The 56498-nt window shown below is 62.2% G+C and carries 55 protein-coding genes and 1 tRNA gene (1 of these 56 running past the window's edge); 41 read left to right on the top strand and 15 right to left on the bottom strand.

Going from position 1 to position 56498, the window contains the following annotated elements; genetic code table 11:
• The 6 genes from JNB89_RS28610 to JNB89_RS28585 form a co-directional block, all read left to right on the top strand.
• Nucleotides 1-1514: the 3' portion of an acetolactate synthase 3 catalytic subunit gene (locus tag JNB89_RS28610; RefSeq protein ID WP_013339884.1), read on the top strand. It extends 250 nt beyond the left edge of the window; the window shows 1514 of its 1764 coding nt (coding positions 251-1764); its start codon lies beyond the left edge, outside the window; it ends in the stop codon at nt 1512-1514.
• Between the two features lie 112 nt (nt 1515-1626).
• Entirely contained in the window at nt 1627-2118 is a 492-nt protein-coding gene (gene ilvN, locus JNB89_RS28605; protein ID WP_007175629.1) for an acetolactate synthase small subunit, read from the top strand.
• A gap of 118 nt (nt 2119-2236) precedes the next feature.
• Nucleotides 2237-3253 (top strand): ketol-acid reductoisomerase, encoded by a 1017-nt coding sequence (gene ilvC / locus JNB89_RS28600; RefSeq protein WP_008920617.1) that lies wholly within the window; start codon nt 2237-2239, stop codon nt 3251-3253.
• Nucleotides 3254-3388: 135 nt separating this feature from the next.
• Nucleotides 3389-4027, top strand: coding sequence for a phosphatidylserine decarboxylase (locus tag JNB89_RS28595; RefSeq protein WP_013339883.1), 639 nt, complete (start codon nt 3389-3391; stop codon nt 4025-4027).
• Between the two features lie 24 nt (nt 4028-4051).
• Nucleotides 4052-4918, top strand: coding sequence for a CDP-diacylglycerol--serine O-phosphatidyltransferase (gene pssA, locus JNB89_RS28590; RefSeq protein ID WP_220364419.1), 867 nt, complete (start codon nt 4052-4054; stop codon nt 4916-4918).
• A gap of 522 nt (nt 4919-5440) precedes the next feature.
• Nucleotides 5441-6988, top strand: coding sequence for a 2-isopropylmalate synthase (locus tag JNB89_RS28585; RefSeq protein WP_220364418.1), 1548 nt, complete (start codon nt 5441-5443; stop codon nt 6986-6988).
• Nucleotides 6989-7119: 131 nt separating this feature from the next.
• Here the strand turns inward: JNB89_RS28585 and JNB89_RS28580 are convergent, their stop codons facing one another.
• From JNB89_RS28580 to JNB89_RS28570, 3 genes are all read right to left on the bottom strand, one after another.
• Entirely contained in the window at nt 7120-8688 is a 1569-nt protein-coding gene (locus JNB89_RS28580; RefSeq protein ID WP_220364417.1) for a SulP family inorganic anion transporter, read from the bottom strand.
• A 75-nt stretch (nt 8689-8763) separates the two neighbouring features.
• Nucleotides 8764-9399, bottom strand: a complete 636-nt coding sequence (locus JNB89_RS28575) for a carbonic anhydrase (RefSeq protein ID WP_013339879.1) — start codon at nt 9397-9399, stop codon at nt 8764-8766.
• 235 nt (nt 9400-9634) lie between these two features.
• Nucleotides 9635-10198, bottom strand: coding sequence for a hypothetical protein (locus tag JNB89_RS28570; protein WP_223216885.1), 564 nt, complete (start codon nt 10196-10198; stop codon nt 9635-9637).
• Nucleotides 10199-10410: 212 nt separating this feature from the next.
• On the opposite strand from JNB89_RS28570, the gene JNB89_RS28565 reads away from it, so the two are divergent.
• The 31 genes from JNB89_RS28565 to JNB89_RS28420 all read left to right on the top strand — a co-directional run bounded on the left by JNB89_RS28565 (nt 10411) and on the right by JNB89_RS28420 (nt 39155).
• The gene (locus JNB89_RS28565; RefSeq protein ID WP_220364416.1) at nt 10411-11724 is read left to right on the top strand and encodes a branched-chain amino acid ABC transporter substrate-binding protein; all 1314 of its coding nucleotides are present in this window, start codon (nt 10411-10413) and stop codon (nt 11722-11724) included.
• A 217-nt stretch (nt 11725-11941) separates the two neighbouring features.
• Nucleotides 11942-12214: a 30S ribosomal protein S15 gene (gene rpsO / locus JNB89_RS28560; protein ID WP_006048211.1), complete on the top strand. Its 273-nt coding sequence runs from the start codon at nt 11942-11944 to the stop codon at nt 12212-12214.
• A gap of 63 nt (nt 12215-12277) precedes the next feature.
• Nucleotides 12278-12502, top strand: a complete 225-nt coding sequence (locus JNB89_RS28555) for a hypothetical protein (RefSeq protein WP_220364415.1) — start codon at nt 12278-12280, stop codon at nt 12500-12502.
• A gap of 208 nt (nt 12503-12710) precedes the next feature.
• The gene (pnp, locus tag JNB89_RS28550) at nt 12711-14858 is read left to right on the top strand and encodes a polyribonucleotide nucleotidyltransferase (protein WP_013339876.1); all 2148 of its coding nucleotides are present in this window, start codon (nt 12711-12713) and stop codon (nt 14856-14858) included.
• A 248-nt stretch (nt 14859-15106) separates the two neighbouring features.
• Nucleotides 15107-16123: an NAD(P)H-quinone oxidoreductase gene (locus JNB89_RS28545; RefSeq protein WP_220364414.1), complete on the top strand. Its 1017-nt coding sequence runs from the start codon at nt 15107-15109 to the stop codon at nt 16121-16123.
• Between the two features lie 185 nt (nt 16124-16308).
• On the top strand, nt 16309-17088 hold the full coding sequence (gene tpiA / locus JNB89_RS28540) for a triose-phosphate isomerase (RefSeq protein WP_220364413.1): 780 nt from the start codon (nt 16309-16311) through the stop codon (nt 17086-17088).
• A gap of 80 nt (nt 17089-17168) precedes the next feature.
• The gene (gene secG / locus JNB89_RS28535) at nt 17169-17555 is read left to right on the top strand and encodes a preprotein translocase subunit SecG (RefSeq protein ID WP_013339873.1); all 387 of its coding nucleotides are present in this window, start codon (nt 17169-17171) and stop codon (nt 17553-17555) included.
• Between the two features lie 112 nt (nt 17556-17667).
• Nucleotides 17668-17752 (top strand) — tRNA-Leu (locus JNB89_RS28530).
• A 161-nt stretch (nt 17753-17913) separates the two neighbouring features.
• Nucleotides 17914-18273 (top strand): NADH-quinone oxidoreductase subunit A, encoded by a 360-nt coding sequence (locus JNB89_RS28525; protein ID WP_013339872.1) that lies wholly within the window; start codon nt 17914-17916, stop codon nt 18271-18273.
• Nucleotides 18274-18336: 63 nt separating this feature from the next.
• Entirely contained in the window at nt 18337-18816 is a 480-nt protein-coding gene (locus JNB89_RS28520) for a NuoB/complex I 20 kDa subunit family protein (protein WP_006052903.1), read from the top strand.
• A gap of 21 nt (nt 18817-18837) precedes the next feature.
• Complete coding sequence (locus tag JNB89_RS28515; protein ID WP_135894873.1) at nt 18838-19440, top strand: NADH-quinone oxidoreductase subunit C; 603 nt, start codon at nt 18838-18840, stop codon at nt 19438-19440.
• A 9-nt stretch (nt 19441-19449) separates the two neighbouring features.
• Entirely contained in the window at nt 19450-20703 is a 1254-nt protein-coding gene (locus JNB89_RS28510) for an NADH-quinone oxidoreductase subunit D (RefSeq protein ID WP_013339870.1), read from the top strand.
• Between the two features lie 131 nt (nt 20704-20834).
• Nucleotides 20835-21320: an NADH-quinone oxidoreductase subunit NuoE gene (nuoE, locus tag JNB89_RS28505; protein WP_013339869.1), complete on the top strand. Its 486-nt coding sequence runs from the start codon at nt 20835-20837 to the stop codon at nt 21318-21320.
• Nucleotides 21317-22645, top strand: a complete 1329-nt coding sequence (nuoF, locus tag JNB89_RS28500; RefSeq protein ID WP_013339868.1) for an NADH-quinone oxidoreductase subunit NuoF — start codon at nt 21317-21319, stop codon at nt 22643-22645. Before nuoE ends, nuoF begins: the two co-directional genes overlap by 4 nt.
• A 171-nt stretch (nt 22646-22816) precedes the next feature.
• Nucleotides 22817-25150 carry an NADH-quinone oxidoreductase subunit NuoG gene (gene nuoG, locus JNB89_RS28495; RefSeq protein WP_220364412.1) on the top strand — a complete coding sequence of 778 codons (2334 nt, stop codon included), beginning with the start codon at nt 22817-22819 and terminating at the stop codon, nt 25148-25150.
• Nucleotides 25151-26215, top strand: a complete 1065-nt coding sequence (gene nuoH, locus JNB89_RS28490; protein ID WP_013339866.1) for an NADH-quinone oxidoreductase subunit NuoH — start codon at nt 25151-25153, stop codon at nt 26213-26215.
• A gap of 15 nt (nt 26216-26230) precedes the next feature.
• Nucleotides 26231-26719 (top strand): NADH-quinone oxidoreductase subunit NuoI, encoded by a 489-nt coding sequence (gene nuoI / locus JNB89_RS28485; RefSeq protein ID WP_013339865.1) that lies wholly within the window; start codon nt 26231-26233, stop codon nt 26717-26719.
• Between the two features lie 213 nt (nt 26720-26932).
• Nucleotides 26933-27622 (top strand): NADH-quinone oxidoreductase subunit J, encoded by a 690-nt coding sequence (locus JNB89_RS28480; RefSeq protein WP_013339864.1) that lies wholly within the window; start codon nt 26933-26935, stop codon nt 27620-27622.
• Between the two features lie 20 nt (nt 27623-27642).
• Nucleotides 27643-27948: an NADH-quinone oxidoreductase subunit NuoK gene (gene nuoK / locus JNB89_RS28475; protein ID WP_013339863.1), complete on the top strand. Its 306-nt coding sequence runs from the start codon at nt 27643-27645 to the stop codon at nt 27946-27948.
• Nucleotides 27949-27965: 17 nt separating this feature from the next.
• Entirely contained in the window at nt 27966-30041 is a 2076-nt protein-coding gene (gene nuoL, locus JNB89_RS28470; protein WP_220364411.1) for an NADH-quinone oxidoreductase subunit L, read from the top strand.
• A 14-nt stretch (nt 30042-30055) separates the two neighbouring features.
• Nucleotides 30056-31546, top strand: a complete 1491-nt coding sequence (locus JNB89_RS28465) for an NADH-quinone oxidoreductase subunit M (RefSeq protein WP_220364410.1) — start codon at nt 30056-30058, stop codon at nt 31544-31546.
• 24 nt (nt 31547-31570) lie between these two features.
• Nucleotides 31571-33043: an NADH-quinone oxidoreductase subunit NuoN gene (gene nuoN, locus JNB89_RS28460; RefSeq protein ID WP_013339860.1), complete on the top strand. Its 1473-nt coding sequence runs from the start codon at nt 31571-31573 to the stop codon at nt 33041-33043.
• Nucleotides 33043-33339, top strand: coding sequence for a DUF2818 family protein (locus JNB89_RS28455; RefSeq protein WP_007175603.1), 297 nt, complete (start codon nt 33043-33045; stop codon nt 33337-33339). Before nuoN ends, JNB89_RS28455 begins: the two co-directional genes overlap by 1 nt.
• A 43-nt stretch (nt 33340-33382) precedes the next feature.
• On the top strand, nt 33383-33973 hold the full coding sequence (locus JNB89_RS28450) for an NUDIX domain-containing protein (protein WP_220364409.1): 591 nt from the start codon (nt 33383-33385) through the stop codon (nt 33971-33973).
• A 308-nt stretch (nt 33974-34281) separates the two neighbouring features.
• On the top strand, nt 34282-34539 hold the full coding sequence (locus tag JNB89_RS31185; RefSeq protein ID WP_013339858.1) for a hypothetical protein: 258 nt from the start codon (nt 34282-34284) through the stop codon (nt 34537-34539).
• Nucleotides 34540-34576: 37 nt separating this feature from the next.
• Nucleotides 34577-35101 carry a helix-turn-helix transcriptional regulator gene (locus JNB89_RS28445; protein ID WP_013339857.1) on the top strand — a complete coding sequence of 175 codons (525 nt, stop codon included), beginning with the start codon at nt 34577-34579 and terminating at the stop codon, nt 35099-35101.
• A gap of 280 nt (nt 35102-35381) precedes the next feature.
• Nucleotides 35382-35807 carry a DUF1178 family protein gene (locus JNB89_RS28440; RefSeq protein WP_220364422.1) on the top strand — a complete coding sequence of 142 codons (426 nt, stop codon included), beginning with the start codon at nt 35382-35384 and terminating at the stop codon, nt 35805-35807.
• 46 nt (nt 35808-35853) lie between these two features.
• A complete protein-coding gene (locus JNB89_RS28435; RefSeq protein WP_220364408.1) occupies nt 35854-37050 on the top strand; it encodes an acyl-CoA dehydrogenase family protein in 1197 nt (398 codons plus the stop codon).
• 10 nt (nt 37051-37060) lie between these two features.
• Complete coding sequence (locus JNB89_RS28430) at nt 37061-38188, top strand: acyl-CoA dehydrogenase family protein (RefSeq protein ID WP_220364407.1); 1128 nt, start codon at nt 37061-37063, stop codon at nt 38186-38188.
• Nucleotides 38189-38223: 35 nt separating this feature from the next.
• Nucleotides 38224-38682, top strand: coding sequence for a MaoC family dehydratase (locus tag JNB89_RS28425; RefSeq protein ID WP_013339853.1), 459 nt, complete (start codon nt 38224-38226; stop codon nt 38680-38682).
• A complete protein-coding gene (locus tag JNB89_RS28420; protein WP_013339852.1) occupies nt 38679-39155 on the top strand; it encodes a MaoC/PaaZ C-terminal domain-containing protein in 477 nt (158 codons plus the stop codon). The genes JNB89_RS28425 and JNB89_RS28420 overlap by 4 nt, the downstream gene beginning before the upstream one ends.
• 130 nt (nt 39156-39285) lie before the next feature.
• Here the strand turns inward: JNB89_RS28420 and JNB89_RS28415 are convergent, their stop codons facing one another.
• The 6 genes from JNB89_RS28415 to JNB89_RS28390 all read right to left on the bottom strand — a co-directional run bounded on the left by JNB89_RS28415 (nt 39286) and on the right by JNB89_RS28390 (nt 45768).
• Nucleotides 39286-39987, bottom strand: a complete 702-nt coding sequence (locus JNB89_RS28415; protein ID WP_220364406.1) for a glutathione binding-like protein — start codon at nt 39985-39987, stop codon at nt 39286-39288.
• 234 nt (nt 39988-40221) lie between these two features.
• Nucleotides 40222-41481, bottom strand: coding sequence for an acyl-CoA dehydrogenase family protein (locus tag JNB89_RS28410; RefSeq protein ID WP_013339850.1), 1260 nt, complete (start codon nt 41479-41481; stop codon nt 40222-40224).
• An 81-nt stretch (nt 41482-41562) separates the two neighbouring features.
• Nucleotides 41563-42669, bottom strand: a complete 1107-nt coding sequence (locus JNB89_RS28405; RefSeq protein WP_220364405.1) for a phosphotransferase — start codon at nt 42667-42669, stop codon at nt 41563-41565.
• A 20-nt stretch (nt 42670-42689) separates the two neighbouring features.
• Entirely contained in the window at nt 42690-43406 is a 717-nt protein-coding gene (locus JNB89_RS28400; protein ID WP_220364404.1) for a histidine phosphatase family protein, read from the bottom strand.
• Nucleotides 43407-43426: 20 nt separating this feature from the next.
• The gene (locus JNB89_RS28395) at nt 43427-44215 is read right to left on the bottom strand and encodes an oxepin-CoA hydrolase, alternative type (RefSeq protein ID WP_220364403.1); all 789 of its coding nucleotides are present in this window, start codon (nt 44213-44215) and stop codon (nt 43427-43429) included.
• Nucleotides 44212-45768 (bottom strand): 3-hydroxyacyl-CoA dehydrogenase, encoded by a 1557-nt coding sequence (locus tag JNB89_RS28390; protein WP_220364402.1) that lies wholly within the window; start codon nt 45766-45768, stop codon nt 44212-44214. The genes JNB89_RS28395 and JNB89_RS28390 overlap by 4 nt, the downstream gene beginning before the upstream one ends.
• A gap of 127 nt (nt 45769-45895) precedes the next feature.
• On the opposite strand from JNB89_RS28390, the gene JNB89_RS28385 reads away from it, so the two are divergent.
• Entirely contained in the window at nt 45896-46543 is a 648-nt protein-coding gene (locus JNB89_RS28385) for a glutathione S-transferase (protein ID WP_013339845.1), read from the top strand.
• Nucleotides 46544-46661: 118 nt separating this feature from the next.
• Here the strand turns inward: JNB89_RS28385 and JNB89_RS28380 are convergent, their stop codons facing one another.
• Nucleotides 46662-47834, bottom strand: coding sequence for a pyridoxal phosphate-dependent aminotransferase (locus tag JNB89_RS28380; RefSeq protein ID WP_220364401.1), 1173 nt, complete (start codon nt 47832-47834; stop codon nt 46662-46664).
• Between the two features lie 147 nt (nt 47835-47981).
• A complete protein-coding gene (locus tag JNB89_RS28375; protein WP_220364400.1) occupies nt 47982-48545 on the bottom strand; it encodes a putative toxin-antitoxin system toxin component, PIN family in 564 nt (187 codons plus the stop codon).
• Nucleotides 48546-48602: 57 nt separating this feature from the next.
• Here JNB89_RS28375 and yaaA point away from each other — a divergent pair, with 57 nt between their 5' ends.
• Entirely contained in the window at nt 48603-49385 is a 783-nt protein-coding gene (yaaA, locus tag JNB89_RS28370; RefSeq protein WP_013339842.1) for a peroxide stress protein YaaA, read from the top strand.
• A gap of 51 nt (nt 49386-49436) precedes the next feature.
• Nucleotides 49437-50591: a M14 family metallopeptidase gene (locus JNB89_RS28365; RefSeq protein WP_135894853.1), complete on the top strand. Its 1155-nt coding sequence runs from the start codon at nt 49437-49439 to the stop codon at nt 50589-50591.
• A gap of 218 nt (nt 50592-50809) precedes the next feature.
• Here JNB89_RS28365 and JNB89_RS28360 read toward each other — a convergent pair whose 3' ends face one another.
• The 4 genes from JNB89_RS28360 to JNB89_RS28345 form a co-directional block, all read right to left on the bottom strand.
• Nucleotides 50810-51442: a BspC domain-containing protein gene (locus tag JNB89_RS28360; protein WP_013339840.1), complete on the bottom strand. Its 633-nt coding sequence runs from the start codon at nt 51440-51442 to the stop codon at nt 50810-50812.
• A 203-nt stretch (nt 51443-51645) separates the two neighbouring features.
• A complete protein-coding gene (locus JNB89_RS28355; RefSeq protein WP_013339839.1) occupies nt 51646-52320 on the bottom strand; it encodes an energy-coupling factor ABC transporter permease in 675 nt (224 codons plus the stop codon).
• Nucleotides 52321-52429: 109 nt separating this feature from the next.
• On the bottom strand, nt 52430-53308 hold the full coding sequence (locus tag JNB89_RS28350) for a response regulator transcription factor (RefSeq protein WP_220364399.1): 879 nt from the start codon (nt 53306-53308) through the stop codon (nt 52430-52432).
• Between the two features lie 205 nt (nt 53309-53513).
• On the bottom strand, nt 53514-54728 hold the full coding sequence (locus tag JNB89_RS28345) for a DUF2863 family protein (RefSeq protein ID WP_013339837.1): 1215 nt from the start codon (nt 54726-54728) through the stop codon (nt 53514-53516).
• 268 nt (nt 54729-54996) lie between these two features.
• Here JNB89_RS28345 and JNB89_RS28340 point away from each other — a divergent pair, with 268 nt between their 5' ends.
• On the top strand, nt 54997-56112 hold the full coding sequence (locus tag JNB89_RS28340) for an AI-2E family transporter (RefSeq protein WP_220364398.1): 1116 nt from the start codon (nt 54997-54999) through the stop codon (nt 56110-56112).
• The last annotated feature ends 386 nt before the right edge of the window (nt 56113-56498 follow it).

Genomic DNA, 56498 nt, shown 5'->3' with positions numbered 1-56498 from the left:
AGGTCGGTGTGTGCCTCGTGACCTCCGGCCCCGGCGTCACCAATGCGGTGACCGGCATTGCCACCGCCTACATGGATTCGATCCCGATGGTCGTGATCAGCGGCCAGGTGCCGACTGCCGCGATCGGTCAGGATGCATTCCAGGAGTGCGATACGGTCGGCATCACGCGTCCGTGCGTGAAGCACAACTTCCTCGTGAAGGACGTGCGCGACCTCGCAGCCACCGTCAAGAAAGCGTTCTTCATTGCCCGTACCGGTCGTCCCGGCCCGGTGCTGATCGACATTCCGAAAGACGTGTCGAAGGCCCCTTGCCAGTACGAGCCGATCAAAAGCGTGTCGCTGCGCTCGTACAACCCGGTCACGAAGGGTCACTCCGGTCAGATCCGCAAGGCGGTGTCGCTGCTGCTGTCGGCAAAGCGCCCGTACATCTACACCGGCGGCGGCATCATTCTCGCGGACGCCTCGCGCGAGCTGAACCAGTTCGCGGATCTGCTCGGCTATCCGGTCACCAATACGCTGATGGGCCTGGGCGGCTACCGCGCGAGCGACAAAAAATTCCTCGGCATGCTCGGCATGCACGGCACGTACGAAGCCAACATGGCGATGCAGCACTGCGACGTGCTGATCGCCATCGGCGCGCGCTTTGACGACCGCGTGATCGGCGACCCGACGCATTTCGCGTCGCGGCCGCGCAAGATCATCCATATCGACATCGATCCTTCTTCCATCTCCAAGCGCGTCAAGGTCGACATTCCTATCGTCGGCGACGTGAAGGAAGTGCTCAAGGAGCTGATCGAGCAGTTGCAGACGGCCGAGCACGGCCCGGACACCGCGGCGCTTGCCGACTGGTGGAAGGACATCGAAGCCTGGCGCGCGAAAGACTGCCTGAAGTTCGACCGCAAGAGCGACATCATCAAGCCGCAGTACGTGGTGGAAAAGGCGTGGGAACTGACCGACGGCAACGCGTTCGTCTGTTCCGACGTCGGCCAGCACCAGATGTGGGCCGCACAGTTCTATCGCTTTAACAAGCCGCGCCGCTGGATCAACTCGGGCGGCCTCGGCACCATGGGCTTCGGCCTGCCGGCGGCGATGGGCGTGAAGATGGCGCACCCGGACGACGACGTGCTGTGCATCACCGGCGAAGGCTCGATCCAGATGTGCATCCAGGAGCTGTCGACCTGCAAGCAGTACGACACGCCTGTGAAGATCATTTCGCTGAACAACCGCTATCTGGGCATGGTGCGCCAGTGGCAGCAGATCGAATACAGCAAGCGCTATTCGCATTCGTACATGGACGCGCTGCCGGATTTCGTGAAGCTCGCAGAAGCGTACGGCCACGTCGGCATGCGTATCGAACGCTCGGCCGACGTCGAGCCGGCGTTGAAGGAAGCGCTGCGCCTGAAAGATCGCACGGTGTTTCTCGACTTCCAGACCGACCCCACCGAAAACGTCTGGCCGATGGTCCAGGCCGGCAAGGGCATCACCGAGATGCTCATGGGTTCGGAAGATCTATAACGACGGCCGCTAGCGTCGGCTTCGCCGTGCGCGCCTTCATGAAAGGCGCGGGTGGACGAAGCGGCGCGCAACCGTTCGCAGACATCGACAAAACATCTGGAAGAAGCGAAACATGAGACACATTATTTCCGTCCTGCTGGAAAACGAACCGGGCGCGCTGTCACGCGTGGTCGGTCTCTTCTCCGCGCGCGGCTACAACATTGAAACCTTGACGGTGGCTCCGACCGAAGACCGTTCGCTGTCGCGCATGACCATCGTCTCCATTGGCTCGGACGACGTGATCGAACAGATCACGAAGCATCTGAACCGCCTGATCGAGGTGGTGAAAGTGGTCGACCTGACCGAGGGCGCCCACATCGAACGCGAGCTGATGTTGATCAAGGTGAGAGCGGTCGGCAAGGAACGTGAGGAAATGAAGCGGATGTCGGATATTTTCCGCGGCCGCATCATCGACGTCACCGAAAAGACCTACACGATCGAGCTGACGGGCGCGAGCGACAAGCTCGACGCCTTCATCGAAGGACTCGACGCAACCGCGATTCTCGAAACCGTCCGCACGGGCAGTTCCGGCATCGGTCGCGGCGAGCGCATCCTGAAGGTATAACGCAGCGTTTCGATCCGGGCCGGGTGGCGCTCGTCGTTATCATCACGCCCGGCCTTGCAGCACCGCATTCGCAGTATTGAATCTCTCTGAATCATCCGAATCTAGCCAAGGAACCGACATGAAAGTTTTCTACGACAAGGACGCCGATCTCTCCCTCATCAAGGGCAAGCAGGTCACCATCATCGGCTATGGCTCGCAAGGCCATGCGCACGCGCTGAACCTGAAGGAAAGCGGCGTGAACATCACGGTCGGTCTGCGCAAGGGCGGCGCATCGTGGAGCAAGGCCGAGAACGCCGGCCTGCAAGTGAAGGAAGTGGCGGAAGCCGTGAAGGGCGCGGACGTCGTCATGATGCTGCTGCCCGATGAGCAGATCGCCGACGTGTACGCGAAAGAAGTTCACGCAAACATCAAGCAGGGCGCGGCGCTCGCCTTCGCGCACGGCTTTAACGTGCACTACGGCCAGGTCATTCCGCGTGCGGATCTCGACGTCATCATGATCGCGCCGAAGGCGCCGGGCCACACGGTTCGCGGCACCTACTCGCAAGGCGGCGGCGTGCCCCACCTGATCGCGGTGGCGCAGGACAAGTCGGGCGCGGCGCGCGACATCGCGCTGTCGTACGCAGCGGCGAACGGCGGCGGCCGTGCCGGCATCATCGAAACGAACTTCCGCGAAGAAACGGAAACCGACCTGTTCGGCGAACAGGCCGTGCTGTGCGGCGGTACGGTCGACCTGATCAAGGCCGGCTTCGAAACGCTGGTGGAAGCAGGCTACGCGCCGGAAATGGCGTACTTCGAGTGCCTGCACGAACTGAAGCTGATCGTCGACCTGATCTACGAAGGCGGCATCGCGAACATGAACTACTCGATCTCGAACAACGCGGAATACGGCGAGTACGTGACGGGTCCGCGCATCGTGACGGCTGAAACGAAGAAGGCGATGAAGGCCGTACTGACCGACATTCAGACGGGCGAGTACGCAAAGAGCTTCATCATCGAAAACAAGGCAGGCGCTCCGACGCTGCAATCGCGCCGCCGTCTGACGGCCGAGCACCAGATCGAGCAGGTCGGCTCGAAGCTGCGCGCCATGATGCCGTGGATCGCGAAGAACAAGCTGGTCGACCAGTCGAAGAACTAAGAAGTCCGTTTTATCGCACAAAGCCGGCGCGGTGCCATAGCCGCATGCGCCGGTCATGCAAAAAGCCGCCCAAGGGTGCTGAACCCTGGGCGGCTTTTGCTATCCTACGGTTTTACAAAAATACTGAAGCCATCCATGAATTACCCACATCCGATCATCGCGCGAGAAGGCTGGCCGTTCATTGCCATCGCGGCCGTCGTTGCCTTGCTGGTTCACGCTTTCGCGGGGTTCGGCTTTGCTTGGATCTTCTGGCTGATCCTGATCTTCGTCGTGCAGTTCTTCCGCGATCCGGCGCGCCCGATTCCCACTCAGGCAAACGCCGTGCTGTGTCCCGCCGACGGGCGCATCGTCGCAGTGGAAACCGCGCATGATCCGTATGCGAATCGTGAAGCGCTCAAGATCAGCGTGTTCATGAACGTATTCAACGTGCATTCGCAGCGCTCCCCGGTGGACGGCGCAATCTCCAAGGTCGAATACTTTCCGGGCGCCTATCTGAACGCGGCGGTGGACAAGGCTTCGCTCGAAAACGAGCGTAACGCGGTGGTGATCGAAATGGCCGGCGGCCAGACGGTGACCTCGGTGCAGATCGCCGGTTTGATCGCGCGGCGCATTCTTTGCTACGTCCGTGCGGGTGAGCCGCTCACGCGCGGTCAACGGTACGGCTTTATCCGCTTCGGCTCGCGCGTCGACGTATATCTGCCGGTGGGCAGCCGTCCGCGTGTGTCGATCGGCGAGAAGGTGTCGGCGTCGTCGACCATCCTCGCTGAACTGTAAAGCGGCACTAAGGAGGTTGTCCGAATGGCCGCATTCAAACCGCGCCGCCCGCGCCCCAGTGGACCGTTGCCGCGCCCGTTCCGCCGCAACAAGCCGATCGTCACGGAGTCGCCGGCCGTGGACAGCCGGCGTGCGCAGCGTCAGCAGTTCCTGAGAAAGCGCGGCATCTACCTGCTGCCGAACGCGTTTACTACCGCAGCGCTCTTTTGCGGATTTTTCGCTGTCGTGCAGGCCATGAACGTGCGCTTCGAAATTGCCGCTATCGCGATCTTCGTGGCGATGGTGCTCGACGGCATGGACGGCCGGGTCGCCCGCATGACGCACACGCAAAGCGCCTTCGGCGAGCAGTTCGACAGTCTGTCGGACATGGTGTCGTTCGGCGTCGCGCCCGCACTCGTCATGTACGAGTGGATCCTGAAGGACCTCGGGCGCTGGGGCTGGCTCGCGGCGTTCGTCTATTGCTCGGGCGCGGCCTTGCGGCTCGCGCGCTTCAATACCAACATCGGCGTGGTCGACAAGCGGTTCTTTCAGGGCATGCCGAGCCCGGCGGCGGCGGCGCTGATCGCGGGCTTCGTCTGGCTTGCCACGGACAATCGCGTGCCGCTGAAGCTCGTCTGGCTGCCTTGGGTCGCCTTCGTGCTGACCATTTATGCAGGCGTGACAATGGTGTCGAACGCGCCGTTCTATAGCGGCAAGGCGCTTGACGTGCGGCATCGCGTGCCGTTTGGCGTGATTCTGCTCGTGGTGGTGGCGTTCGTGCTGGTGTCGTCCGATCCGCCCTTGATGCTGTTCGGCCTCTTCGTGCTGTACGGCTTGTCCGGCTATGTGTTCTGGGCTTACCAGGCGATGCGCGGCAGGGCCAATCCGGCGCGTTCGATCGCACACGACTGATGCTCGAGCGATAGCTTTTCAGCGCGCGCGTCGGCGAGATGCGCGCATCAGATAGCGGCGTCCTTCGGGGCGCCGTTTGTTTTTGGCGAGTCCGCTTGCGAGGTTTTTTGCAAGCGCCCGCCGAACGCTGCTGCGAGCGCCCTTCCAACGCTCGCGCACTGCTCATCGAGCGCGGACACGGTGCGGATCAACGGTCAAAAAACGCCGGTCACGCAGGCCTGGCGCCAATTGCACGGCGGATGGATTGCCGATATAGTCGGTGAATGACTGCGTCTACGTCCCCTTTTTGGGGCGGCGCCGTGGCTGTGAGCGAGGCCGGCACTAGAGCACGCCGTCGCGCGTGCGAACCGGCTGCAAGCATCGTGGCAACGACCGTGGGCAATTCACCGCAATAATCGACTTCACCGTCATGCCGCTGTCCGCCTCGCGCAGGCCCTCGCGCCGCTGCGGCGCCGGCCGCAACCGCATGCTGATTCCCATATCTACATCCCCCAATTGAACGACTTCGCAGGAGACTCCGACATGTCCGACAAACTCATCATATTCGACACCACGCTGCGCGACGGCGAGCAATCGCCTGGCGCCTCGATGACGAAAGAAGAAAAAATCCGTATTGCGAAGCAACTCGAGCGGATGAAAGTGGACGTGATCGAAGCAGGTTTCGCGGCCAGTTCAAATGGGGACTTCGACTCGATTCACACCATCGCGGGTCTGATCAAGGACAGCACGATCTGCTCGCTCGCGCGTGCGAACGACAAGGATATCCAACGCGCGGCGGACGCGCTCAAGCCCGCCGAGCACTTCCGCATTCACACGTTTATCGCGACGTCGCCGTTGCACATGGAAAAAAAGCTGCGCATGACGCCGGACCAGGTGTTCGAGCAGGCAAAGCTCGCCGTGCGCTTCGCCCGCAAATTCACGGACGACGTGGAGTTTTCGCCCGAAGACGGCAGCCGCTCGGACATGGACTTCCTGTGCCGCGTGCTGGAAGCGGTGATCGCGGAGGGCGCGACCACCATCAACATCGCGGACACGGTCGGCTACGGCGTGCCGGAGCTGTACGGCAACCTCGTCAAGACGCTGCGCGAACGCATTCCGAGCTCGCACAAGGCGGTGTTTTCGGTGCATTGTCATAACGACCTCGGCATGGCGGTCGCCAATTCGCTCGCCGGCGTGCAGATTGGCGGCGCGCGTCAGGTGGAGTGCACGATCAACGGTCTCGGGGAGCGGGCGGGCAACACGTCGCTCGAGGAAATCGTGATGGCCGTGAAGACCCGCAAGGACTATTTCGGGCTGGAGCTGGGCCTCGACACGACGCAAATTGTCCCGGCTTCCAAGCTCGTGTCGCAAATCACCGGTTTCGTCGTGCAGCCGAACAAGGCCGTGGTCGGTGCCAACGCTTTCGCGCATGCGTCGGGCATTCATCAGGACGGCGTGCTCAAGGCGCGCGACACCTACGAAATCATGCGCGCGGAAGACGTGGGCTGGAGCGCGAACAAGATCGTGCTCGGCAAGCTGTCCGGCCGCAATGCGTTCAAGCAGCGTCTGCAGGAACTGGGCATTGCGCTCGACAGCGAGGCGGAACTCAACACCGCGTTCGCACGCTTTAAGGAACTGGCCGATCGCAAGGCAGAAATTTTCGACGAAGACATTATCGCGATCGTCACCGAGGAATCCGCCGAGGCGCAGGAGAAGGAGCACTACAAATTCGTTTCGCTGTCGCAGCATTCGGAGACCGGCGAGCAGCCGCACGCGAAAATCGTGTTTGCAGTGGACGGCAAGGAAATTACCGGCGAGGCGCGCGGCAACGGCCCGGTGGATGCCACGCTCAACGCGATAGAAACGGAAGTGGGCAGCGGTTCGGAACTGCTGCTGTACTCGGTGAACGCCATCACGACCGGCACGCAGGCGCAGGGCGAAGTGACGGTGCGGCTCTCGAAGAGCGGGCGCATCGTCAATGGTGTGGGCACCGATCCGGATATCGTCGCGGCGTCGGCGAAAGCCTATATCTCGGCGCTCAACAAGCTGTACTCGAACTCCGACAAGCTCAATCCGCAGCGCTCGGAGTGAGGTTCAACCGGATACAGCGGCGCGGCAGGCGCTGACCGCGCGGAAACATGAAGCCCCGCACCTGCAAAGGTGCGGGGCTTTTCTTTTTGATGCGGCGTGTGCGGACTTCCCGACGCCGCAGTCTCCTCACGTTACTCGGTTGCCGCGCGCCGCATCGACCAGCCGCGCGCCGCGCGCGTCTGGGTGCGGACCTGATGCCGCACTTCCACCGAGATGCCGCGGCGCGGCGCGTCCTCTGCGAAGCTGTCGAGCATTTCACGCACGTCGTGATCGACGAAATCGGCGCGCGTCGCATCCACGATCAGCGTGGCGCCATCGGGAATCTGCTGCAGATAGTGCTTGAGCGGCACCTTGCCGAGAAACGACACGTCCTTGCGAAACGACAGCAAATAGTGGTCGCCATGTTGCGCGAGCACGATAGGGCGGCGCAGATTCGCATACAACGCGAACAACACGCTGCACAGAATGCCGAGCACGATGCCGATCAGCAGGTCGGTGGCGAGCACCCCGACCAGTGTGACGATGAACGGCGCGAACGGCGCCAGGCCCTGTTTCGCGACCGCGACGAACAGCGACGGCTTGGCGAGCTTGAGCCCGGTGAAAATCAGAATCGCTGCAAGGCAGGCCAGCGGGATCAGGTTGATGACGCTCGTCAACGCGAACACACTGACGAGCAGCAGCACGCCGTGAATGATCGCCGACAGTCGGCTTTGCGCGCCGGCATGGACGTTCGCCGAACTGCGCACGATCACCGCGGTGATTGGCAGCCCGCCGATCGCGCCGGCAATCAGATTGCCCACGCCTTGCGCCTTCAGTTCGCGGTCCGGCGGCGCGGGGCGGCGTTCCGGGTCGATCTGCTCGACCGCTTCCAGACTCAGCAGCGTTTCGAGGCTGGCGACGATCGCGAGCGTAATAGCCACGCGCCACACGTCGGGATTGACGAGCTGGGCGAAATGCGGACCGAAGTCGGCCCATTCGAGCGCTACGCTCAAGGCCGCGAACGACTCGAGAGACGGCAGCGCGACACGATGTTCGGCCGGCGGCGCAAGCGACGGCGCCAGCATGTTCAGCAGCAGCGTCGCGCCGATTCCCAATAGCACGACGGCAAGCGGCGCGGGCACGATGCGCACCAGCGCGAAGCGGCGCATGGGTCGCGTTTCCCACGCCATCAGGATGGCCAGTGACAGCACCGTGATCGCGCACGCCACCACCGAAATGCCGCCGAACGACGCCAGCAGCGTGCCGTCCGCCGGTGCGGCGCCTGGCGCCTGCCCGTTGCCGAGCCCGAGTGCGAGCGGGAACTGCTTGACGATCAGCAGGATGCCGATCGCGGCCAGCATGCCCTTGATGACGGGCGAGGGCACATACGCGGCGAAGCGGCCCGCCTTGAGCATGCCGAAGCCGAACTGGATCGCGCCGGACAGCAGCACGGCCGCGAGGAACGCGGAAAAGCTGCCGAGCTGCGCAATGCCGTCGACGACGATCACGACCAGACCCGCAGCCGGTCCGCTGACGCTCAGCCGCGAGCCGCTCAGAACGGCGACGACCAGCCCGCCGACAATGCCCGAGACGAGCCCGGCGAACGGCTCGACGCCGGATGCATTGGCAATGCCGAGGCACAGCGGCAGAGCCACCAGGAAGACGACGGTGCCCGCAAGCGCGTCGCGCTGAAACGTAGAAAAGAATTCTCGAAGATTCATGGTGTCGGTGCGCATGAGTTGATGCCTGATGACAGGCGAAGGCTGTACCGGATAAAACTCGAGCCAGGCGGCGCGCTAGGCTGCACTATGGGCCGCTGTCTCGCAGGTCATGGCGTCGTCCGCCTCGTAGCCCGAGGTGAGCACCTTGAGGCGGCCGTCTTCGAGCGCGAAAATCCAGCCGTGTACGAGCGGCGCCGGCTCGGCGTCGCGCACGATCGGATTCGCGCGCAGTTGCCGCACCTGCTCGAGCACGTTCAATTCGGCGAGGCGGTCAACGCGCTCGCGTTCGCTGCCCTTGGCGTCGAGCTCGTCGCGATGCGTTCGTGCGAGCGAGCAGAGCGGCGCGATGCGGCGGTTCACGTGCGGCAGACCGGGGTCGGGCGGCAGCAGCGAGGCGCGCACGCCGCCGCAGCCGTAATGTCCGCAGACGATCACATGGCCGACCTTCAGCACGCGCACCGCATACTCGAGCACGCTCGCGGAGTTGTCGTCGTCGGCGTGAAAGAGGTTGGCGATGTTGCGGTGGACGAACAGGTCGCCCGGCTCGCAATGCGTGATGGTTTCAGCAGGCACGCGGCTGTCCGAGCAGCCGATCCACAGCACATGCGGGTTCTGGCCGCGCGCCAGATCGCGAAAGAACTCGGGGTTGCGCTCGGCGGTGTCGTGCGCCCATGCGACGTTGGCGACAAGAAGGCGTTTGGGACGATTCATCGATAGCGGCTCCGTAAAGGGGCGCATCGTCCGGCGCGGGAATCACGGCCGTGCCGTGTGGCCGAGCTTGTTTTCGAAGCTTGGCCAGCACCGGATCAATGCTTACAAAAGCCTTTCTATCAAAAAATTAATCGCTTGTGTGCGAAACAAAATTCGTCGGCATGCGAAATAAATAAAAAAAAGCCGCTTCGCGAGCGGCTTTTGGAGATGCATGCATACTGAATGACAGCGTGGCCTAGAACAGGTTCCGGCGATCCGGATCGTGCAGCGGATCGGGCGTTTTCTGCGTGAGACGCAACACTCCCTGGTCGTCGAAATAGAAACTGAACATCATGTACCAGTAGTTGTCCTCGAGATAGCGGTAGGTCCAGACTTCACGCTTCATCAACGGAAAGTACGAGGTCTCGACGGGGCGGCCAAAATTGACCAGCACGTCGCCCTTGGTCCACTTGCCGACCTCGGCGCGATAGAACTCGTTGGGCTGCAGGACCTGGCGCACGTTGACGATCTTGCCGGACGCGTCGATGTCCGCCGCAGTGGTGGTCTCGCCCATCGGCTGGGTGGGCCACATGAGGCGCTTGCCGCCGTTTGGCAGATCGTAGGTTTCGCGAGGCGGGCCAAGGCGTGCGACGATGGTCGACGCGTCCGCGCCTTGCTGGTACTGCTGCCAGGGCTGCGCGCAGCCGGCGAGCGTGAGCGCGGCGAGGCAGGCGAGCGCCGCGCGGCGCGTGCGCCCGGCAGGCGACACCCCCACAGAGGCCGCCGTGCGGCAATGGCGGGCAAGCAGGCGGTTGAGCATGAATTCCTCCAGTGACTTTTTTAGAAAGCAGGTTCTTGTTGTCGACACGGACCATTTTGACATGCGCCGCCGTAAAAGATCTGCCTGCTCGAGCGGCGGCGGATCGCATGCGTGCCAGGCGGACCATCGCATGCGTGCTGTTTCGCCGGCTTGCCTGTTGTGGTGCGAACGCCCTATGATCCGCGCTTTGACGAATCAGACGGACGCGGACGATGGCGAAGTGGCACAGCAAGACGGCAGTAATATTGGCGGCAATGTGCGCGGCGCTTGCTGGCCCGGCCCTCGCGACCGGCATGGCCGCCGCCGTGCCTGCGGCGGCCTCGGGGGCGAGGCCGAGCGGCGCGCCGATCCAGCTCGCGTTGATCGAGGGCATGTCCGGTCCGTTCGCGAACGCGGGCGCCGCGGTGGAGCGCAATCTGCGCTTCGGCGTCGAGCAGGTCAACGCGCGCGGCGGCGTGCGCCTCGCCGACGGTGCGCATCCGCTCGAGCTTGTCGTGCTGGACAGCAAGGGCGGCACCGAAGAGGCGCTCACGCAGTTGCGCGCGGCGGCCGACCGGCACATCGGCTACATCCTGCAGGGCAATAGTTCGGCGCTCGCCGCTGCACTGATTGGCGCGATCGACAAGCAGAATGCCCGCGAGCCGGACAATCGCGAGCTGTTCCTGAATTATTCCGCCGACGATCCCGCGCTGACCAACGCCAACTGCAGCTTCTGGCATTTCCGCTTCGACGCGCATGCGGGCATGCGCATGGACGCGCTCGCCGACGTGATCCAGCGCGACAAGGCAGTGAAGAAGGTGTATCTGTTGAATCAGGACTACAGCTTCGGGCATGACGTGAGCCGACTCGCGCGCGCCGCGCTGCAAGCGAAGCGCCCGGACATCGCGGTGGTCGGCGACGAGTTTCACCCGATTGGCCGCGTGAAGGACTTCGCGCCGTACATCGCGAAACTTCGCGCGAGCGGCGCCGATGCGGTGATCACAGGCAACTGGGGCAACGATCTGACGCTGCTCGTGAAGGCGGCGCGCGAGCAGGGCCTCGACACGAAGTTCTACACGTTCTACGGCAACAGTCTGGGCGCGCCGGCCGCGCTCGGCGAAGCGGGCGTCGGCCGTGTGATCGCGGTGGCCGACTGGCATCCGAACGCCGGCGGCCCGGCTTCGGACGCCTGGTATGAGGCGTTCCGCGCGCGCTTCCCGGCCGCGCAGGACGACTACCCCGTATTGCGCATGCCCTTGATGATCGAGACCCTCGCGGCGGCGATGAACCGCGCGAAGAGCGCCGACCCGACGGCGGTCGCGCGGGCGCTGGAAGGCATCCGCTTCGACAATGGCTTTCACGCGTCGTGGATGCGCGCGGACGATCATCAACTGATGCAGCCCCTTTACGTCATGGAAATGGACAAGGCCGGCACGCGCGGCGTGCGTTTCGATAACGAAGGCTCGGGCTTCGGCTTTCGCACGGTGCTGGCGCTGCCGGCGCAACGCACGGTGCCGCCGACCACATGCAGGATGAAACGGCCCTGAGTCGCGCCGCGGCCGAATCCGCGGCTGCTATCTGGCCTTGCTCGGCGGGGCTTCGCGGCGGATTCGCGCTGTGCTACAATACGCGTCCCGTTGCGGTACCGGTTGTGCGCAAGCTCTCTGAAAGGCGAGTTGCAGCGCCAGTTCGCATGGGTAAATCGCAAATCCACGGCACGGCCTTTCTTCCGTGACCGCCTGTCCAGTTCTCAAGGAAATCGACATGTCCGCAGTTGACACAAGCAAGAAATCCGAAGTCGTCGCGCAATTCGCACGCGCAGCCAACGACACCGGCTCGCCCGAAGTTCAGGTCGCGCTGCTCACGACCCGTATCAACGAACTGACCGTTCACTTCAAGGCTCACGCGAAAGATCACCACAGCCGCCGCGGTCTGCTGCGCATGGTGAGCCGTCGCCGCAAGCTGCTCGACTACCTGAAGGGTAAGGACGCGGACCGTTACCGCGCACTGATCGAGAAGCTGGGTCTGCGTAAGTAAGCGGCCGGTAAGCGGCTAGTCGTTCAGCAAGATGCCTGTGTCAGTTCTGCTGATGCAGGCATTTTGTTTTTACGCGGTCTGCTTCGTGTGAAGCGCGCCGCGGCGCTGCGCAGCAGCGTGCCGGTTCTTGCGGCGCAGCGGCAGGCGGTGACGGCAGTACGGGCAGTACAGGCAATAAATGAAACACAGGCGGTAAATGCAGCACAGGCTGCCGAGGCAGCAGAGGCAGTCGAAGCAATCAAAGCAGCAGGAGCGGTGAAACCGACTTCAGGCAGCAAAAAGCAGTAGTACAACAAGCAGAAATAGCAAGATGACCGGGCTTCAGGGCGGAGCTTTGTGTCATTCCAGCGGTTCGCGCGCTCAGCCGGCGTTCGCGTTGCCGGCGCGGCAGCACGTGGCTCTCTGGAATGGCATAACACTACTCTTCCCATGCGGCGCCGGTCCTGGCGTTGCCGCGCCGCTTCTGTTCCGCGCGGCATTACGATGAGGAAAAGCAATGACTATGTTCAGCAAGGTCGTCAAAGAATTTAAGTGGGGACAACACAACGTTCGCCTCGAAACCGGCGAAATCGCTCGCCAGGCGAGCGGCGCGGTGATCGTGGACGTCGAAGACACTGTGGTTCTGGCGACCGTGGTGGGCGCCAAGACGGCCAAGCCGGGCCAGGACTTCTTCCCGCTGACCGTCGACTATCTCGAGAAGACTTACGCCGCCGGCAAGATTCCGGGCGGCTTCTTCCGCCGCGAAGGCCGTCCGTCGGAAGGCGAAACGCTGATTTCGCGCCTGATCGACCGCCCGTTGCGTCCGCTGTTCCCGGAAGGCTTCTACAACGAAGTGCAGGTCGTGATCCACGTTCTGTCGCTGAATCCGGACATTCCCGCTGACATCCCCGCGCTGATCGGCGCGTCGGCGGCGCTCGCCGTGTCGGGTCTGCCGTTCAACGGCCCGGTCGGCGCAGCGCGCGTGGCTTACATCAACAATGAATACGTGCTGAACCCCACGCGTGCGCAAATGAAGGACTCGGCGCTGGACCTCGTGGTCGCCGGTACGGAGCGCGCGGTGCTGATGGTGGAGTCGGAAGCGCAGCAACTGAGCGAAGAAGTGATGCTCGGCGCCGTGGTGTTCGGCCACGAGCAGATGCAAGCGGCGATCGACGCAATCCACGATCTGGTTCGCGAAGGCGGCAAGCCGGAATGGGATTGGCAGCCGGCCCCGAAGAACGAGCCGCTGATTGCCCGCGTAACGGAACTGGCGCAAGCCGACCTGCTCGCTGCTTACCAGATCCGCGACAAGCAGGCCCGTTCGACCAAGCTGAAGGAAGTCTACGCAGCGGTTTCCGCGAAGCTGGAAGAAGAAGCCGCGGCAAGCGGCACGGTGGCGGCCGACAAGGCGACCGTCGGCAATGTGCTGTTCGACATTGAAGCGAAGATCGTTCGTACGCAGATTCTGAACGGCGAACCGCGTATCGACGGCCGCGACACCCGCACGGTGCGCCCGATCGAAATCCGCACCGGCGTGCTGCCGCGTACGCACGGCTCGGCGCTCTTCACGCGCGGCGAAACGCAGGCGCTGGTGGTGGCCACCCTCGGCACCAAGGGCGACGAGCAGAACATCGACGCGCTCGAAGGCGAGTACCGCGAACGCTTCATGCTCCACTACAACATGCCTCCGTTCGCGACCGGCGAAACGGGCCGCGTGGGTTCGCCCAAGCGCCGCGAAATCGGTCACGGTCGTCTCGCCAAGCGCGCGCTGGCCGCATGCCTGCCGAGCGCCGATGAATTCGGCTACTCGATCCGCGTCGTGTCGGAAATTACGGAATCGAACGGTTCTTCGTCGATGGCTTCGGTGTGCGGCGGCTGCCTTGCGCTGATGGACGCCGGCGTGCCGATGAAGGCGCACGTCGCCGGCATCGCGATGGGCCTGATTCTGGAAGGCAACAAGTTTGCCGTGCTGACGGACATTCTGGGCGACGAAGATCACCTCGGCGACATGGACTTCAAGGTGGCGGGCACCGAGCAAGGCGTGACCGCGCTGCAGATGGACATCAAGATCCAGGGCATCACGAAGGAAATCATGCAGGTGGCCCTCGCGCAAGCGAAGGAAGGCCGCATGCACATTCTCGGCAAGATGACCTCGGCGGTGTCTGGCGCGAACACGCAGTTGTCCGAATTCGCACCGCGCATGATCACCATCAAGATCAATCCGGAAAAGATCCGCGACGTGATCGGCAAGGGCGGTTCCGTGATCCGTGCGCTGACGGAAGAAACCGGCACGACGATCGATATTTCCGACGACGGCATCGTCACCATCGCAAGCACCAGCAGCGAAGGCATGGCCGAAGCGAAGAAGCGTATCGAGAACATCACGCTGGAAGTGGAAGTGGGCCAGGTGTACGAAGGTACGGTGCTCAAGCTGCTCGATTTCGGCGCGATCGTGAACATCCTGCCGGGCAAGGACGGTCTGTTGCACATCTCCGAAATCGCCAACGAGCGCATCAAGGACATCAACGACTACCTGAAGGACGGCCAGCAGGTGAAGGTCAAGGTCATCCAGACGGACGAAAAGGGCCGCGTGCGTTTGTCGGCGAAGGCGCTGCTGAACGAAGGCGCGCCGGGCGCCCCGCAAGGCGAGCCGACGCAGCAGTAATGCGTTAGCAGTACGACGGCCGGCAGCGCGAATGCGCGCCGGCCGTTTTTCTTGATGGGGCCACAGGGTGGATTGCGTTACAGGCGAAGGCCGGCGCGCGCAGGCGGTGCGCTGCGGGCATCGGGCGGTGCGGCGAAATGAGGCTGACTCGCACGCGATTGCCGCGATCCGGCGACAATGCGAAGAACGTCCGGATTCACGCGGATGGACCCGGTATGCAACGCAATCCAATCTTGGAGTTGACGCAGATGAAAGCGATTGAAATCACGGAATTCGGAGCCCCGGAAGTGCTCAAGCTCGCCGAGCGGCCCACGCCGCAGCCGAAAGCGGGCGAGGTGCTGATCAAGGTGACGGCTTTTGGCATCAATCGTCCCGACGTGTTTCAGCGCAAGGGCGCCTATGCGCCGCCTCCGGGCGCGTCCGACCTGCCGGGGCTGGAAGTGGCTGGAGAGATTGTCGGCGGCGACATCGACGCGAAGAACAATCCGTTTGGACTGAAAATCGGCGATCGCGTGTGCGCGTTGCTGGCGGGCGGCGGTTACGCCGAATTCGCCGCGGCCCCGCTGCTGCAGTGCCTGCCGGTGCCCAATGGTCTGTCGGATGTCGAGGCGGCCTCGCTGCCGGAGACCTTCTTCACCGTGTGGAGCAACGTGTTCGACCGCGCGCAGCTCGGCAAGGGCGAGGGCGGTGCGAACGAAACGCTGCTTGTGCAGGGCGGTTCGAGCGGTATCGGCGTGACTGCGATCCAGATTGCGCACGCACTGGGTTTTCGCGTGTTCGCGACCGCGGGCTCGGACGAGAAATGCCGCGCGTGCGAAGCGCTGGGTGCGGAACGGGCGATCAACTACAAGACGGAAGATTTCGTCGAAGTGATCAAGTCGCTCACCAACGACCGTGGTGTCGACGTGGTACTCGACATGGTGGCGGGCAGTTACGTGTCGCGCGAGCTGACGGCGCTCGCCGACGGCGGGCGCATCGTGCTGATCGCGCTATTGGGCGGCGCGAAGGCCGAACTGAACCTGAACGAAGTGCTGCGCCGCCGCCTGACGCTGACGGGGTCGACGTTGCGTCCACGGCCGGTGGAATTCAAGGCGAAGATTGCCGCGCAGCTCAAGGAGCAGGTGTGGCCGCATCTCGAAGCTGGGCGGATCAAGCCGGTCGTGCATCGCGTATTTCCTGCTGCCGAGGCGGCCGACGCGCACACGCTGATGGAGAGCAGTACGCACGTCGGCAAGATCGTGCTGACCTGGGCTCAGGAAGGCTGATCCGCGCCGTTTGCTGACAATCGGTGCGTACGTGTTCGTTTGACCCGAGGTCCCCCACGCAGTAAAATTGCGCGTTTTGCGCGCGCCGCATGAATCCGAAAGGCGGACTGTAAGCGCAACGAAACACGCGCCAACCAGGCCCGCCGCCGTTCACAGATACGACGCAGAGACGACAAGACGAGACGATGTCGACACAACGAGCCAAACTGGTAGTGGGTAACTGGAAGATGCACGGGCGCCTTGCCGATAACGCGGGGCTCTTGCAGGCCGTGGCAAAAGGCGCGGGCGAACTGCCGGCGGCGGTGCGCGTGGGTGTGTGTGTGCCGAGCCCGTATCTCGCCCAGGCAAATTCGCTGCTCGACGGCACTCGCGTGGCGTGGGGCGTGCAGGACGTTTCGGCGTTCACGCACGGCGCGTATACCGGCGAAGTCGCCGCGCAAATGGTGACGGATTTCGGCGCCACGTTTGCCATCGTCGGGCATTCGGAGCGCCGCGCGTATCACCGCGAGAGCGCCGAACTCGTCGCGATCAAGACGCAGCGTGCGCTGGAGGCGGGTTTGACGCCGATCGTGTGCGTCGGCGAAACGCTCGAAGAGCGGGAAGCGGGCGCGACCGAGCAGGTGGTTGGCGCGCAGCTGGACGAAGTGCTGGCCAGGTTGTCGGTGCAGGAAGCCGCGCGTATCGTGGTCGCCTATGAGCCGGTCTGGGCAATCGGCACGGGCAAGAGCGCAAGCTCGCAGCAGGCGCAGGCGGTGCACGCGTTCCTGCGCGCGCGTCTCGCGGCGAAAGGCGCTCAAGTGGCAGACGTGCCGCTGCTGTACGGCGGCAGTGTGAAGCCTGACAACGCGAAAGAGTTGTTCTGTCAGCAGGATATCGACGGCGGCCTGATTGGTGGCGCGTCGCTGAAGGACCAGGATTTTCTGGCGATCTGCAAGGCGGCGGCCGAAGCGACGGCCGCAGGTTGAGCAGGGCGCCTCGTCGAGGATGACCCATCCCGAGCCTCGCAGCCGCGAGCCTCGGCTAAATAAAGACTCAGGTGAGTGTGATGCTGTATTTGAAAACTTTGATTATCGTCGTTCAGCTGTTGTCGGCACTCGGGGTGATCGGCCTCGTTCTGCTGCAGCACGGCAAGGGCGCCGATATGGGTGCGGCGTTCGGCAGCGGTGCGTCGGGCAGTCTGTTCGGTGCGACGGGTTCGGCAAACTTCCTGTCCCGCACCACGGCCGTGCTCGCTGCAGTGTTCTTTGTCACTACCCTTGCATTGACGTACCTCGGTGCTTATCGAGTGAAGCCTTCTGCTGGGGTGCTCGGCGCCGCGGTCACCGCGCCGGCTCCTGCTTCGGCTGCTCCTGCGGCGTCGGCAGCGGCTGGCGGTTCGGCTGCGCTGGCGGCCTCGGCTGCGTCCGTGCCTGCTACGGACGTGCCGAAATAAATTTTCGTAGAAAGTGCTTTTGTGCGTTGAACAAACTGTTTAAAGCAGTTACAATCTAAGTCTTGAAGCGATTCGCGGGTTTTATAAGTTGTTTTCCCGGATTGCATACAGTGCCGACGTGGTGAAATTGGTAGACACGCTATCTTGAGGGGGTAGTGGCGAAAGCTGTGCGAGTTCGAGTCTCGCCGTCGGCACCAAATGTTATCTAAATGCCAGCCGCTTGCTTCGCTTCGGCTGGCATTTTTCACTTCTGGCGCGCGGTTTGCGTTGGTCTGTGGCGTGTACGTCCCGGAAGTGATTTCGCGTCAGGGGTGCTATGCTCCTGACGGCACTCAGAACCAACCGATTGAGGATAGTCTTGAACCTCGCAGCCTATTTCCCCGTCTTGTTGTTCCTCGTTGTGGGCACTGGTTTAGGCGTAGCACTGGTCAGTATCGGCAAGATCCTCGGTCCCAACAAGCCCGATACCGAGAAAAACGCACCGTACGAGTGCGGCTTCGAAGCATTCGAAGATGCGCGCATGAAGTTCGACGTGCGCTACTACCTCGTCGCCATTCTCTTCATCATTTTCGATCTTGAAACCGCGTTCCTGTTCCCGTGGGGCGTTGCCCTGCGCGACATCGGCTGGCCTGGCTTCATGGCAATGATGATTTTCCTGCTCGAATTCCTGCTGGGCTTCGCCTATATCTGGAAGAAGGGCGGCCTCGACTGGGAATGATCGTTTAATCGCCGGTTTGCGTGGGTGGCCAAGGCTTGCCGCCCCGTCTGGAGTGGAAAGCAAATGAGTATCGAAGGGGTCTTGAAGGAAGGGTTTGTCACCACAACGGCTGACAAACTGATCAACTGGACGCGCACCGGTTCCTTGTGGCCGATGACGTTCGGTCTTGCGTGTTGTGCGGTCGAGATGATGCATGCGGGCGCGGCCCGTTATGACCTCGACCGTTTCGGCGTGGTGTTTCGTCCGAGTCCGCGTCAGTCGGACGTGATGATCGTCGCCGGCACGCTGTGCAACAAAATGGCGCCCGCTCTGCGCAAGGTGTACGACCAGATGGCCGAGCCGCGTTGGGTGATCTCTATGGGTTCGTGCGCAAACGGCGGCGGCTACTACCACTACTCGTATTCGGTGGTGCGCGGTTGCGACCGCATCGTGCCGGTCGACGTCTACGTGCCGGGTTGTCCGCCCACAGCGGAAGCGCTGGTCTACGGCGTGATCCAGTTGCAGGCCAAGATTCGCCGCACCAACACCATCGCCCGTCAATAAGGCAACGCCTCTCCCCACAATATGGCAAGCAAACTCGAGACCCTGAAAGCGAACCTCGAGGCGGCCTTTGGCGGCCTCCTGTTGAGCACTACCGAGGCAATCGGTGAGTTGACGATCGTCGTGAAAGCGAGCGACTACCTCAACGTGGCAACGCGTCTGCGCGACGACCGCTCGCTCGGTTTCGACCAGATGATGGACCTGTGCGGCGTCGACTATCAGACCTACGCGGACGGCGCTTACGACGGTCCCCGTTTTGCGGCCGTGCTGCATCTGTTGTCGGTGCAGAACAACTGGCGTTTGCGCTTGCGTGTGTTCGCTCCGGACGACGACCTGCCGCTGCTGCCTTCCGTCGTCGACATCTGGAACTCGGCGAATTGGTACGAGCGCGAGGCATTCGACCTGTACGGCATCGTCTTCGAAGGTCACCCGGACCTGCGCCGGATTCTGACTGACTACGGTTTCATTGGTCACCCGTTCCGTAAAGATTTCCCTGTCTCCGGTTACGTCGAAATGCGTTACGACCCGGAAGAGAAGCGCGTCGTCTATCAGCCTGTGACGATCGAGCCGCGGGAAATTACGCCGCGCGTGATCCGCGAAGATCGCTATGGCGGTCTGAAACACTAAGAGAACGCCATGGCAGAGATCAAGAACTACACGCTCAACTTCGGCCCCCAGCACCCGGCAGCGCACGGCGTGCTGCGCCTCGTGCTGGAGCTCGACGGCGAAGTCATCCAGCGCGCCGATCCGCACATCGGCCTGCTGCATCGCGCGACTGAAAAGCTCGCCGAAACCAAAACGTTCATCCAGTCGGTGCCGTACATGGACCGTCTCGACTACGTGTCGATGATGGTCAACGAGCACGGCTATGTGATGGCGATCGAAAAGCTGCTCGGCATCGAAGTGCCGGTGCGCGCCCAATACATCCGCGTGATGTTCGACGAGATTACGCGCGTGCTGAACCACCTCATGTGGATCGGCGCGCACGCGCTCGACGTCGGCGCAATGGCTGTCTTCCTGTACGCGTTCCGCGAGCGTGAAGATCTGATGGACGTGTACGAAGCGGTGTCCGGCGCGCGCATGCACGCGGCGTACTACCGTCCGGGCGGCGTGTATCGAGATCTGCCTGACGCAATGCCGCAATACAAGGCGTCGAAGATTCGCAATGCGAAGGCATTGTCGAAGATGAACGAAAACCGTCAAGGTTCGCTGCTCGACTTCATCGACGACTTCTTCACGCGCTTCCCGACGTACGTCGACGAATACGAGACGCTGCTCACCGACAACCGGATCTGGAAGCAGCGTCTGGTCGGCATCGGCGTGGTCAGCCCTGAGCGCGCTCTGCAATTGGGTATGTCCGGCGCCATGCTGCGCGGCTCGGGCATCGAATGGGATTTGCGTAAGAAGCAGCCGTACGAAGTGTACGAAAAGCTCGACTTCGACATTCCAGTCGGCGTGAACGGCGACTGCTACGACCGTTATCTGGTTCGCGTCGAAGAAATGCGTCAATCCACGCGTATCGTGAAGCAGTGCGTGGAGTGGCTGCGCAAGAATCCGGGCCCTGTGATGATCGACAATCACAAGGTTGCTCCGCCGTCGCGCGTAGGCATGAAGTCGAACATGGAAGAGCTGATTCACCACTTCAAGCTGTTCACTGAAGGCTTCCACGTGCCGGAAGGCGAGGCTTATGCGGCCGTCGAGCACCCGAAGGGCGAGTTCGGTATCTACCTGGTTTCGGACGGCGCGAACAAGCCCTATCGCCTCAAGATTCGCGCGCCGGGCTATGCGCACTTGTCCGCGCTCGACGAAATGGCGCGCGGTCACATGATCGCCGACGCCGTGACGATTATCGGCACGCAGGACATCGTGTTCGGCGAAGTCGATCGCTAGGACGTAATCATCGGCGCGCGTCTTCCAGTTTGGCGGAGGCGCGCGTCAAGCAAAGGAACGCCGGGTCTGTCGCAGCACGAATTGAGCGGCAGGTTTTCGTTCGGTAGGAATTGAAAGAGTCGTGTCTGAAAATGATCTCAGCTGAAGGCCTGAAAGAAATCGATCGTGCGATCGCGAAGTATCCCGCCGATCAGAAACAGTCCGCCGTGATGTCGGCGCTGGCCACCGCTCAGGAAGAGCATGGCTGGCTGTCGCCCGAACTCATGCAGTTCGTCGCGGACTATCTCGGCATGCCGGCGGTCGCAGTGCAGGAGGTGGCAACCTTCTACACGATGTACGAGACCTCGCCGGTCGGCAAGTACAAGATCACGCTCTGCACGAACCTGCCGTGCCAGCTCGGCCCGGACGGCGGCTCGGAGAGCGCCGCTGAATATCTGAAGCAGAAGCTCGGCATCGACTTTGGCGAAACCACGGCGGACGGCAAATTCACCCTGAAAGAAGGGGAATGCATGGGTTCGTGCGGCGACGCGCCGGTGATGCTGGTGAACAACCACCGCATGTGCAGCTTCATGAGTCGCGAGAAGATCGACCAGCTGCTCGAGGAACTTTCGAAATGACGTCTTTACACGATCGTCACATCAAACCGCTGATTCTCGCTGGCCTGAACGGCGACAACTGGCATCTCGAAGATTATGTGGCGCGCGGCGGTTACGCCCAGCTGCGTCGCATTCTGGAAGAAAAGATCCCGCCCGAGCAGGTGATCGCGGACGTCAAGGCGTCGGGTCTGCGCGGCCGTGGCGGCGCGGGCTTCCCGACGGGTTTGAAGTGGAGCTTCATGCCGCGTCAGTTTCCGGGGCAGAAGTACCTGGTCTGCAATTCGGACGAAGGCGAGCCGGGCACATTCAAAGACCGCGACATTCTGCGCTTCAATCCGCACTCGCTGATCGAAGGCATGGCGATCGGCGCATACGCAATGGGTATCACGGTCGGCTACAACTACATTCACGGCGAAATCTGGGAAGTCTACAAGCGCTTTGAAGAAGCGTTGGACGAAGCACGCCGTGCAGGGTTCCTCGGCGAGAACATCATGGGTTCGGGCTTCTCGTTCGAACTGCATGCGCACCACGGCTACGGCGCTTACATCTGTGGCGAAGAAACCGCGTTGCTCGAGTCGCTGGAGGGCAAGAAGGGCCAGCCGCGCTTCAAGCCGCCGTTTCCGGCGAGCTTCGGCGTGTACGGCAAGCCGACCACGATCAACAACACCGAAACGTTCGCCGCAGTGCCTTTCCTGCTTGCAATCGGCCCGCAGAATTACCTGGAAATCGGCAAGCCGAACAACGGTGGTACGAAGATCTTCTCGATCTCCGGCGACGTCGAGCGTCCGGGCAACTACGAAGTTCCGCTCGGCACGCCGTTCGCAAAGCTGATGGAACTGGCGGGCGGCATGCGCGGCGGCAGGAAGATCAAGGCGGTCATTCCCGGCGGGTCGTCGGCGCCCGTGATTCCGGGCGACATCATGATGCAGACCGACCTCGACTACGACTCGATCGCCAAAGCGGGCTCCATGCTGGGCTCGGGCGCGGTCATCGTCATGGACGAGACGCGCTGCATGGTGCGCTCGCTGCTGCGTCTGTCGTACTTCTACTACGAAGAGTCGTGTGGTCAATGCACGCCTTGCCGCGAGGGCACGGGCTGGCTGTACCGCGTCGTGCATCGTATCGAGCATGGTCTTGGCCGTCAGGAAGATCTGGATCTGCTGAACTCGGTCGCGGAAAACATCATGGGCCGCACGATTTGCGCGCTCGGCGATGCAGCGGCCATGCCGGTTCGGGGCATGCTCAAGCACTACTGGGACGAATTCGAATATCACGTCGCTCATAAGCACTGCCTCGTCGGCGGACATACGGGCGCCGCGGCGGCCGCCGAAACTATGGCTGCCTGAACGAACCCTCAGTTGCCCGAGGCACGCCCACACGTGCCCGGGCAAGCGCCCGAAAGGGCAGCATGCCTGACAGGTACGCACCAGAACACGTCAACCACGGGGCTCATTGTCTGAGCGGCAATGAACGGGGCGAACGATTGAGCGGTAACAGGTTAAGGAAGATTGACCATCATGGTTGAACTTGAAATAGACGGCAAGAAAGTAGAAGTGCCCGAAGGCAGCATGGTGATCCAGGCTGCGCATAAGGTCGACACATACATTCCTCACTTCTGCTATCACAAGAAGCTGTCGATTGCGGCCAACTGCCGGATGTGTCTCGTCGATGTCGAAAAGATGCCGAAGGCCGTGCCCGCATGCGCGACGCCTGTGTCGGCCGGCATGGTCGTGCGCACGAAGTCGGAAAAAGCAGTGAAGGGCCAGCAAGCCGTGATGGAATTCCTGCTGATCAACCACCCGCTGGATTGCCCGATCTGCGATCAGGGTGGCGAGTGTCAGTTGCAGGATCTGGCGGTGGGCTACGGCAAGTCGTCGTCGCGCTATAGCGAAGAAAAGCGGGTGGTCTTCCACAAAAACGTCGGCCCGCTGATCTCGATGGAAGAAATGTCGCGCTGCATCCACTGCACGCGCTGCGTACGCTTCGGCCAGGAAGTGGCCGGTGTGATGGAGCTGGGCATGCTGGGCCGCGGCGAGCATTCGGAAATCACGTCGTTCGTCGGTAAGACGGTGGACTCGGAGCTCTCGGGCAACATGATCGACCTGTGCCCGGTCGGCGCGCTCACCAGCAAGCCGTTCCGCTATAGCGCGCGTACATGGGAACTGTCGCGCCGCAAGTCGGTAAGCCCGCACGACTCCGTCGGCGCGAACCTGGTGGTGCAGGTAAAGAACAATCGCGTGATGCGGGTTCTGCCGTTCGAAAACGAAGCGATCAACGAGTGCTGGATTTCGGACAAGGACCGCTTCTCGTACGAAGGCCTGAACAGCCCCGAGCGTCTCACGCAGCCCATGCTTAAGCAGGGCGGCAAGTGGGTCGAAACCGACTGGCAGACGGCGCTGGAATACGTGGTGAAGGGCCTGAAGGGCATCACGGGCGACCACGGCGCGAACGCGCTGGCGGCGCTCGGCAGCGCCCACAGCACCGTCGAAGAACTGTTCCTCCTCAAGCAACTGGCGCAAGCGGTCGGCACGCCTAATGTCGACTTCCGTCTGCGTCAGTCCGATTTCTCCGCGCCGGTGAGCGGCGCGCCGTGGCTCGGCACCTCGATTGCGGACCTGTCGAATATCGACTCGGCGCTCGTGATCGGTTCGGATCTGCGCCGCGATCATCCGCTTTTCGCCGCGCGTCTGCGTCAGGCTGCAAAGGGCGGCGCGAAGCTCACGCTGGTACAGGCCACTGGCGACGACGCGCTGATTCCGCAGGCGCAGCGCATTGCTGCGGCTCCGTCGGCATGGATCGAGGCGCTCGGTCGCATCGCATCGGCGGTCTCGCCGGCGAACGGCGCTGCGCTGCCTGAAGCCTTCTCGGGCGCGCAAGCCACGGAAGCCGACAAGCAGGCCGCTCAGTCGCTCGCGACCGGCGAACGCCGCCTCGTGCTGCTCGGCAATGGCGCGGTGCGTCATCCCGACTTCGCAGCCATTCATGCGGCGGCTCAGTGGATCGCCGATGCAACTGGCGCGACGCTCGGCTTCCTGACGGAAGCGGCGAACACAGTCGGCGCTCATCTCGTGAACGCAATGCCGGGCGAGGGTGGGCTGAACGCTCGTGAAGTGTTCCAGCAACCGCGCAAGGGCTACCTGCTGCTGAACCTCGAGCCTGAATTCGATACGGCCAATCCGGCGCAGGCTTTGGCGGCGTTGAAGCAGGCTGAGATGGTCGTCGTGATGTCGCCGTTCCAGACCGGCGCGGAATACGCAGACGTGCTGCTGCCGATCGCGCCGTTCACCGAGACCGCCGGCACCTTCATCAATGCAGAAGGCACGGTCCAGACGTTCAACGGCGTCGTGCGTCCGCTCGGCGACACGCGTCCCGCATGGAAGGTGCTGCGCGTGCTCGGCAGCCTGCTCGGCGTGCCGGGTTTCGAATACGACACGGCGGAACAGGTTCGCAACGCCGCCCTTGGCGACGGCGACGTGCAAGCGCGTCTGTCGAACCGCACGAGCGTGGCGGTTGCTCGCGGCAAGGCGGCAAAGGCAGCAGAAGGCAAGTTCGAGCGCATCGCCGACGTGCCGATCTACCATGCCGACGCGCTGGTCCGTCGCGCGGAATCGCTGCATCTGACCGCAGCGGCGCGCGCCGCGAACAAGGTCGGGCTGCCGGCGGCTCTGTTCGACAAACTGGGTTTGAAGGAAGGCGACGCAGTTCGCGTGCGCCAGGGCGAGCAATCGGTGCAGTTGCCGGCCGTGCGCGACGCGAATCTTGCGGAGACGGTCGTCCGCGTGTCGGCGGCTACGCCTGCCGGTGCAGCGCTGGGCAGCCTGTTCGGTGAACTGGTGGTGGAGAAGGCGTAAATGAGCTTGTTCGATACGATCAACTCGGGCGGCACCCAGCTTCTCGGTGTGGCATGGCCCACGGTGTGGGCACTGGTGCGCATCCTGGTGGTGGCCGTCGTGATCCTGCTGTGCGTGGCTTACCTCATTTTGTGGGAGCGTAAGCTGATCGGCTGGATGCACGTGCGTCTCGGCCCGAACCGCGTGGGCCCTGCGGGTCTGCTGCAACCTATCGCCGACGTGCTGAAGCTGCTGCTGAAAGAAGTGATTCAGCCGACCCAGGCAAGCCGCTGGATCTACATGATCGCGCCGATCATGGTGGTGGTGCCGGCATTTGCGGTCTGGGCGGTGATTCCGTTCCAGGCGGGCGCGGTGCTGGGCGACATCAACGCGGGCCTGCTGTATGCGATCGCGATTTCCTCGATCGGCGTCTACGGCGTGATTCTGGCCGGTTGGGCGTCGAACTCGAAGTATGCGTTCCTCGGTGCAATGCGCGCTGCCGCGCAAATGGTCTCGTACGAAATTTCGATGGGCTTTGCGCTGGTCGTCGTGCTGATGACCGCCGGCACGCTGAACCTGTCGGACATTGTCGGCTCGCAGGAACGCGGCTTTTTCGCAGCCCACGGCCTGAACTTCCTGTCGTGGAACTGGTTGCCGCTGTTGCCGATGTTCGTCGTCTACTTCATCTCGGGCATCGCCGAAACGAACCGTCACCCGTTCGACGTGGTGGAAGGTGAATCGGAAATCGTCGCGGGTCACATGATCGATTACTCGGGTATGGCGTTCGCGCTGTTCTTCCTCGCCGAGTACATCAACATGATCGTGATCTCGGCGCTGGCATCCACGCTGTTCCTTGGCGGCTGGAGCGCACCGTTCGGTTTCCTGTCGTTTATCCCGGGCATCTTCTGGCTCGTCCTCAAGGTGTTCCTGTTGCTGTCGGTGTTCATCTGGGCGCGCGCCACGTTCCCGCGCTACCGCTATGACCAGATCATGCGTCTTGGCTGGAAGATCTTCATTCCGGTGTGCGTGGTGTGGCTGGTGGTGGTCGGCTTCTGGATCATGTCGCCGTTGAATATCTGGAAATAAAGGGCGGATGAACTCATGACCGCAATCCAAAACTTTTTCAAGACCTTCTTTCTGACGGAACTCGTCAAGGGCCTCGCGCTGACCGGACGTTATACGTTCCAGCGCAAGGTGACGGTGCAGTTCCCGGAAGAGAAGACGCCGATCTCGCCGCGTTTTCGCGGACTGCACGCACTGCGCCGCTATGAGAATGGCGAAGAGCGCTGCATCGCGTGCAAGCTGTGCGAAGCAGTGTGTCCGGCGCTTGCCATCACTATCGAATCGGAGACGCGTGAAGACAACACGCGCCGCACCACGCGCTACGACATCGACCTGACCAAGTGCATCTTCTGCGGTTTCTGCGAAGAAAGCTGCCCGGTGGATTCGATCGTCGAGACGCACATTCTCGAATATCACGGCGAAAAGCGCGGCGATCTGTACTTCACGAAGGAAATGCTGCTGGCCGTGGGCGATCGCTACGAAGCCGAGATTGCCGCCAACAAGGCTGCCGACGCGCCGTATCGTTAAAGCGTTCAAGTGAAGCGATAGATGCGGCAGTCGCGCATCGAGTAAATGCAGCAGTAACACGGCCTGTTGTCGGGCCGAGCGCCGCGGCGTGAATGCCGCGGCATGGCGCACCTGTGCGGCTGTCCTGGCGGTTTTGCGCTGTTGCCAGCGTGGTCGCCAGATGCACGTGCCAAAGAAAATGCCTGACGATGGCCTAACGATGAACCGGTAATCATGGAATTCACGACCGTACTGTTCTACATCTTCGCGCTGCTCCTGGTGGTTTCAGGGCTGAAGGTGATCACCTCGCGCAACCCGGTGTCGTCCGCACTGTTTCTCGTGCTGGCGTTCTTCAACGCGGCGGCTATCTGGATGCTGCTGCAGGCCGAGTTCCTTGCCATCCTGCTGGTGCTGGTCTACGTGGGCGCGGTGATGGTGCTGTTCCTGTTCGTCGTGATGATGCTGGACATCAACCTCGACGTGCTGCGCAAGGACTTCAAACGTTTCGTGCCAATGGCCACGCTGGTGGGCGCGATCATCGTGCTCGAAACCGCGCTGATCCTGTGGCACGGCTACGGTGCGACGAGCACGGTGGTGCGCGACACGACCGCCGCCGCAAGCGGCATGGGCGACTGGTCGAATACCCGCCTCATCGGCAAGGTGATTTACACCGACTACATCTTCGCGTTTGAAATTGCTGGCCTCGTGCTGCTGGTGGCAATCATCGCAGCCATTGCGCTGACCACGAGCCACAAGAAGGACAGCAAGCGCCAGAAGATCAGCCAGCAGGTCAAGGTGCGTGCCCAAGACCGCGTGCGCGTCGTGAAGATGCCGTCGGAAAAGAGCGCGGCGACTGTCGCGGCGGAAGAAGCCGCAGCGGCGGCAGCAGCAGCGGCCGAGTCGGCGTCTGCGAAGAACAGCTGAGCGGACAGGAGATAGAAATCATGTTGACCCTAGCCCATTACCTCGTGCTCGGCGCGATTCTGTTTGCGATCAGCGTCGTCGGTATTTTCCTGAACCGCCGTAACGTCATCATCATCCTGATGGCCATCGAATTGATGCTGCTCGCGGTGAACACCAATTTCGTCGCGTTTTCGCATTACCTCGGCGACGTGCATGGCCAGATCTTCGTGTTTTTTGTGCTGACGGTGGCGGCAGCGGAAGCGGCGATCGGCCTCGCGATTCTGGTGACCCTGTTCCGTAGCCTCGACACGATCAATGTCGAAGATCTCGATCAGCTCAAAGGTTAATCTCAGGAAAAGCGGTTATGTCCACGATACTCAATGAAAACCTGCTGCTGGCGATTCCGCTGGCACCGCTGGCTGGTTCCCTGATCGCGGGGCTGTTCGGGAAGGCGGTAGGGCGCGCGGGTGCGCACTCGGTCACGATTCTCGGCGTCGCCATCTCGTTCGTGCTGTCGATGATGGTGTTCTTCCAGGTGCTGGACGGCGCAAGCTTCAACGCCACCGTCTACGAATGGATGATGATCGGCAAGACGAAGTTCGAGATCGGCTTCCTCGTCGATTCGCTGACGGCCATGATGATGTGTGTCGTCACCTTCGTGTCGCTGATGGTGCACATCTACACGATCGGCTACATGGCCGACGACGACGGCTACCAGCGCTTCTTCTCGTACATCTCGCTCTTCACGTTTTCGATGCTGATGCTCGTGATGAGCAACAACTTCCTGCAGCTGTTCTTCGGCTGGGAAGCAGTGGGTCTCGTATCGTACCTGCTGATCGGTTTCTACTTCACGCGCGAGTCGGCGATCTACGCGAACATGAAGGCGTTCCTCGTGAACCGCGTCGGCGACTTCGGCTTCCTGCTGGGTATCGGTCTACTGTTCGCGTTTGCCGGCTCGATGAACTACGGCGACGTGTTTGCCAAGCGTACGGAACTTGCCGCATTGAACTTTCCGGGTACGGATTGGGGCCTGCTGACCGTGGCCTGCATTTGCCTCTTCATCGGCGCAATGGGTAAGTCCGCGCAGTTCCCGCTGCACGTGTGGCTGCCGGATTCGATGGAAGGCCCGACGCCGATTTCCGCGCTGATTCACGCGGCAACCATGGTGACAGCCGGTATCTTCATGGTTACGCGCATGTCGCCGCTGTTCGAACTGTCCGATAGCGCGCTGTCCTTCGTCACGGTGATCGGTGCGATTACTGCGCTCTTCATGGGCTTCCTCGGGATCGTGCAGAACGACATCAAGCGTGTGGTGGCTTACTCCACGCTCTCGCAGCTCGGCTACATGACGGTTGCGCTCGGCGTCTCGGCTTACCCCGTCGGCGTGTTCCACCTGATGACGCACGCGTTCTTCAAGGCGTTGCTGTTCCTCGGCGCGGGTTCCGTGATCATCGGCATGCACCACGACCAAGACATGCGCAACATGGGCGGCCTGCGCAAATACATGCCGATCACGTGGATCACGTCGCTGATCGGTTCGCTCGCGCTGATCGGCACGCCTTTCTTCTCGGGCTTCTATTCGAAAGATTCGATCATCGACGCGGTGAAGCTCTCGCATCTGCCGGGCTCGGGCTTCGCGTATTTCGCAGTGGTGGCTAGCGTATTCGTCACCGCGCTGTATTCGTTCCGCATGTACTTCATGGTGTTCCACGGCGAAGAGCGTTTTCGCCATCCGAAGCATCCGGATTCGCCGATGGGCGCCGAAGCCGCGGCACACGGCCATGCCAACGGTCACGACGCGCACGGCCACGGTCACGACGATCACGGTCATGGTCACGCACACGAGCCGCATGAAACGCCGTGGGTCGTCTGGGTACCGCTGGTGCTGCTGGCCATTCCGTCTGTCGTGATCGGCGCGATTGCGGTTGGTCCGATGCTGTTCGGCGACTTCTTCCAGCACGGCGTGGCGTTCGAGAAGGTGATCTTCATCGGCGAAAACCATCCGGCACTGCATGAAATGGCCGAAGAGTTCCACGGCTGGGCGGCAATGGGCTTGCACTCGGTGACGGGCCTGCCGGTCTGGCTGGCGCTCGCGGGCGTTCTCGTGGCGTGGTTCCTGTATCTGCTTCGTCCTGAACTGCCGGCTACGATCAAGCGCGCATTCGGGCCGATCTACACGCTGCTCGACAACAAGTACTACATGGACAAGATCAACGAAGTCGTGTTCGCGCGGGGCGCGGTGGCAATTGGCCGTGGTCTCTGGAAGGAAGGCGACGTCGTCGTGATCGACGGTATCGTCAACGGCAGCGCACGCTTTATCGGCTGGTTCGCCGGCGTGATCCGCTTCCTCCAATCCGGCTACATCTACCACTACGCGTTCGCCATGATTATCGGCATGTTGGGGCTCCTGACCCTGTTTGTAACGCTCGGCGGCAAATAAGGCGAGGGACACTAATGCACGCTTATCCGATTCTCAGTATTGCCATCTGGTTACCGATCCTTTTTGGCCTGCTGGTTCTGGCCATCGGTTCCGACCGTAACCCGGGCCCTGCGCGCTGGATCGCATTGATCGGCTCGGTCATCAGCTTCGTCGTCACGATTCCGCTGATTACGGGTTTCGATTCGAGCACCGCCGATCTGCAGTTCGTCGAAAAGGCCAACTGGATCGAACGATTCAACATTACCTATCACCTGGGTGTCGACGGCATCTCGATGTGGTTCGTGGTGTTGACGGCATTGATTACCGTGATCGTCGTGATCGCGGCATGGGAAGTGATCACGAAGAACGTGGGCCAGTATCTGGCTTCGTTCCTGATTTTGTCGGGCATCATGGTCGGCGTGTTCAGCGCGGCCGACGGCATGTTGTTCTACGTGTTCTTTGAAGCCACGCTGATTCCGATGTACATCATCATCGGCGTGTGGGGCGGGGCGAACCGCGTCTACGCGGCGTTCAAGTTCTTCCTCTACACGCTGATGGGCTCGCTGCTGATGCTTGTCGCGCTGCTCTATCTGTACATCCAGACGGGCACGTTCGACCTTGCCAACTGGCAGCATGCGCAAATTGCGATGACGCCGCAGGTCCTGCTGTTCATAGCGTTCTTCATGGCATTCGCCGTGAAGGTGCCGATGTGGCCGGTGCACACGTGGTTGCCTGACGCACACGTGGAAGCGCCGACGGGCGGCTCGGTCGTGCTGGCCGCCATCATGCTGAAGCTGGGCGCCTACGGTTTTCTGCGCTTCTCGCTGCCGATCACGCCGGACGCAAGCCATTTCCTCGCACCGGTCGTCATCACGCTGTCGCTGATCGCGGTGATCTACATTGGCCTTGTCGCGATGGTGCAGGCCGACATGAAGAAACTGGTCGCGTATTCGTCGATCGCGCACATGGGTTTCGTCACACTTGGCTTCTTCATCTTCAACCAGCTCGGCGTCGAAGGCGCGATCGTGCAGATGATCTCGCACGGCTTCGTGTCCGGCGCGATGTTCCTTAGCATCGGCGTGCTGTACGACCGCATGCACTCGCGTCAGATCGCCGACTACGGCGGCGTGGTCAACGTCATGCCGAAATTCGCGGCTTTCGTGATGCTGTTTTCGATGGCCAACTGCGGCTTGCCGGGCACCTCCGGTTTCGTCGGCGAATTCATGGTGATTCTGGCCGCCGTCCAGTACAACTTCTGGATCGCGGGCGGTGCCGCCGTGACGCTGATTCTCGGCGCGGCCTATACGTTGTGGATGTACAAGCGCGTCTACTTCGGCGCGGTCGCGAACGACCACGTGAAGAGCCTGCTCGACATCGGCCGCCGCGAATTTTTCATGCTGGCAGTGCTCGCTGCACTGACGCTCTTCATGGGCCTGTATCCGAAGCCCTTTACCGATGTGATGCACGTATCCGTGGAAAACCTCCTCTCCCACGTTGCGCAGTCGAAGCTGCCGTTGTCTCAGTAACGCAGAGCGGAGGAATTAAAGACCATGCAAAACGCCCCTATGACTGCTCTGTTGCCCGACGCGCTGGTGATGCTCGCCGTTGTCGTCGCGTGGCTTAACGACACGTTCGTCGGCCAGGCCGGTCGCCGTACCACGTACTGGATCGCCGTGCTGTCGACGCTCGTCGCCGGCATCTGGTTCGCGGTCAATGCGTTCGACCCGTCCGTGCACTACTTCTTTAGCCGCATGTACGTGGTGGACTCGTTCGCGAACCTGATGAAAGCGGTGGTGACGCTCGGCTACACCGTCACGATCGTGTATTCGCGCCGCTATCTCGACGATCGCGGCCTGTACCGCGGCGAGTTCTTCCTGCTCGGCATGTTCTCGCTGCTCGGCCAGCTTGTCATGATTTCCGGCAACAACTTCCTGACGCTGTACCTCGGTCTGGAACTGATGTCGCTGTCGCTGTACGGCGTCATTGCGCTGCGCCGCGAGGCCGCGCCGTCGAACGAAGCGGCGATGAAGTACTACGTGCTCGGCGCGCTGGCTTCCGGCTTCCTGCTCTACGGTATTTCCATGCTGTATGGCGCGACCGGCTCGCTGGAGCTGAACGAGGTCTTCAAGGCAATCGGTCAGAGCCACTATGACCCGAGCGTGCTGCTGTTCGGCGTGATCTTCATCGTGGCGGGCGTCGCCTTCAAGATGGGCGCGGTGCCGTTCCACATGTGGGTGCCCGATGTCTATCAGGGCGCACCGACGGCAATGACGCTGCTCGTTGGCGGCGGCCCGAAGGTGGCGGCATTCGCATGGGGGCTGCGCTTCCTGGTGATGGGCCTGCTGCCGCTCGCGGTGGAATGGCAGCAGATGCTGGTGATTCTCGCGGCGCTGTCGCTGATCGTCGGCAACATTACGGGTATCGTGCAGCGCAACGTCAAACGCATGCTCGCGTACTCGGCGATCTCGAACATGGGCTTCGTGCTGCTCGGTCTGCTGGCCGGCGTGGTCGACCATAAGACGACGGGTGCGGCCAGCGCCTATGGCTCCGCCATGTATTACAGCATCGTCTATCTGATCACGACGATGGGCACGTTCGGCGTCATCATGCTGCTGGCGCGCCGCGAATTCGAAGCTGACACGCTCGACGACTTCAAGGGCCTGAATCAACGCAGCCCCGTGTTCGCGTTCGTCATGATGGTAATGATGTTCTCGCTCGCCGGCATTCCGCCCGCAGTCGGCTTCTACGCGAAACTGGCCGTGCTGCAGGCAACGATGAACGCCGGCCTGACGTGGCTGACCGTGCTGGCCGTGATCACGTCGCTGTTCGGCGCGTTCTACTACCTGCGTATCGTGAAGCTCATGTACTTCGACGAGCCGCAAGACAAGTCGGCCATTACTGCTGACACCGGCACGCGCGCGTTGCTGGCGCTCAACGGCGTGGCCGTGCTGGTGCTCGGCATCGTGCCGGACCCGCTGTTGAAGGCGTGCCTGCAAGCTATCCAGCACACGCTGTCGTTCTGATGTCCGCTGCCGGCTGGTTTATCGTGCTGTTGGCGCTGGTCGGCGCCAACCTGCCGTTCCTGAATCAGCGGCTCTTCGCCGCCGTACCGCTGAAGGCGGCGAAGAAAAGCGCCTGGATCCGCATTGCCGAGTTGATCGTGCTGTACTTCGTGGTCGGCGCCCTCGGCTTTCTGCTTGAAGCGCGCGCTGGCAATCGCTTCGAACAGGGTTGGCAGTTCTACGCCATTACGTTCGCGCTTTTCGTTGTCTTCGCCTTTCCCGGCTTTACCTTCCAGTATCTCGTCAAACGCCGCTGACGGCCTTGCGCCGTCGCGCACCAAGCTGTTCCGAGGTCCGCATATGGCTGAACTTCCCGATCACGACGCCGTCCTGACCGAGACCTGTGTCGACAGCAAGACGGTTCATCAAGGGCCGTTTCTGACGCTCAAGTGCGATACCGTTCGCCTGCCGGACGGCAAGCACGCCACCCGCGAATATGTGCAGCATCCGGGCGCCGTCATGGTGATTCCCTTGTTCGACGATCACCGCGTGCTGCTGGAAAGCCAGTACCGGTATCCGATGGGTAAGGTGATGGTCGAATATCCGGCGGGCAAGCTTGATCCGAACGAGGGCGCGCTCGCTTGCGCAATGCGCGAGCTGCGCGAGGAAACGGGATACACGGCGCGCGAGTATGTTTACCTCACGCGCATCCACCCGATCATTTCCTACTCGACCGAGTTTATCGACATCTATCTGGCTCGGGGACTCACGTCCGGAGAGCGAAAACTCGACGACGGCGAGTTCCTCGAAATGTTTACCGCGACGCTTCCCGAGGTGTCGGAGTGGGTGCGAACCGGCAAGATCACAGACGTCAAGACGATTATCGGCACGTTCTGGTTGGAGAAAGTGCTATCGGGCGAGTGGCCGATGGCGCAACCCAGTAGTTCTTGAGGTCCGTTGGCGCAAAGATACTTGTGCCATATTCAGAAAGCCCCTGTCGGTTGTTGACCGGCAGGGGCTTTTGTCATTCTCGGACGCTATAAGCTTGCCGTTTTTCCTATGGTGTATGAACAAATTCGCTGTTGTCCTATGCCATCCGACAGTCTCGCGTCATTGCTGCGGTAACCGTAGTATGGAACCCCGGCAGACCGCTCTAGCGCCCAGTTAATTGGGATGCCGAAATATACGAATGCGGCAGCTGGTTTGTGCATGGTTGTCACTTGACAACTTGCGCCGACAGTACTAAATTGGAGGGCAGGATGGTTCGTGGAGTCCACGCTAAGAAAGAGATCGAGGCCGCGTTGGCATATGCAGAGCGGCGTGGGTGGCGCATAAAAGGCGGAGGCAAGGGCCACGCGTGGGGAAAGATGTATTGCCCTTACAAAGACGCCGAGTGCCGTTGCGGAGAATTCTGCATCTCGAGCATATGGAGTACGCCGAAGAATGCCGTTAATCACGCGCGGCACTTGCGTCGCGTGGTTGACAACTGCACGGCGCACCGTGCGGATCGGCAGTAAGTAAGAAGGTGTTGGCTGAATAGAGCAGGAGTGGCAAATGGAATATACGTTTACGCTGAAGTACAGGCTTGCCGCGCAAGACTGCGATCTTGACGCGATTGTCGAGCGCCTGGGCGAGGCGGGGTGTGACGACGCCACCGTCGGCGTGGGACAAGCGGGGCGGCTGGCGTTGGTTTTTTCGCGAGAAGCCGCGTCCGCGTTTGAGGCGCTTGTCAGTGCGCTTGGCGACGTCAAGCAAGCGGTGCCGTCGGCGCGGCTAGTAGAAGCCGGCCCGGACTTCGTAGGCCTGACCGACGTCGCGGAGATTGCAGGTGTATCGCGGCAAAACATGCGCAAGCTGATGCTGAACCATGCGGTGGAATTTCCGCCGCCGGTGCATGAGGGAAGTGCTTCGGTCTGGCATTTGTCGGACGTGCTGGAGTGGCTGAACTCCCGCGGTGGATACGACATCAAGCCAGATGTTGTCGACGTCGCGAAGTCGGCGAAGCAGATCAACCTTGCCAAAGAAGTGCGGGAACTCGAACCTCGGCTTAATCGTCGGCTGGAATGCCTGGTAGCGTGAGCGTGCAACATTGAACGGCAGAGTCGTAAGGCGTGCGCGGCAGGCTTGCGGGAACCGGTCAGGCCGCCCGGTGGGTGGAGACGCCGCGCCCAGCGCGACTGTACCGCGGTGGCTGCATGCGGCAACGGTCGGCAGCGGTTTGCGCAAAGCGTTAAAATCGCCCACCGCCTCCCGTTTCTGACCGCGCTTTGGCATTGGCGGGTACCCCCTGAAGATTTTGCGAACGACCGTTCACATATTTTCGTTTTGCGCTAAACTGGCACTCAAGCCCCAACTCCACATGAAGGTCCTCGATTTACAGTGTCCGCATGGCCATCGGTTCGAAGGCTGGTTTGCTTCGGCTGATGACTTCGAGTCGCAGCAGTCCCGCAAGCTGGTCGAATGTCCAATGTGCGGAGCGAAAGAGGTGAGCCGTTTGCCGTCGGCTCCGCGCCTGAACCTATCGGGTGCGGTACAGACAAAAGCGCCCGCGGCTCCCAACGAGTTGCAAGCGCGCGTCATGCGAGCATTGCGCGAGGTACTGGAAAAGACTGAGAACGTGGGCGACCGCTTCGCCGAGGAAGCGCGGCGCATTCACTATAACGAAGCGCCTGCACGCAGCATTCGTGGCGTCACGACGCCAGAAGACGCGCGAGCTTTGGTTGAAGAAGGCATCGAAGTGATGCCGCTGCCGGTCCCGGCTGCCTTGAAGGAACCGCTGCAATAGCGCGGTGATCCTGGCCGCGGGTGGTGGCGGCCAGGAGACACTACGCATGAATCTAGATTATTCCCCCGCTGAGAAGGCGTTCCGCGCCGAAATCCGCGCCTGGCTCGAAGCCAATCTGCCTCGCGAACTGAGCGAGAAGGTGCTCAACCACAAGCGTTTGAACCGCGAAGACTTCGCGCGCTGGCACAAGCTGCTGGGAACGCGCGGGTGGTCGGCCGTGGCGTGGCCGAAAGAATACGGTGGTCCGGGCTGGGACGCGACCCAGCGCCATATCTGGGACGAAGAGTGCGCGCGGGTCGGCGCGCCTACCGTGTTGCCATTTGGTGTGTCGATGGTCGCGCCGGTCCTCATGAAATACGGCAACGAGGCGCAAAAGCGCTACTACCTGCCGCGCATTCTCGACGGAAGCGACTGGTGGTGCCAAGGCTACTCGGAGCCCGGATCGGGTTCGGACCTGGCGTCGCTGCGCACGCGAGCCGAGCGGGTCGGTGACCATTACGTGGTGAATGGCCAGAAGACCTGGACCACGCTCGGGCAACATGCGGACATGATGTTTTGCCTCGTACGCACGGACAGCGGCGCGAAAAAGCAGGAGGGAATTTCGTTTCTGCTTATCGACATGAAAACGCCAGGCGTCACCGTGCGACCAATTATCACGCTCGACGAGGATCACGAAGTCAACGAGGTCTTCTTTGAAGACGTGAAAGTGCCCGTCGGAAACCTGGTCGGCGAAGAAAACCGCGGCTGGACGTACGCCAAATATCTGCTTGGGCATGAGCGCACAGGCATTGCACGCGTCGCGCAGTCAAAGCGCGAGCTTGTCTTTCTTAAGCGCCTTGCGCTCAATCAGAACAAGAGCGGCAAACCGCTTTTGCATGACCCTGTGTTCGCTTCGAAAGTCGCGAATCTGGAAATCGAACTCATGGCGCTCGAAGTCACCGTGCAGCGCGTGGTCGCGAATGAAGCTGGCGGACGCGGACCGGGCCCCGAAGCTTCGATGCTGAAGATCAAAGGCACCGAGGTGCAGCAGGCGTTGACCGAACTTATGTTCGAAGCGATCGGGCCGCTTGCCGCCCCGTTCGACGTGCCGTTCCTGGAAGGCGAGCGCGAGCACAGTCTTGCCGAAGACGACGATGCTGCACCGTTGGCCGCGTATTACTTCAACTTCCGCAAGACGTCGATTTACGGCGGCTCGAACGAAATTCAAAAGAACATCATCGCGCAGATGATTCTTGGACTTTGAGGAGCGGCGCATGGACTTCACTTTCAACGACGAGCAACAGCAGTTCGCCGACGCGCTGCGCCGCTATCTCGACAAGAGCTACGGCTTCGAAGCGCGCCAGGCCATCGTGCGCTCAGACGCCGGTGTGTCGGCAGCTCACTGGGCGGCATTCACCGAACTGGGCCTTACTGCATTGCCGGTGCCTGAAGCTCACGGCGGTTTGAACGGCGGGCCGGTAGACATGCTGGTGGTCATGCAGGAGCTTGGCCGCGCTCTTGTCGTCGAGCCATATTGGGCGACGGCGGTGGGCATCGAGGCCTTGCGCCTTGCCGGCACCGGGCACGGCGAAGACGCAACGCTGCTACAGCGTGCGGCTCAGGGCGAGATCAAGCTTGCGGTTGCCTTCCACGAGCTGCACGCTCGCTACGATCTTTTCGCTGTCGCAACCGCCGCAAGCGGAACCGGCGAACAGCAAACGCTCAGCGGCAAGAAGTCGGTGGTGCTGCATGGCGCACAGGCGCAGTTCTGGATTGTGCCCGCGCGTGCCAACGGCGAGATCGCTCTGTTTGTCGTCGCGCGCGAGGCCGCCGGCGTGAAGCTCACCGAATACCGCACCATCGACGGCCAACGCGCCGCCACGCTCGTGTTCGACAACACGCCGGCACGCCGGTTGGGCGGCTTGCATTCTGGCGCCGCGGCGCTCGAGCACATCGCGGACTATGCCACGCTGTTGTTATGCGCGGAGGCCATCGGCGCACTCGACGCATTGAACACTGCCACCGTCGAGTACACCAAAACGCGCCAGCAGTTCGGTCAGCCTATCGCGCGCTTTCAGGTCTTGCAGCACCGCATGGTCGAGATGCTGATTCACACGGAGCAGGCGCGCTCCATTACTTACCTGGCCGCCATGCACTATTCGAGCGAAGACGCCGACGAGCGCCGTCGCGCCATCTCGGCAGCCAAGGTGCGCGTGGGTCAGGCCGCGCGTTTTGTCGGCCAGCAAGCGGTCCAGTTGCACGGCGGCATGGGCGTCACGAACGAGGTGGCGGCCGCGCATCTCTTCAAGCGTCTCGCTATCATTGAAACGACCTTGGGCGATGTCGACCATCACCTTGCACGGTTCGCCGCGCTGCCGGGGTTTGTCAGCACTGAAGTCTGATTGGCCGATTCAATCGCCAGCAAGGAGATAACGAAATGGGTCTGAGTTACGAGGACATGGTGGTCGGCTCCACGACCGAAATCGGCAAGCACACATTCACGCGCGAGGAGATTGTCGAATTTGCGGAGAAATTCGATCCGCAGCCTTTCCATGTCGACGAGACCGCCGCTGAGTCCTCTCCGTTTCGCGGCCTGGTCGCGAGCGGCTGGCATACCTGTTCGGTCATGATGGGCATGCTGGTGCGTAACGCGCTGGCAGGCTCCACGTCGATGGGGTCGCCCGGCATCGACGAAATACGCTGGCTCAAGCCGGTGCGTGTGGGCGACACGATCACCATGACGAACTCCGTGCTGGACAAGCGCATTTCGGAGAGCAAGCCGGATCGCGGCATTGTGTCGACGCAATGGGCCGGCATCAATCAGCATGGCGAAACGGTTATCACGGTCCGCTCCAAAGCGCTGTTTGGCTTGCGCAATCCGGGCGCTGCTTCGTGAGCACCGGGAGCGCGTTGCCGGCGGCGTTTCACGACGCAGCGGCGTTGCGGGCGCTCGTCGGCGGGCCGCCGCTTGTCAGCGACTGGGTGACGATCGACCAACCGAGCGTGGATCGTTTCGCCGAAGCCACGGGCGACCAGCAGTGGATCCACGTCGACCCTGAGCGAGCGCAGCGCGAGTCGCCGTTCGGCGGCGCCGTTGCGCACGGCTTTCTGACGCTTTCGCTAATTCCCGCGCTGCTGCAACGAACCGTACGCATCGAGCAACGCATGGCCGTCAACTATGGGTTGAATCGTGTGCGGTTCACGTCGCCGGTATTGGTGGGCTCGCAGTTGCGCGCACTGTTTGCAGTCGCGTCCGTCGCCGAGGTCGACAATGCAGGCGTGCAAGTGGTCTGGAACGTTACAGTGGAGCGGCAAGGCGATAACCGGCCCGTGTGTATAGCCGAGTTCATTACGCGCCACTATTTCTGACGCTTGGCCCGCTGCATGATAAAGCGCATGGCGTGGCAGCCTGCGAGCCGCCTTACCGCCATGCGCCACAAAGCAAGCGTGAGGCGTGCACCACACGCGTCGCGACAAGCTGCAGGTAATACCAGGCGCTCTAATGCTTCGCGTACTGCGTCGCGCCGAACAGCACTTCCTTGGCCTTATCGTCCATGAGCGGCTTGCGAGCCGAGGCTAGCACTTCGACGCCGCGCATCACAGCTGGGCGCGCGGCAATTTCCTCATGCCATCGCTTCACGTTCGGAAGCGCGTCGAGATCAACGCCCTGGTTCTGCCATGAGCGGGTCCACGGAAACGCTGCAATGTCCGCAATCGTGTAGTCGTTTCCAGCGAGGTACTGTGTCTTGCCAAGTTGCTTGTCCATCACGCCATACAGGCGCCGCGTTTCATTCGTGTAGCGGTTGATCGCATACTCGATCGGCTCAGGCGCGTAGATGCGGAAGTGATGCGTCTGTCCGAGCATGGGGCCGAGGCCGCCCATCTGGAACATCAGCCATTGCAGCACGCAATAGCGGGCAGCCGGGTCGGTCGGCAGGAAGCGGCCGGTCTTTTCGGCGAGATAGATCAGTATCGCGCCCGACTCGAACAGCGCGAACGGCTTGCCGTCTGCGCCGCGCGGGCCCTCGGAATCGGTGATCGCCGGAATCTTGTTGTTTGGGCTGATGTCGAGAAACTCAGCCTTGAATTGATCGCCGGCACCGATGTCGACTGCGTGAACGGTGTACTCGAGGCCGGTCTCCTCGAGCATGATATGGACCTTGTGGCCGTTAGGTGTTGCCCAACTGTAAACGTCGATCATCCTCGCTCCTTTGTTCGTGACAGCGGCGCCACAATGGGCGCTGCGCTTCGCGAAAATTAGAGCACAGATCGGCCGAGGTTGCTGGCGACGCAACGCCCACGACACGCTGAGCTCAGCGCGCGAAAAAGCGCCAAGAAGCGCGAAAAACTGCGGAATGGCGCTAGAACGGAGCGGGAAAGTGCGGAAGAGCGCCCACTGAAGCAGCGCATCGAATCCGCGCAATGTACCGAGCCATCAAACCCGTGTAACCGGCGTCTCCACATTGGCCGCCGCGCCAGGCTCCATGTAACGCGCGAGTTCCAGTTTGGCGATCGCATTGCGATGCACTTCGTCCGGACCGTCGGCGAAGCGCAGCGTGCGTGCGGACGCATAAGCGTACGCAAGCGGGAAGTCGTCACTGACGCCGCCGCCGCCGTGCGCCTGGATCGCCCAGTCGATCACCTGGCACGCCATGTTAGGCGCGACCACCTTGATCATCGCGATCTCGCCGCGCGCGGCCTTGTTGCCGACGGTGTCCATCATGTACGCGGTTTTCAGTGTCAGTAAGCGCGCCTGTTCGATCATGCAGCGTGCCTCGGCAATGCGCTCCTGCGTAACGCCTTGCGTCGCTACGGGTTTGCCGAAAGCGACGCGTTGCAGCGACCGTTTGCACATCAATTCGAGAGCGCGTTCCGCAAGGCCGATCAGACGCATACAGTGGTGGATGCGTCCGGGTCCGAGGCGGCCTTGCGCAATTTCGAAGCCACGTCCTTCGCCAAGCAGCATATTGGTTGCCGGCACGCGCACATTGTCGAGCGTGATTTCCATATGCCCATGGGGCGCGTCGTCATAGCCGAAAACGGAAAGAGGGCGGTGCACGGTGACGCCGGTTGCGTCGGAGGGGACCAGAATCATCGACTGCTGCTGATGGCGCGGCGCCTCAGGATCGGTCTTGCCCATCACGATATAAATCTTGCAGCGCGGATCACCCGCGCCGGACGACCACCACTTGTGACCGTTGATCACGTAGTAGTCGCCGTCGCGCACGATGCTGGTCTGGATATTGGTGGCATCCGACGAAGCAACCTCGGGCTCCGTCATCAAGAACGCGGAGCGGATGTGCCCTTGCAAAAGCGGCTCTAGCCATTCGCGCTTGTTTTCCTCACTGCCGTAGCGCTCGATCGTTTCCATATTGCCGGTGTCGGGCGCATTGCAGTTGAACACCTCGGGCGCCCACGGCACGCGTCCCATGATTTCACACAGCGGCGCGTATTCGAGATTCGTCAGTCCGGCGCCGCGCACGGAATCGGGCAGAAACAGATTCCACAGTCCCGCGTCGCGCGCTTTCTGCTTGAGCGTTTCGATCAGCTGCGTCGGCTGCCATGCATTGCCGTCTTGCCGGTTGCGGGCGATCTCCGCGTAAAACGCGTGCTCATTCGGATAAATGTACTCGTCGAAAAAGGCGAGCAGCTTTTCGCGCAGTGCCTGGACCTTCGGTGTGTAATCGAAATTCATCTATGACCTCGCGGATAACGGATGACATTCACGGTGCGCGCTGCAAGAACGCGCAAGCTTGTCTGTTGCTGCCAGGCGCGCTCAGCGCACCTTTTGCGCGTAGCGCCAGGCGAGTTCAGCCATTGGCCGCGCGCGCCGGCCGGCATCGAGTGCTTGCGCGCTGGCCGCTGTGCCGTCGACGACACGCTTCATGATCCCTTGCAGAATCGCGGCGATGCGGAACATGTTGTACGCCAGGTAGAAATTCCAGTCGCCCCGAATCTCGAACCCCGTCCGTTTGCAATAGCGCTCCACGTATTGCTGCTCGCCGGGTATGCCCAGCGCCGCCCAGTCCAGACCGGCAATGCCACGGAACTGCGCGGGATCGACGTGCCACGCCATGCAGTGATACGCGAAATCCGCGAGCGGATCGCCGAGCGTCGACAATTCCCAGTCGAGCACGGCAAGCACTTTCGGTTCCTCGCGATGGAAGATCAGGTTGTCGAGCCGGAAGTCGCCGTGCACGATCGACACGCGTTCGCCGGTTTCAGCCGGCATATGTTGCGGCAGCCATTCGATCAGCCGTTGCATGGCCTCGATCGGTTCCGTTTCGGACGCCGTGTACTGCTTGCTCCAGCGCCCGATCTGACGCGCGAAATAGTTGCCCGGCTTGCCGTAGTCCGACAGACCCACCTTCTGCGGGTCGACGCTGTGCAGCGCGGCGATCACGCGATTCATTTCATCGTAGACCGCGGCTCGTTCATCGGCGCTCATGCCAGGCAGCGACGGGTCCCATAGCACACGGCCCTCGACGAACTCCATCACATAGAAGGCGCGGCCAATCACGCTTTCGTCTTCGCACAACGCGAGCATCCTGGCAACCGGCACGTCCGTGTCGGCAAGCGCGTGCATCACACGGTATTCGCGCTCGACCGCATGCGCGGACGGCAGCAGTTTCGCCGCTGGCCCAGGCTTCGCGCGCATCACGTAAGCGCGCGACGGGGTGACGAGTTTGAAGGTGGGATTCGACTGACCGCCCGCGAACTGCTCGACCGTGAGCGGCCCCGAGAAGCCATCCACATGCTGGCTCAGCCACGCGGCAAGCGCCTCTGCGTCAAAGCGCTGACGCTCGTTGACCGGGCGCGTGCCCTCGAATGCCGAGTAATCCGCGTGTGCTTGCGGCTCGCCGCTTTTTGACGCTTGCACCATGTGTCTCCTCCGGTTCGGGTTCAGCTACGCGTGTATTGGGTGAATTGTGCGTAGAGAATTTCCATCGTCGTATTGCGGATGTCGCGATGCAGCGGCGACGGCGGTGAATAATTGATTGCGCGCAGCACCCAGTCGCGTGGTGCCGAGCCGACGTCGAGCGCGTTGATGCAGCCCGTGGCCTGAGCAAGATGGCCGAAGAATGTGCGTCCGCCGGCCGTGAGCGCATGCGACAGAATCGCGCGATTCACGCCGCCATGCAGCACGAGCAATACCGTGTCCCACGAACTGTCCTCGCGCAACGCGGCAAGCGCCGGCAGTACGCGATCGAACAGCTCGCCGATCGTCTCGCCGTCAAGAAAGCGCGTGCTTTCCGGCACGATGCCGTCGAACACGCCGAGAAACGCGGCTTCGAGATCTTGCAGCGGAATTTGCCGCAGCTTGCCGCCGCGAATCTCCTGCCACGCCGGCTCGATTTCGAGTTCTATCTGCTGGCCCGTCTCGGCCAGCACGCGCTGCGCGGTTTCCACCGTGCGCGGCAGGCCGCTCACGATCGCACGATCGAAGCGCACCTGCTGCTCTGCGAAGACCCGGCCCGCCGCGCTTGCCTGTTCGCGGCCGTTGGCGTTCAACGGTACGGTTTCGGGGTCGATCGTGCGGCCCGAGTCGTCGAAGTACGTCACATCGCCGTGACGCATCAGGAATATGCGGCGACGCTTGGGTAGCTGATAGGCTGGCATGTTGCTTGGCTCGGTTGTGCTTACTTGTAGACGGGCGCGCGCTTCTCGAGGAATGCGGAAATGCCCTCCAGCCCGTCGCGATGATGCAGCGAAGCCACGAAGTTATCGCGTTCCGCAACCAGATGCGTTGAAAGCGGCTGCGTGCCGGCCGCGCAGACGAGGGTCTTGATGCGCGCGACCGAATTGGGCGAGAGCTTGCCGAGTTCGTCTGCCCATGCGACGGCGGCGTCGCGGACGGTGCCGGGCTTCGCGAGCTTGTTGACGACGCCCAGTTCGTGCAGGCGCGACGCGCCGATCGGCTTGCCTTCGATCAACACTTCCGTTGCCAGCTGGCGAGGCAGGGCCTGAGCGAGGAACCATGAGCCGCCGCCGTCCGGCGTGAGACCAACGCGCGCATACGACATCACGAATTTCGCGTCTTCCGCTGCAACGATCAGATCACATGCAAGCGCAAGCGAAAAGCCGGCGCCGGCTGCGGCGCCGTCGACCGCGGCAATCACCGGCTTCGACGAAAAGCGCAGCGCGGAAATCCATTCGCCTAGCAGATCGATGCTTTGCGCCTGCACGGAAGGATCTTTCGCGCGGTTTTCCAGCAGACGGTTCAGGTTGCCGCCCGCGCAAAAAAAGTTGTCCGCGCCCGCGATCACAACAGCGCGAATGGACGGGTCGCGTTCTACTGAATCGAGTGCTTCGATCCCGGCTGCGTACATGTCGGGATGCAATGCATTGCGTGCGCCCGGGTTGGACAGCGTGAGGACGAGCGTCGACTCGCTTTCGGCCGGGCGCGAGGTGAGCAGTTCAGCGCTCATGCTTGGGTCTCCGTAGGGTTGTCTGCGGCGTCGCATTGAGTCAGCGACATGCCCAGTTGCGCGCGGCGCGCGAGCCACGGCGAGGGCCGGTAGCGCGGATCGCCAAGCACGTCGAACATATTGCGCAGGATGGTGAGAATGGTGTTGGCGCCGAGCGCGTCGCCGAGCGCGAGCGGCCCGCGCGGATAGCCGAGGCCGAGCATCACCGCGAGGTCGATGTCTTGCGGCGACGCGATCTGTTTCTGCGCGATGTCGCAGCCGATGTTGATGATCGTAGCCACCACGCGTTGCGCGACGAAGCCTGTCGAGTCGCGGATGACCGTGACGGGCACGCCGTCGGCGGCAAAGAGCGCGTGGCCGGCATCGCGCGCGGGGCGGGTGGTGGCGGGCGTGGTCATCAGCGTGCGGCGTTGCGCGCCGACGAACGGAAAGAGCGTGTCGAGAGCGACGACGCGACTCGCGTCCAATGCTTCATCGACGGCTGCGGTGGTGGCGTCGTGACCGAGCGGCGTCACCACGATCAGCGACTCGGCCGCGGGTGTCGCGCCTTCGTCGAGCTTCACACCGGCCTTGCCGATGAGTTCGACGACGGCCTGACGGGCCTGCGGATAGCGCTTGCTGACCCACACGCTTGCCGGCAGCGCGGTGGGCGCCGGCGCTTCGGGGGCCGCTTGCTGCTTGCCGTCCTGATAGCGGTAAAACCCTTCGCCGCTCTTTCTGCCCAGCAGTCCGCCCGCGAGCCGCGTGCCGGTGATCGGCGAAGGTGTGAAGCGCGGCTCTTCATAGAACTGGTGATAGATCGACTCCATCACGGGATGCGATACGTCGAGCGCGGTCAGGTCGAGCAGTTCGAAAGGCCCGAGGCGAAAGCCCGCTTGCTCGCGCATGATCCGGTCGATGTCGGCGAAACTCGCCACGCCTTCGCCGGCCACGCGCAGGCCCTCGGTATTCATGCCGCGGCCCGCGTGATTGACAATGAAGCCCGGCATGTCTTTCGCACGAACCGGCGTGTGACCCATGCGCCGCGCGAGGTCCATCAGGGCGTCGCCGGCCGCGCGGTCGCTGCGCAAGCCGTCGATCACTTCGACGACCTTCATGAGCGGCACCGGATTGAAGAAGTGATAGCCGACCACGCGCGTCGGGTCGGTACAGCCGGCCGCAATTGCCGTGATGGACAGCGACGACGTGTTCGACGCGAGCACGCAGCGCCCGCTCACGACGGTTTCCAGTTCGCGAAAGAGCGCCTGCTTTGTATCGAGTTTTTCGACGATTGCCTCGATCACGAGGTCGCAATCGGCCAGTTCGCCGAGCGCCTGCGCCGCCTTGACGTTGGCGAGCGCCGCGAGCGAGCGTGCGTCGTCCAGCTTGCCCTTGGCCGTGAGTTTGGCGAAGGTGTCGGCGAGGTAGTCGCGTGCGGCTCCGACGGCGGCACGATTCGCGTCGTAAAGGCGCACGCTGAGCCCGGCGAGCGCCGCGATCTGCGCAATGCCGCGGCCCATTGCTCCGCTGCCGACAATGCCGATGGTTTCGATGCTGCTATAGCGAGAGGTCATTTCGGTTGCTCGACTCCATGGTTATTCTAGAATGGCACGCTCGTGCAATTTACCTGATGTGTGTGCGGCGAAGGCCGCATTTGCGCGGACCAGCGGTCTCACCTACCGAAAAAGCAAGGAGACAACGATGATCAAACTCTGCGGTTTTGCGCTTTCCAATTACTACAACAAGGTGAAGTTCGTGCTGCTCGAACACGGCATCGAGTTCGAGGAAGTGTTTGTCGAGCCGAGCCAGGACGAGGCCGTGCTGGCTCACTCGCCGCTCGGCAAAGTGCCTTACCTGCAGACGGAAGAGGGCGACCTGTGCGAGTCGCAATGTATCGTCGAGTATCTGGCCGCGCGCTTTCCCGACAAGCGGATTTTCTCCGCCGATCCGTGGGAAGCGGCGAAAGAGCGCGAGTTGATTACGTTCGTCGACGTGCATCTGGAACTGACGGCGCGCAACCTCTACAAGCAGGCGTTTTTCGGCGGCAGCGTGACGGACGCGACGAAGGGGCGCGTGGAGAAACTGCTCGTGCACCACATTGCGGGCTTTACGCGGATCGCGAAGTTTGCGCCGTACCTGCGCGGCGAACAGTTCAGTGTGGCGGACGCAGCCGGGTATGTGAGTTTGCCGCTTGTCGGCATGGCGACGCAGGCTGTCTACGGCCGCGATTTTCTGCTCGACGCCGGTGTGGACTGGAAAAGCTATGTGAAGGTGATCAACGGCCGGCCTGCCGCGCAGCGCGTGACGGAAGACCGCAAGGCTTATATCGCGGCATCGCGTCCGGCCTGATGTCTCGTGCGGCAAAGAGCGCGAGGTATCAAGCGGGCTGCCGCGTGCGGCGCACGCACTAGCCGCTGCGCGCGATGGCGAGGAACGTGGGTTCGTTCGCAGCATCGCGCGTGATCTCCTAGAGCCGCGCCAGCCGCTCGAGCGCGGTGGCGAGCGTGCTTTCCTGCTTCGCAAAGCAGAAGCGCACCACGCCGGACTCGTGCGCCTCGTGATAGAACGCCGAAACCGGAATGGCCGCGACGCCTATCTCGCCCGTCAGCCATTGCGCGAACTCCGCTTCGGGCAGGTCGCTGATCGCCGAGTAATCGACGCACTGGAAGTACGTGCCCGTGCAGGGCAGCAGCCTGAAGCGCGAATTGGCGAGCCCGGCGCGAAAGAAGTCACGCTTCTTCTGATAGAACGCAGGCAGTTCCAGATAGGGCGCCGGGTCTTTCATGTACTCGGCGAGGCCGATCTGCATCGGCGTGTTCACGGTGAACACGTTGAACTGGTGCACCTTGCGAAATTCCGCGGTAAGCGCGGCGGGCGCGGCCACATAGCCGACTTTCCAGCCCGTCACGTGATACGTCTTGCCGAAGCTCGACACCACGAAACTGCGCTGCGCCAGCTCCGGATAACGCGCGACGCTTTCATGGGGCGCGCCGTCGTAGACCATGTGTTCGTACACCTCGTCCGAGACGATCAGCACGTTGGTGCCGCGCACGATGTCTTCCAGCTTGCGCATGTCTTCTGCGCGCCACACGGTGCCGGTCGGATTGTGCGGCGTGTTGATCAGCAGAAGCCGCGTTTTCGGCGTGATTGCGGCGGCGAGCCTGTCGAATGGAATCGCGTAGTCCGGCGCCTCGAGTGTGACGAATACCGGCTTGCCGCCTGCCAGTTCGATTGACGGAAGATAACTGTCGTAGGTCGGCTCGATCACGACCACTTCGTCGCCCGGATGAACCGCGCACAGGATTGCGGTCAACAGCGCCTGAGTCGCGCCGGCCGTGACGGTGATTTCGGTGGTGGCGTCGTAGCGGCGGCCGTACAGGTCGGCGATCTTGCCGGCGATTGCTTCGCGCAGCGGCGCGGCGCCTGCCATCGGCGGATACTGGTTGTGACCGTCCCGCATTGCGTTGGCGACCGCCTCGACGATGCGCGGATCGCAGCCGAAGTCGGGAAAGCCCTGGCCAAGATTCACCGCGCCTTTCTCGGCGGCGAGCGCGCTCATCACAGTGAAGATCGTGGTGCCGACGTGCGGCAGGCGCGAGGGAAACGAGGGAGTCATGGGCGTGTAGTGCGGTGCATTCATGGCGCTGTTCGGGCGGTGCGGGTGAGTGGGCGAAGGCATCGTTTTCAAACCGGCGAAGCCTGATTGTAGGGAATCCCGGGGCTGCGTGCGCATTCGCGCTGTGCGGCAGGCCGTCAGGCCCGGGTCTATACCGGCTCTATGCCAGGCCTACGTCAGGCTTTGCACGGCCGTTGCCGCCGGGTTGGTCGAACCGCCGGGCAAGTTGCCGGGCGCGTTGCTGGGCGAAGTGCCCGGCGCGCCAAGCTGCGAATCGGCCAGCCGCGCGGCAAACGGCGCCGGTTGGGCGATCTGGAAGCCGAAATCGCGGGCGATTCGCTTGGCGAGCTTCAGTACGGCGCGATCCTTCGAGATTAGCCAGTGCGCCTGAGCGGCATGCGCCAGTTCGAGGAATTTCTGGTCGTCGCGGTCCTTGCATTTCGGCAGGGGCTGCGCATCTTCCGGTTGCGCTGCTGGTTCGACAAGCTCAGCGAGCCGCGCAACCACCTCGAGCGCAGCGGCTTTGTCCACGCGACGTGCGACGAATTGCGGATAGTCGAGCACGTAGGTCAGTTCGGCGAGGCAACGGGCGTCGATCAGCGCGGCGACGGCACCGCTTTCGAGCGCGGCGCGAATGGGCCGCGTGTGCGGATCGTCGAATACGAGAATGTCGATCCAGACATTGGAATCGAGAACGACGCGCAAAGCGCCGCGTGAGGCATGGGAACCGGGCATTCGTTACAATCTGGCTTTCGTCTTTGACCGCCAGGCACGGCGTGCCTGCAAGCCTCTATGATAATCGTTCTGTCGCCGGCGAAATCGCTCGACTACGAAACCCCGCCTCACGTCAAGAAGCACACCATCCCCGATTTCATCGACGACGCCGCCGAACTGATCAGCGGACTGCGCCGTTTGTCGCCGCAGCAGATCGCTTCGCTAATGAGCATTTCGGACCAGTTGGCGCACCTCAATTTCGAGCGCTATGCGCAGTGGTCGCCGCGCTTCGGCCCGGACAACGCCAAGCAGGCCGTGCTCGCGTTCAACGGCGACGTGTACGAGGGCTTCAATGCGAAGACCTTGTCGTCGTCGGATCTGGACTTCGCGCAGAACCACGTGCGCGTGTTGTCGGGGCTTTACGGTCTGCTGCGTCCGCTGGATCTGCTGCAGCCGTACCGTCTGGAAATGGGCACCCGCCTCGCCAATCCGCGCGGCAAAGACCTGTACGCGTTCTGGGGCGAGCGCATCACGCAGGCCTTGAACACGCAGTTGAAAAAGCGCGCCGCGGGCTCGCGCGTGCTCGTGAACTGCGCGTCCGGCGAGTATTTCAAGTCGGTCAAGCCGAAGCTGCTGGAGGCGCCGGTTATCACGCCCGTGTTCGAGGACTGGAAGGGCGGGCGCTACAAGATCATCAGCTTTCATGCAAAGCGCGCGCGCGGTCTGATGGCGCGCTACGCGGTGGAAAACCGCCTCGACAGGGCCGAGCAACTCAAGGCGTTCGACTCGGAAGGCTATGCATTCGACGCTGAAGCCTCGAACGATTCCACCTACGTATTTCGCCGCCGCGTCGCCGAATAGGCGGTGCGCGGTTCGCGGCGGTGCGCCGCCTATCATGCAGGGAACCCCACCATGAGTTTATCGATCACGAGCAACTTCGACGCGGGCGCGATCGAGGTGCTGTCCTGCGCGAAAGCCGCGGACATCCGCTTGCGCGTCAGGCCCGACAGCCATGCGGAATTTGCACAGTGGTTTTACTTCCGGCTCTCCGGCGCGGCGGGCGAGCGCTGCGTGATGACGTTCGAAAACGCGGCGGCGTGTGCGTTCGCGGAAGGCTGGCGCGACTACCGGGCCGTCGCCAGCTACGATCGCGTGAACTGGTTTCGCGTGCCGACGTCGTACGACGGTCGTGTGCTCACCATCGACCACACGCCGCAGTTCGACAGTATTTATTACGCGTACTTCGAGCCGTATAGCGAGGAGCGTCACTCGGAGTTCCTGGGCGCAGTTCAACAGATGCCGCAGGCCACGCTGACAGAATTGGGCACGACTGTCGAAGGCCGGCCCATGTCGCTGCTCACGCTCGGCACACCGCAAAGCGGCGATACGCCGAAAAAGAAGGTCTGGCTGATCGCCCGTCAGCATCCCGGCGAGACCATGGCCGAATGGTTCATCGAAGGGCTTGTAAAGCGGCTCGCCGGCTGGGGCGATTGGGCGGGCGATCCGGTCGCGCGGCAACTGTACGAGCACGCCGTGTTCTACATTGTGCCGAACATGAACCCGGACGGCAGCGTGCACGGCAACTTGCGCACGAACGCAGCGGGCGCGAATCTGAATCGCGAGTGGATGGAGCCGGACGCCGCGCGTAGTCCCGAAGTGCTGGTGGTGCGCGATGCCATTCACGCAACCGGCTGCGATCTCTTTTTCGACATTCACGGCGACGAGGCGCTGCCCTATGTGTTCGTGGCCGGCTCCGAGATGTTGCCGGGGTTCACGGAGCGACAAGCCGCTGAGCAGAAGGCGTTTATCGAAGCCTTCAAACAGGCGAGTCCGGATTTCCAGGACAAGTATGGTTACGCGGCGAGCAAGTATCGCGAAGACGCGCTGAAACTCGCTTCGAAATATATCGGCAAGGAATTCGGCTGCCTGTCGTTGACGCTTGAAATGCCGTTCAAGGACAACGCCAACTTGCCCGACGAGCGGGTAGGCTGGAACGGCGAGCGCAGCGCTTCGCTCGGCGCGGCGATGCTGCAGGCCATCTTGCAGCACGTGCAGACGTTCGCCTGATTCGCGATTTTGAAGAAAAGGCACACTGAGGACGTGTGCCTGTTGGATTGACGGCGCGGCTTCGAAATCATGGGCCGGGTGATGAAGGCTGCGTCAAGGCGCTGCCGACTCTCGGCCCAAATAGCGCTGTTGCTGGATGCCCGCGCCCCCGCCCCCGCCCGCGGCAAAGTGCATATTGCAGTCGTCGTGGGCCGAGCGCAGTCATCGGCGCCTGTCGCCTAATGCTTCTTCTTTGCCGGCGCTTTCTTGCTGGACGATTTGCTCGAGGCGCTTTTCGCAGACTTGGCGCTGCTCTTCTTCACACTCTTGCCGCTTGCCGCCTGCTTGCCCTTGCCGCCGCGATGCTTGCCCGACGTGGCTCGCGACGACGAATGCTCAGCGCTGCGCGCCGCGCGCGCCGGCGGCACCGGGTCGTTCCAGCTGAACGCGAGCATTTGCGAGCCGACATAGCCACAGCGGAATTTCAGGTCGGCCGCGTCGCCTGCGCCATTCGGGCGGATGCCGAGTCCTTCGACAGTGACAATGTTATCGACCTTCACGCGTTGCTTGCCTTCGTCGAAGGAATCGTTCCATGGTGTGATCGAGGCGTGCGCGCTGTCAAAGGAACTGGGCGGGAATTCGACGTGATCAAACGCAGTAGATGTGCTCGCGACGAAATTGCCATGTGCGGCGCAATCCGCGACGAGCGGGTCGGCGCGCATTTCATTGACAAATTTGTTGACGAGATCGTTGTGCTGTTCGAGTTGGTCGGCGAATGCGGGCGCAGTGCAGGCAAGCGAGAGGCTCGCTGCGAATCTTGCCAACCGGCCGACCAGCCGCAGTAATCGGCGCGGTGCGTTGGTGCAATCCATCAAGTTCGTTAGACGCTAATGAGACGTGAGGCACGTAAGATGCGTCGCGGCACGGTTGAGTTCAATCGTGCCGCAACTATTTTTCGACTGCCGTTTTGCCGGACCTGCGCATGCGGTTGCACATGCTGAAGAGGCGCTCGTGCAATCCGCGCGAGATAGATGCTCACGTGCAGGCGAGCCGCAGGTGCAAGCTTGCGCCGGGCTCACGTGCGCGGTCCGCCGAGCCGGTATCGTCGAACATCATAAGTGGTGACCCACGCGGGGCGGTAGACGGCGATCAACGCCGTGGACATTCCCGTGAACCATGCCTCGCCCGTGGCCAGCAAAAGCACGCTGAGCGCGTAGCCGGCCGGCACGACCGTGGGTGAGCCGCCGGCAAGCGCGACATGAACGCCGAGCGCCGCGGCTGCCGTGAGCGACACCGCGATAGCCGGCGACACGAAGCCCTGGCCGAAGATAAACATGAAAAGGTTGCGCGGCAGCCACGCAACACTGGCCCGCTGAAGCAGCGTGGAAATGCCGACCGGCACCGCGCCGAACACAAGGAACGTGAGGGCGATGCCTTGCCAGGGTGCGTCGAAGATCAGGCCCGCGAGGCCCGTGACGACCGCCATTGCAATTAGCGCCAAGGCCCAGTCGAACAGCGTAACGACCAGGGTGGCGCCCAGCAGATGCATGACGGTTCCGTCGTCGAGCCACGCGTTGCTTGCCCACAGCACCGCCACGGCGACGATGATGGCAAGCCAGACATGCTGCAACGTGCCGTCCTGAAGACGTTTGAAAGGGTTTTTCCACAGCGCGAGCGCGACCACTATCGCAGTGACGATCCAGCCACCGACAGCGACCCACAGTGGAAGCGGTGTGTAGAGGAAACCCATGAGTCTCATATTACTCGTTGGACGACAAAAGGTGTGAGCGGATTCCATGCCAGCCGTTGCTGCGCCGGCAGAAATCGCGCTTCACGCTGCACGCACGCCGTGCTTCATGTCATGACGAGCCTTCCGCTACGGACTCGGACGCAAGTTCGGCTGAGGGGCCTTCGTCGTAGGCTGCGCTGGGCTCGGCTGCCATTGGCAGGGGCGCGTCCGCGCCACTGGTCGACAACGGGTATTCGAAGCGCCGCTGCGAAGCGCGCCGCAGCGGCACTGGGCCCGCTTGACCCATGACTGGGCGCAGCAGGGTGTCGCCTTTATTGCGCAGTACTTGCAAATGGTTCGACAGCCAGCCGTTGTATAGCGCGACCGCGGCGGCGCGATTGGGCGCGCCTAACTGCTGGAATATGCTCGTCAGATGGATCTTGACCGTGCCCTCGCTAATACCGAGCGTGCGCGCGATCATCTTGTTGGTGCTGCCCATATGGACGCAGCGCATGATCTGCTCCTGGCGCGGCGACAGACCATTCGACAGCCTCGCGCGGCGCGGCGGCGGGTTCTTGTCGTCGAACGGCCGGATGGCGGTGTCGGCGGGCAGCGGCGGATTGAGCGGCAACGCGCCCGAGGGCACATAGTGCCCGCCGAGCAGCACCATTTCGAAGGCGCGCACGATCAGGCACGGGTCGGTCTCGCGCGCCACCACGCCGCGCACGCCTTCGTCCATGAGCTCGCCCACCACCTCCGGCGAGATCCTGTCGGTCAGCACGGCAATGCGCAGATCCGGGTAATGGCTGAGCAGATGCCGGACATCCGCGACGGACATCCAGTCCTGCCAGTCGATCACGAGCAGGTCGGGCCACTGGCGCTTGAGCCCGCGTTCGACCTGACGCCAGTCTTGTGCTTCGTTAAAGCGCGCAAGCCGGTTGATCTGCCGTAACAGTGCCTTCAGGCCGTCGCGTCGTTCCGCGTCTGAATTGAGTATCGAGAATCGCATGCATGTCTCCAGATGAATCGGGCGAATTGGCGCGATGCACTCGCCCGGCGTCGGGCCGGGCGTTGCGATGCGTCGCCGTGACTATGATGACAAATTCCCTTCGGTTTGACGGCTGTCCGAAAGGCATAGGAGCGATCAGGCATGAAAAAGCCCCGCACGCGGCGGGGCTTTTATAGAGACGGAAACGCGCTCCTCGCGCGCTTCTTCAGTGGAAGTGCGGCTGCGCGGGCTCGGCGTCTTCCGGCATTTCGGCGTGGACGATTTCGCCGAGCGGGTCCGCGTACAAAGGCACGCCGCAGTCGTCGCAATATTCAGGCTCGAACCGGCCCGCGTGGCGGCGCACGTCCGTGACGCCGGTTTCCTTCAGCAACGCAACGATTTCTTCGAGCGGTGCGTCCGGCGGGGCGGATTCCTGCGGCTCTTCGTCGCTGCCGGCTTCGCCGTTTTCCCGGCCGTAGAGCGGCCACACGACGCCGTAGATGACGTCGTTGCTGCCGCGGCGTGTGAAGCCCACGCGGTATTCGTCGATACGACGCTCGCCGAAGCCTGCGACAACTGCGCGCAGGTCCTGCGGCGCCGCGCCAATTGTGTCGAATAGATAACGCACGGCGGTCCGGACGGTGTGAGGGCGCACGCGTTCGTCCGCGTCGCGGCACGCGGAATAATAGGCATCGGGCAGCAGGCACTCGAACTCGCAGCCCGGTAGCACGAGCGAAAGGTTCGCGCCGCCCTGGGTGGTCCACTGTTCCAGACATTGGCCGCGCTCGATCCGGCTGCCGTGTTCTTCTTCCTGCCAGCGGAAGGTCGGTTCGCCGACCGGCGCGGCCACCACCGCGAGGAGAAAGCGCGGGTCGGCGAGAATGGGTGAGGTTTCCGGGAGTTCGCCGAAGTTCAGCTTGAGACTGCCGCCGGCCATGGCGGCTTGCGCGAGCTGCTGCGCAATGCGCCAGGTTTCGACGTGATGGCGCGGCAACTGGTCGATGCTGTACAGGAACGGAGCCATGGCGACGCGCGTGTTGGCCGCGAGCACATGAGCCTGCAGATGCGCGCGCAACGCGTCGGCCGCGTCGGCTTTCAGCGGACCGGAGGGGATCATGTAGCGGGTCCAGGCAAGAATCGGCGCGGCAATCAGCAATGCCTCGTACGACACGCCTTCATGCTCGATCACGAACGACTCGCTGTGCGTTTCGGCCATGTCGGCGAGCGCGCCGTACGCGTCGGGGTGGTTCTGCTGCAGATGGTCGAGCGCTGCGTCGAGCGTGGTCTGGTTGGCGTTGCGCACTATCCTGGCGAGCAGCGCGTCGAGTTTCGCTTCCCAGAAGCGGTCTTCGGTGCGGCTGCCCGACGCGAAAAGCGCGAGCGAAAGACCGACAAGCTTGTCGGCATCGGGGGGGAGACGTTTGGCGATTCGCGAGCGCATAAATCCGGAAGTTTGGGTGCACAGAACCTTATATTCTAGTCGTTTCCGCGGCGGTATATGGCTGGGCGCGCAGCGCCGGACCGATTGGGACGTTTCGACACGAAAAATCAGACGGCCGGCGTGTGTCCCACTGACCCTGCGTCGCGACTTCGTCAAATAATATAAGACGGCAGGCGGGCGGAAGTCGCTTCTATATACTGACCGCTTTTTACGGACGCCGATATGCGCCCGGGCCGCTCCGCGCGGTCTGGCGCGACAGGAGATGCATGTGAAATCCGACCAGTTGATCGAACGCCTTGCGGCGGTGTTTGCGCTGATTATCCTGGTGGGCGGTTCCTTGCTCGTTCTCGCGCCTTTCACGACCGCTCTGCTGTGGGGTGCGATTCTCAGCTACAGCTCGTGGGGGCTCTACCGGAGGCTGACTGCGGCAGTTGGCGGCAGGCGCAGGTGGGCCGCCACGTTGATGGTCTTCGTGATTCTGATCGTGGTGCTGGGCCCCTTCGTCTATGCGGGTTTCGCGTTTGGCGCGCACGTTCACGACATAGTTGCGCTTGTTCAAAGGTTGTTCGAAGCAGGCTTGCCGGACCTGCCGCCGTGGGTGGCGCGAATTCCGGTGGTCGGTTCGAGCATCCAGAGTTTCTGGGAAACGGCGACGAGCAGCAATTCCGAACTGATTGCCCAATTGCGAACCCTCGCGGCGCCGGCGGGCAAGTGGATTCTTTCTGCCGCGATTGCCGTTACGCACGGTCTTGGCCTGCTCGCGTTGAGTATCGTTCTGGCCTTCTTCTTTTACACGGGAGGAGAGGGGGCGGGCGCGTGGCTGAATGCGGGCATGCGGCGTATCGCGGGCGAGCGCGCTGATTATCTGCTGGCGCTGGCGGGCAGCACTGTCAAGGGAGTGGTCTACGGGATCCTCGGCACTGCGCTGGTTCAAGGCGTTCTCGCCGGCTTCGGCTGCTGGATTGCCGGCGTGCCGGCGCCAGCCTTATTGGGACTGGCAACGTTCTTTCTCTCGGTGATACCGGGAGGTCCGGTAATTGTCTGGCTGCCCGCGGCGATCTGGCTGTATCACGGTGGCGCCACCGGGTGGGCGATCTTTCTGGTCGTGTGGGGCGTGCTGGTTGTCGGCATGTCGGACAACGTCATCAAGCCAATTCTGATCGGCAAGAACAGCGACATGCCGTTGATTCTTGTCATGTTGGGCATTCTCGGCGGCGCTTTCGCGTTTGGCTTCCTTGGCGTTTTCATTGGCCCTACGCTGCTGGCGGTTGCGTACACGGTGTTGCATGACTGGACCATCGGAGCACCCGCATCGCGCGCCTTGTTGCCGGACGCAACACCTCCTGCAGCGGAAGATATGCGCCCTGTAAAAAAGACGCCTTGAAGAAATGCAGATAGGGCTTGCAAGGCGTCGCGTGGCTCGCTAGAATCTCGCTCTTTCGTGCTCCGGACGCCGGGGCACGGGAAGCGGGAAAGCCAGTGGTGGCAAGGCTTCCAGCGGCGGTGGCAGGTTCAGGCAGTAGCAAAAACCTGTTGACGGCGCAGCGGAAGTTCTTCATAATCTCGTTTCTCTGCTGCTGATGCAGCAACGCAGAACGAAGTGGTGCCGGGTAGTTGAAGCAGGCGCTGTTGAGTGTGCGAATCGATCTTTAAAAACTAGCAGCCGATAAGTGTGGGCGCTTGATGCGCGACGCGAGCCGGGTTCTTCGGAATCTGGCGCAAAGCGAAAGTATCAAGTCTCACACAGTAATGAAAGGAAGGTTTTTCTGT

Origin of the sequence: Paraburkholderia phenoliruptrix (genome assembly GCF_019511605.1) — a bacterium.
Taxonomy (GTDB): domain Bacteria; phylum Pseudomonadota; class Gammaproteobacteria; order Burkholderiales; family Burkholderiaceae; genus Paraburkholderia; species Paraburkholderia phenoliruptrix_A.
This window is presented reverse-complemented; position numbering and strand designations above follow the sequence as displayed.

What these genes read in the sequence shown, in the direction of transcription:
- JNB89_RS28385 (WP_013339845.1), top strand. Translation starts at nt 45,896, where the DNA reads ATGATCAAACTCTGCGGTTTTGCGCTTTCCAATTACTACAACAAGGTG.
- secG (WP_013339873.1), top strand. Translation starts at nt 17,169, where the DNA reads ATGCTGTATTTGAAAACTTTGATTATCGTCGTTCAGCTGTTGTCGGCA.
- JNB89_RS28575 (WP_013339879.1), bottom strand. Translation starts at nt 9,399, where the DNA reads ATGAATCGTCCCAAACGCCTTCTTGTCGCCAACGTCGCATGGGCGCAC.
- JNB89_RS28455 (WP_007175603.1), top strand. Translation starts at nt 33,043, where the DNA reads ATGTCCGCTGCCGGCTGGTTTATCGTGCTGTTGGCGCTGGTCGGCGCC.
- JNB89_RS28570 (WP_223216885.1), bottom strand. Translation starts at nt 10,198, where the DNA reads ATGCTCAACCGCCTGCTTGCCCGCCATTGCCGCACGGCGGCCTCTGTG.
- JNB89_RS28545 (WP_220364414.1), top strand. Translation starts at nt 15,107, where the DNA reads ATGAAAGCGATTGAAATCACGGAATTCGGAGCCCCGGAAGTGCTCAAG.
- JNB89_RS28360 (WP_013339840.1), bottom strand. Translation starts at nt 51,442, where the DNA reads ATGGATTGCACCAACGCACCGCGCCGATTACTGCGGCTGGTCGGCCGG.
- ilvN (WP_007175629.1), top strand. Translation starts at nt 1,627, where the DNA reads ATGAGACACATTATTTCCGTCCTGCTGGAAAACGAACCGGGCGCGCTG.
- JNB89_RS28380 (WP_220364401.1), bottom strand. Translation starts at nt 47,834, where the DNA reads ATGAATGCACCGCACTACACGCCCATGACTCCCTCGTTTCCCTCGCGC.
- JNB89_RS28365 (WP_135894853.1), top strand. Translation starts at nt 49,437, where the DNA reads ATGAGTTTATCGATCACGAGCAACTTCGACGCGGGCGCGATCGAGGTG.
- JNB89_RS31185 (WP_013339858.1), top strand. Translation starts at nt 34,282, where the DNA reads ATGGTTCGTGGAGTCCACGCTAAGAAAGAGATCGAGGCCGCGTTGGCA.
- JNB89_RS28410 (WP_013339850.1), bottom strand. Translation starts at nt 41,481, where the DNA reads ATGAATTTCGATTACACACCGAAGGTCCAGGCACTGCGCGAAAAGCTG.
- yaaA (WP_013339842.1), top strand. Translation starts at nt 48,603, where the DNA reads ATGATAATCGTTCTGTCGCCGGCGAAATCGCTCGACTACGAAACCCCG.
- JNB89_RS28425 (WP_013339853.1), top strand. Translation starts at nt 38,224, where the DNA reads ATGGGTCTGAGTTACGAGGACATGGTGGTCGGCTCCACGACCGAAATC.
- JNB89_RS28400 (WP_220364404.1), bottom strand. Translation starts at nt 43,406, where the DNA reads ATGCCAGCCTATCAGCTACCCAAGCGTCGCCGCATATTCCTGATGCGT.
- JNB89_RS28580 (WP_220364417.1), bottom strand. Translation starts at nt 8,688, where the DNA reads ATGAATCTTCGAGAATTCTTTTCTACGTTTCAGCGCGACGCGCTTGCG.
- JNB89_RS28375 (WP_220364400.1), bottom strand. Translation starts at nt 48,545, where the DNA reads ATGCCCGGTTCCCATGCCTCACGCGGCGCTTTGCGCGTCGTTCTCGAT.
- nuoF (WP_013339868.1), top strand. Translation starts at nt 21,317, where the DNA reads ATGACGTCTTTACACGATCGTCACATCAAACCGCTGATTCTCGCTGGC.
- JNB89_RS28395 (WP_220364403.1), bottom strand. Translation starts at nt 44,215, where the DNA reads ATGAGCGCTGAACTGCTCACCTCGCGCCCGGCCGAAAGCGAGTCGACG.
- nuoI (WP_013339865.1), top strand. Translation starts at nt 26,231, where the DNA reads ATGACCGCAATCCAAAACTTTTTCAAGACCTTCTTTCTGACGGAACTC.
- JNB89_RS28520 (WP_006052903.1), top strand. Translation starts at nt 18,337, where the DNA reads ATGAGTATCGAAGGGGTCTTGAAGGAAGGGTTTGTCACCACAACGGCT.
- JNB89_RS28345 (WP_013339837.1), bottom strand. Translation starts at nt 54,728, where the DNA reads ATGCGCTCGCGAATCGCCAAACGTCTCCCCCCCGATGCCGACAAGCTT.
- nuoN (WP_013339860.1), top strand. Translation starts at nt 31,571, where the DNA reads ATGCAAAACGCCCCTATGACTGCTCTGTTGCCCGACGCGCTGGTGATG.
- JNB89_RS28405 (WP_220364405.1), bottom strand. Translation starts at nt 42,669, where the DNA reads ATGGTGCAAGCGTCAAAAAGCGGCGAGCCGCAAGCACACGCGGATTAC.
- JNB89_RS28430 (WP_220364407.1), top strand. Translation starts at nt 37,061, where the DNA reads ATGGACTTCACTTTCAACGACGAGCAACAGCAGTTCGCCGACGCGCTG.
- rpsO (WP_006048211.1), top strand. Translation starts at nt 11,942, where the DNA reads ATGTCCGCAGTTGACACAAGCAAGAAATCCGAAGTCGTCGCGCAATTC.
- JNB89_RS28465 (WP_220364410.1), top strand. Translation starts at nt 30,056, where the DNA reads ATGCACGCTTATCCGATTCTCAGTATTGCCATCTGGTTACCGATCCTT.
- ilvC (WP_008920617.1), top strand. Translation starts at nt 2,237, where the DNA reads ATGAAAGTTTTCTACGACAAGGACGCCGATCTCTCCCTCATCAAGGGC.
- nuoE (WP_013339869.1), top strand. Translation starts at nt 20,835, where the DNA reads ATGATCTCAGCTGAAGGCCTGAAAGAAATCGATCGTGCGATCGCGAAG.
- JNB89_RS28595 (WP_013339883.1), top strand. Translation starts at nt 3,389, where the DNA reads ATGAATTACCCACATCCGATCATCGCGCGAGAAGGCTGGCCGTTCATT.
- nuoG (WP_220364412.1), top strand. Translation starts at nt 22,817, where the DNA reads ATGGTTGAACTTGAAATAGACGGCAAGAAAGTAGAAGTGCCCGAAGGC.
- JNB89_RS28480 (WP_013339864.1), top strand. Translation starts at nt 26,933, where the DNA reads ATGGAATTCACGACCGTACTGTTCTACATCTTCGCGCTGCTCCTGGTG.
- JNB89_RS28515 (WP_135894873.1), top strand. Translation starts at nt 18,838, where the DNA reads ATGGCAAGCAAACTCGAGACCCTGAAAGCGAACCTCGAGGCGGCCTTT.
- JNB89_RS28565 (WP_220364416.1), top strand. Translation starts at nt 10,411, where the DNA reads ATGGCGAAGTGGCACAGCAAGACGGCAGTAATATTGGCGGCAATGTGC.
- JNB89_RS28390 (WP_220364402.1), bottom strand. Translation starts at nt 45,768, where the DNA reads ATGACCTCTCGCTATAGCAGCATCGAAACCATCGGCATTGTCGGCAGC.
- JNB89_RS28355 (WP_013339839.1), bottom strand. Translation starts at nt 52,320, where the DNA reads ATGGGTTTCCTCTACACACCGCTTCCACTGTGGGTCGCTGTCGGTGGC.
- JNB89_RS28415 (WP_220364406.1), bottom strand. Translation starts at nt 39,987, where the DNA reads ATGATCGACGTTTACAGTTGGGCAACACCTAACGGCCACAAGGTCCAT.
- nuoH (WP_013339866.1), top strand. Translation starts at nt 25,151, where the DNA reads ATGAGCTTGTTCGATACGATCAACTCGGGCGGCACCCAGCTTCTCGGT.
- pnp (WP_013339876.1), top strand. Translation starts at nt 12,711, where the DNA reads ATGACTATGTTCAGCAAGGTCGTCAAAGAATTTAAGTGGGGACAACAC.
- JNB89_RS28350 (WP_220364399.1), bottom strand. Translation starts at nt 53,308, where the DNA reads ATGCGATTCTCGATACTCAATTCAGACGCGGAACGACGCGACGGCCTG.
- nuoL (WP_220364411.1), top strand. Translation starts at nt 27,966, where the DNA reads ATGTCCACGATACTCAATGAAAACCTGCTGCTGGCGATTCCGCTGGCA.
- nuoK (WP_013339863.1), top strand. Translation starts at nt 27,643, where the DNA reads ATGTTGACCCTAGCCCATTACCTCGTGCTCGGCGCGATTCTGTTTGCG.
- JNB89_RS28585 (WP_220364418.1), top strand. Translation starts at nt 5,441, where the DNA reads ATGTCCGACAAACTCATCATATTCGACACCACGCTGCGCGACGGCGAG.
- JNB89_RS28450 (WP_220364409.1), top strand. Translation starts at nt 33,383, where the DNA reads ATGGCTGAACTTCCCGATCACGACGCCGTCCTGACCGAGACCTGTGTC.
- JNB89_RS28445 (WP_013339857.1), top strand. Translation starts at nt 34,577, where the DNA reads ATGGAATATACGTTTACGCTGAAGTACAGGCTTGCCGCGCAAGACTGC.
- JNB89_RS28510 (WP_013339870.1), top strand. Translation starts at nt 19,450, where the DNA reads ATGGCAGAGATCAAGAACTACACGCTCAACTTCGGCCCCCAGCACCCG.
- JNB89_RS28435 (WP_220364408.1), top strand. Translation starts at nt 35,854, where the DNA reads ATGAATCTAGATTATTCCCCCGCTGAGAAGGCGTTCCGCGCCGAAATC.
- JNB89_RS28440 (WP_220364422.1), top strand. Translation starts at nt 35,382, where the DNA reads ATGAAGGTCCTCGATTTACAGTGTCCGCATGGCCATCGGTTCGAAGGC.
- pssA (WP_220364419.1), top strand. Translation starts at nt 4,052, where the DNA reads ATGGCCGCATTCAAACCGCGCCGCCCGCGCCCCAGTGGACCGTTGCCG.
- tpiA (WP_220364413.1), top strand. Translation starts at nt 16,309, where the DNA reads ATGTCGACACAACGAGCCAAACTGGTAGTGGGTAACTGGAAGATGCAC.